The following is a 57,671-nucleotide window of genomic DNA, read 5'->3' on the forward strand; positions in this document are numbered from 1 at the left end:
GATTATCAATGTAGGCTATCACATGCATGGGAGCCTGAGTCGGCAGCGTTTACTTCTCCACCTGGCGTATTGATATGCAAGATAACAAGGTCTGCCTGCTGCTTCTGTGCGTCAGCAAAAGCTCTGTGTAAAAAGCTCTCCAGCCCTCGCTCGATTGTGCTATCTACAGGAATCCAGACAGCTTTTTGATAGGTCTTGGCTGTTGTGGACGCGGGAGCAAGAAGCATGGTCATTCCCATAATCAGGCAAAGAAGTGAAAAAAGCAATCGCATGCGGCTTTTTACTAGCCTTGTTGCACTCATTGCATGTACCTCCTTTCCTTCTATCAGCTTCTACGTGTGTGCAATAAGGTATACGAAAGAGGGGGGCAATCGTTTCATATTTATTTCACATTTGGAAAAAAAGAAAAACCCAACCTTTACAGGTTGAGTTTTTCTGTTCGTATCTATATGAGGTGTTACTCTCGTCTACGATGGTAGTTCCTCAGATACAATCTTTTGCACGAGGTTTCCGTCTGCTCTGCCTTTCACTTTCGGCATGATCGCACCCATCACTTTGCCCATCTCCTTTTTGGAGGAGGCATTGGTAGCTGCGATACCTTCCCGAACGATATCACGAATTTCGTCTTCGCTAAGCTGAGCGGGTAAGTAAGCGGAGAGCACGTCGATCTCTTCGCGCGTTTTCGAGGCAAGTTCCACGCGGCCTGCCTTCTCAAATTCGTGGAGGGATTCACGGCGTTGTTTTAACTCACGAGTCAAGATGGTCAGCACTTCGTCTTCAGACAAAAGTCTGCCCTTGTTAATCTCTTCGTTCTTTAATGCGGCTTTCACCATGCGAATAACAGAGAGTTTTAGAGCAGCTCTGTCCTTCATTGCTTGCTTCATATCTTGATCGAGTCGCTCCATTACACTCATGATGAGCCCTCCGTCAATTAAAACTTGCGCTTGCGAGCTGCTTCGGATTTCTTCTTGCGCTTGATGCTAGGCTTCTCAAAGTGGCGACGTTTACGCAGTTCCGCCATCACCCCGGATTTTGCGCTTTCACGCTTGAAGCGGCGAAGTGCGCTATCCAAAGACTCGTTTTTCTTGACTCGAATTTCTGCCATTTGTCTTCCCTCCCTCCGCTAAAACCGTGGGACGCCTGAGTCGAACGTACGAACAGACTGTCACACTTCATTATAGGATAATTGACTAAAGAAGGTCAACCTTTAGTTCAATTTTATTCGTAAAAACCGGACAACAGGTGATAATGGATGTGGAAAACCTCCTGTCCACCCTCTTTGCCGCAGTTGTTAATCAGGCGAAAGCCTGGTAGCTCCAGCTTTTTCGCCAAGAGTTGTGCTACATAGTGGATATGCCCGATCAGCGGCAGATCCTCGGCGCTTACATCCATTAGCGTCGGAATTGGCTTACGCGGGATGATCAACAAGTGAACGCGTGCTTTTGGTGCAATATCGTGGATGACAATGACGTGCTCGTCCTCATACTCGATACGAGCAGGAATTTCACCGTCCATGATTTTGGTAAAAATGCTTTTTTCCATGGGAGACTCCTTTCTTCCTCTGTATGTGGATAGTTATGTATGTAAGAAATGATCGTATCACATTCCCTCACTTTTGTCTTGCGGCGCTACCTAACGCATGGTAGCATGACTTCGAGGTTACTACTGGATCATTAGAAAACTTGGCTTTGCCAAGCTTTTTGTGAAGCCTTAGTTGAACTTATATCGATATGAACTTCTATAAATTCATATCTACCAAGAAAAAGGAGTTCGTGCAGATGAAACCAATTGCACTGGATCAGGCAGCAATCAAAGCAGAAGGGATTTTGCTCGCTGGTTCCCCAGGGCTTGCCTTGTCATCCGTACACTTTGATACCCGCGAGCTGACTGCGGGATCTTTGTTTGTAGCGCTGACAGGCGGCGCACGGGATGGACATGATTTTTTGTTACAAGCAGCTGAACAAGGAGCTGTAGCTGCTCTCGTTTCGAATCAGGAGAAGATTCCTGCGAACTTGCCAAACGGTTTTGGATTAATTCTTGTCAATGATACACTGCGTGGCTTTCAAAAGCTGGCTGCCGCTTATCGAAAAAGCTTTTCGTTCCCTCACATCGCCATTACCGGAAGTATCGGGAAAACAACCGTGAAGGACATCGTGGCACATGTACTTGCGAGCCGTTCGCCTGTATACAAGACGTATAAAAACTTCAACAACCACATCGGTGTACCTTTGTCGTTATTGCAGATGGAAGAAAAACATCAAGCTGCCGTACTGGAGCTCGGAATGAACCACGCCGGGGAAATCGATCTGCTCGCTTCGCTGGTTCAGCCTGACATTAGCGTGATTACATTTATCGGAGAGTCCCATATTGAATATTTTGGCACGCGGGAAAAAATCGCTCTCGCAAAGGCGGAGCTGCTTCCTCATACCGCTCTTGACGGGCTCGTGCTGCTCAACAAGGATTCAGAGTATCTACGGTTGATAGCCCATCTGTATCCAGGTGACATCATGTACTACTCTGTTAATGAGAAGGCGGATATTTGGGCAGAGGAAATCGAAACAGTTGAGGGTGGGACCCGCTTCAAAGTGTGCTTTGCCTCCGGGGAGCATTTCGAGGCATTCCTCCCGCTCCACGGCCGCCACAGTGTCCTGAATGCACTGCCTGCTGTCGCGATTGCCAAGAGACTCGGAATGGATACGGAACAAATCGCTCACGCCTTGTCCACCGTTCAGCTCTCCGCCATGCGGTTTGAGCAAGTTGACTCCAAGCACGGTACTGTGTATATCAGTGATGCGTACAATGCCAGCCCCGTCTCCATGGAAGCTGCCGTACGGACGTTTGCTGAGCTGTACCCTGAGCGCGCAAGAGTCGTCGTGTTAGGTGACATGTATGAGCTCGGTCCAGAAAGTGCGGCTATGCACGCGGGCGTCGGAACCTCCATTCAAGACATCGCTGAGCGCTTCGAGCTGCTTGTGACAATTGGTGAAGATTCACGTCATCTCCATGATGCTTATTCGGGGAAAAAGCTGCACTTCGCGACCAAAGCAGAGGCGTTGGCTGCTCTACTGCCGCTGCGGGATGAAAAACATGCCTTTTTGTTCAAGGCTTCAAAAGGTATGTCTTTATGGACGCTAATTACTGATCTGGAAGGTCACGAATAATAGAAAGAGAACAGCCGCCTCTCGTTTCATACGGGAGACGGCTTCTTTTTTTATCGCAGTTCAATGACATTGTTGTAAGGACTCAACTTTTCACGCGAAAAAGCGCTATAGTGGATCGATGCGAGATCAGCTACATAGTACGACTTCCCATCCTTCGCCCAGCCGATGATGCGATGATTGTCACTTAAATGATAATAGCCAGGCATTCCCTTGTCAGGAGAGCCGAATGGATAGCCGCATTTCGTGACTTGTTTGCATGATTGCATGTACATATACGAATCCTGAGAGTTGGAAGTACGAGCGTACTGTTCTACTGCCATCTGATGCCCTGATGGCGACCAAACAATCTTGTCCAAGTAGCTCTCAGTGAACACGGAATCTTTCAAATTAATCTTTTTCCCTGTCTGCAAATCCAGCATGTATTCTTCAGTAGTAGTCCGCACATAACGATACTTCATATCGTTGGAGTAAGAAGGGAACGCCGTCATGTTATGATCGTATTTCAAGCCAGTCGGTAAGTCTAACTCCTTGTATGCGGTTTGCGTTTTGTAAAACAGCTTTTTCGAATTTGGCATCCAGTAATACATTTCTTCGTCTGTTCCACTTCGCCACTCATACTGGTCATTCTTTTTCATTTTGAGTGTAGGCAGGTGTTGCAAGTACAAGTGGCCGCTTACTTTGGTATTGGAAGAGAGCATGTCCATCCGGGTGAACGCCATGTACTGTTCATCCGGTGAAACGGAAAAATCAAGGACGGGATACTGAGCGGCTGCCGGGACGAGTACTGTTTTTTTGCCGTCTGGCAGACTGAGCTTCACGACACCGCCATTTTCACGAACGTAGAGCGCATCCTGCTTCGGCGACCATTTGCCATAGCCGGATAGCTGCGTCATCTTTTTGGTTTGCATATCGTACAAGTAAGGTATGGTTTTGTCTGCTTTCCCGTATCCGATTCTCTCCCCGTATACAAACCGACCCGATGGCGACATGCTCGCTCGGTGGATCAAGGGCATGTTCGTTACGTTTTTTGTAACCTTTCCATCTACCGTTACTTTATAGATGACGACTGGCTCTGGCTTACGAGGGTCTGCCTGCGCAGGAGCTGAGGCATTGATTTGTCCAGGGATAACGATTCCTAGCAAGGAAAACAGCAAGTATGAGAGTAATAAGCGTTTTTTCATCGAAGGTCCCCCCGAATAAGTGATCAATACGTAGACGCATACTGGAGGCATTTGGTTGCCTGTAGGATGAAAAAAAGATCGGAAGCAATCCCTCGCTCCCGACCTTTTTTCACTTACGGACTAACAGCATACCCTTCCGTAGCCATTCTACCTCTTCCGCTAACACAAGCTTGGGATTCTGACCAAACCATTCGATAGAACCAAAATAATCCGTATCTGCAATCTTCTCTAAAATAGGCCTGTAGTCTACAACACCCTCACCGAGTGGTACCATTCCCTCACGATCGCCGTTAGGGGCATATACATTATGCGGAGCGAATACCGGCAGATGATTCGATGAGGAGATATTTTTCAAATGATAATGTGCCACCCACGGCTTCAATAGTTCGTAGCTGTCGATTGGATCAGCACCTGATTCCCAGACATGAAGAAAATCAAGATTAATTTTTAGCGCAGGATGATTGACTTCCTGCAACAGAGCAAGTGTAGAACTCATGTGATCTGTTAGCGTATTCGGATGTGTTTCGACCAAGAGCTGAATTCCGTGTTCCTGACACATCTGACATAAGATGTACAAATGATGGACATAACGTGCCCGCTCTTCTGGGCCAACCTCCTTACTCGCCTTCTGTCCGGCGAACGTCCTGATTTGCTTTACATTTAGCCATTTCGCCAGTGAAATCAGCCTTTTTGCTTTTTCCAGTGTACGATCAAATCCAGATGAGGTCGCAATGTCCAGATAGTCGCTAAGCATAGAGATACTCATGCCTTGCTCCCTGAGTATTCCTAGCTGTTCCTCCATCTCTATTCGATCATGATCGTACAGATCTTGGGCGTGAATTCCCCACAACTCGATTCCATCAAAATGATGACGATGAGCAAACCGGACGATATCAGCAAACGAAATCAACTGGTGGCGAAAAGTGATTGTGCACAATGAGAGTTTCATTCGACCTTTACCTCCACCCTTTTTCGTCTACAGTAACGAGACTTTTATCCATTTGGGTCCACAGAACAAACTGACGTTCCAACTCTTTTTTCACTTCAAGTTCAATCAGATCAATCTCTTCTAACGCCTCAATAATCGGAGGTAACAACGCCATATTCTTGGTCATCGCCATTTTGACAGACAAGTACTGGGCTGTTGTAAAACCTTGGTAGATGTCCTCCACTTTATATGCGATTCGCAAAAACTCATCACGATGGTATTGCAGGTAATCTTGGAGGTAGAGAAATGCATACTCGTAGCTGTATTTACGGATCGCAATCACTTTTACCTGAGTCACTGCTGGGAGTAACATGTCCAAGTTGTATCCATTGCGCCCTTCTGCCATGTCTGTAATCAATTGCTTCAACTCAAGGGTAAATGGATTATGATCACGTTTTAGTGTGTCGTAGAAATAGTCGTGGATCATCTCAAAGGTCGGTTCCTTAATATCACTTGCATCCACCATAAAACCGCCACCAAACGGATTTTCCAAGAAGGCTTTGATCACCGTCTCCTTCTTCACATTGCCCTCCCAACGAAAATCCGGGTCAAACATAAACCACTCATCTTCGTTCTCCGTCTTTGAAATCATCAAAAAATGCGGGAATGGCTTCAACGCAAACTTATTATCTCGTTCTGGCACCAGCGACATGTCTATTTGAACAAGGACAAACTGATCCTCGGTACGCTTATCAATGAGCTCTAAGAACATGTCTAGATTGGAGGCTTTATCTTGGGAATGATCATACCATTCTGTTACTTTCGCTCGAAAAAGTCGTTCATATCCCTTGATGATCTCCTCATGGTTATCAATGTAATAGGTGACCACACCTTGATCCGTAATAGAGTACTCGGCATCCCATATGCCAAAGTAATAGGGACGGTAATCAATCTTTGTGCGGCGCTTAATCACTTCGCATAGGCATGAAATAATGCAATGAACCTTAACCATTTGTATCCCCCACTCGATGTTTGTTTAGACGCTAATTCGATACATGCTGCGGTTCCAGCTGTTCTACAAAAGTAAGCAGTGATCCAACCGTTTGGAAGATTCGCGGATCTAACTCATGAGCAGGTACAACCAATTTTAAATCTTCCTCAATATAAACAATCAGTTGCAAGAGCATAATCGAATCAATGTGTAGATCTTCATTCAATCGCATGGACTCCTCTAGCGTGAGGATATGCGATAATTTTAATTTTTCGGTCATGATCGTACGGATTTGCTCGATTCTTTCTGTTCGTGTCATTTGCTGATCGTCTCCGTTTCTAATAATCGACGGCTGATTTTTCCTGTGGCTGTTTTAGGAATGCTCGTCACACATTGGATCTCGAAAGGGACTTTATAGCCTGGCAAACGATCTTGGCACCATTCCCTGATTTGTTCAGGAGTAGCTCCTCCCTCTGTAATAACTTGCGCCTTTACAATCTCTCCCATCACAGGATGACGTCCACGATACACGACCACTTCTTTTGTCCCACTCATTTTCAAAATGACGTCCTCGACCTCTAAAGGAAATACCTTTAAGCCAGAGACGTTTATCACATCATCCATCCTTGATACAAATTGAATATGTCCTTCTCCTGTCCAGAAACCTAAATCCTGCGTCGCTATTTCGTTCTGTCCATTCCAAATCTTAATTTCATCAGGTTTTTTTTCATTTTCGCCTGCTGTCATTGTTACATGGGAAAGGGGAACCCCCAGATCTGTATGCGTCCGCATCTGTTTACTCATACTGACACACCCCGCCTCGGAGCATCCATATTGTTGCATCAAGATGTCGCTCATGCCTTGCAGCTTTAGAAACAAGCCTTCTGGCATTGGAGCGCCAGATGTCATTAACCTGTGAAAGCGTACCTGCTCTCGTGTAAAGCTGGATAAGATGTGATAAAAGACTGGCAGACCATAAACAATATGCTGAGGAGTATCTTGGATCACTTGCAAAGCAAACTTCGGATTTTTGTGCGTCACAATCGAAGGCTTACTTCCCCGTTCCAGTGCTGCCAAAACGCCACATATCAATCCATACGAATGTGTCACTGATGCCAGCACGATCGGGGTTAACGCTTCCTCACCCTGGAACAACTGGTTGTAGGCATGAATTTCTGTTTGGATATCATCCCAACTTCTCCCGATTAGCTTCGCATCCCCCGTAGTACCTGAGCTATATTGGTAGAGCGATGGTTTTTCGCTCTGTTGTTTATCCATGATAGACAAGAAGTGCTTCGTCTCCTTATAAACAAGCCCATAACACCTTGCCTTCACTGCCATTTGATAGGCTGTTTCCATCGGGGTTTCCCCATGAATTAACAGCACCGAGCCATTATGCTCACGTAAATATTGAACAAGACTAATCACGTCAATTGGGTCAGCTATGCAGACGGCGTACCTCTTTCCTTCTGGTTGTCGAAAATGATCCATGCTTTCTAATCCTTGCTTATGTCTCTCCAATTCATGCACAGAAATCTCATTTTGATTCACTATTAACATGCTGGTAACCTCCCACAGCCATGGAATGAAGCCTTTTCCTTGCCTCGAACAAAGGATTGGGAACTTCATGTAAATGGTAGTTCTCGCTTGTTGCATATAGCTTTTTCTTGGTTAATTTCTCTACCTGCACGCTTGGAACAAACAGATCAAATCGCTTAAATCGCTCCGCCAATTCTGGGAATCGTTGCTGGTGACCCTCCAATACCTGAACGGCCATCTCCCAGAATTGCTCTTCGGTATATCCGTAATGTTCTTCCAATAGCCGTGCGAGTTGCCCCAGATTGATCAGAAATAAAGTCTCCAATGTCAAATCTCTGACTGTTGATGTTTCATTCATGTGAAACATCACATCATCGGGCTTTGTTGCGTAATATTCATGCACTTCCGCGAAGTTCGGGCATTTGTCTGGCTCACTCAAGAACGGTTGGCAAAAAATCAAATCTTCATGAAAATCCTTCAATGCTACCCGAGTAGGGACTCCATCCCGATGCACCAAGATCATATTCTGCGCGTGGGTTTCCATAGCAATTCCGTGTTTCACGAGTATATGAACGACTGGCAACACACTGCTTTCCAATAATCGTGCAAGCCAATTCTCTAGCCCTTGCTCACGAATCCAACGATCAATGAATGGCACCCCATCCACCTCTATAGCCGCTAATACGTTATAAGGAACCGCATCTTCTCCCGCTTCGAGATGAGGGAGGAGACTTTCTCTCCACATGCACCCAATTACCCCGAACGTAACCATTTCCACCAGCTCAGAAGCAGGGGGAGGATCGTATGCCACTGCCGCAAACTCTTGGAGCATGATCACCTTTTGCACGTCTCGTAAATACGAATCTGCGTCCGTAATCCCCTTGAGCCACCTCGAAACAATGGGTGCGCTTGCCAGTGAATGGGGGGTAAGATGACGTGGCGCTGAAGTATTCACTACGTTAATCGAGAGCTTAAGATACGGTTTATGCGGATTACTTTTGTTAGCAAAGGTGCGGATGGATTGTTGTGGACGATGACCATCAGAGCCTACGCCTAGCACAATGATCTCTTTGCAATGGATATCGTCCAGAAATCCAGGCACGATATGATTACGCCACTGCCATGGATGGACAGGAACGAAGGCATATTGATCAGGATCGCATCCATGATTGACGATGATTTGTTGAAAGGCTTCTTTTTGTTCTCGCCCTATTTCTTCCAAAAGGAGGTCATCGAAATTTCTCCCTTGATCAATGGACACTTGCGAATATTGTTTTTTAATCGCTAACCAAAGAAAATGAACTTCCTGCTTAAATTCAGGACCATAGGCAAAATGATCTACGTAGGTAAAGCCAACACGTGATTTATAGCTAGGGTGGTAAGGATGACCGTCCATCAGATCACCTTCCAGCTCATCGTACGATTTGCCCTGCATCCGAATATCATTTTGTACTCGATAGTATTGAGACAATGTATCCTTTAACAACGTTTGTTCCAGATCATTGGCAAATAGCTTCAGTCTATGTTCATCGACCGTATTCATTCGAAAGACTTCCACTAAAAAACGAGTGAGGGATATTGCTTCTGATTCTTGTTGTACAGCTCCGCTTTGATCGTAAACAACACGAGAGACAGGGTCCTTCCCTAAACGAACAAGCCCAAAACTAGCACTCCTCCGCCCTCGGCAACGATAGCGAACAGGCAGATCACCCTCATCAAGCCCGTGTAGGGTGTAAGTCGTCTCTTCACCCTCTTGCAGGGTCTCAGGAATCAAAATTCCTTCATATAACAAAGACTCGATGCATTGTCGAAACACCCGTCTTCTCACCTGCACGTACTGTGTCGAGTGAAGTGCCTCTTCAATCGAGAAATCTTGTATTGTTAACTCCATACCTTATCCTCCAAGTCTCTTCAAGCTAGATGCAGTAAGCTATCCAAAAGCATGCAGCCCTGCCTTTTCGGCCTGCTTTACTTTTGCTAAAGGATTATCTATGTAAACAAAAACAGATGATCTCTCTTCCGGTTGGGTTAATTCATCTAGATCATAGAAGCGCGTGAGCAGATTCGCCTTACACGGAAGCTGTTCGCGCGTAAGCAGATTCTCTAAAAACTTCGACGCCTCGCGATTCATTGGTAAAAACTCCGTCAGAACCTCGTGCATCTCTGCCAACAAGATTTGTTCGTCAATTAAACCTTCCGTTCCAAATCCGTTAATGAGTCCAAACATATGGTTAAAAATCATATAATAGGTGATTCGCTCATCTACAAGATGGTCTTTGTAAATGTTCTTACTCGCCTTGCCAATCCCAGGCAATTCTGCCTCTAATGCTTCTTGCATCGATTCTGAGAAATAGTAGCCTTGATTATCACGATAAAAGAACTGATCGGGGTATCCGTCGCTAAGAGTGACCACACTATTTTGTTGATGGGCTTCCAAGCCGATTCCGTACTTTAGATAAAGCCATACCATTGGTTTCAATGAAATGTCTATATACCGCTTAAACCATTCCAAACTAACGACTTCCAGTGCCTTCCCTTCTTTTTGTGCCAGATGGTGGATGATCGTTGCCAACCTACTCTTGTACCCAGGAAGTGGATCTTGCACGAGTGCCGCGATTTGCGTGACTTGCTCTGCCTTACTCCCCATAAAGGGATTATCACGCAGGATCACTTCAAATCCCGTTTCTTTCGCGTGATCCAACGTGATCGTGATGTAAGCCGGATCAGAGATAAAGCCAAAGCCTGGATATATGCGACTCACTTCACCGATCCCTGTTTCAAAGAGTTGCTTCGCCTCCAAACCGATCTCCATCTCACTTAACTTGTTGATCCGTAAAGAATTCGTCACTTTGATTGGGACGGACAACTTGAGCATGTATTTCTTCTCAGGATGATAAACCGTTCGAAGAGACGATGTCGCCATATACTCCTCACCTGCTGGCCCCAGGTATAGAAGCAACCCTTTCTCGATCAAGGATTGTACGGCTACCTGTTCGAGCAACCATTCTGCTTGAAGCGGATGAATCGGGACGATTGAAAATGATGGATCGACATCAGATATCGAAGGAAACTCATCCTTCAGTAATTGCGTAGCGGACTCTTTTAGCCCAGATTTTTCGTGAACAATCGACGGATGGGCAGCAAACAAGTGGAGTTGAAACTTCCCGCAACACTCGGGTGCATACAACGCTTGCTTGGCCTCAGGAATTCCCTGCTGGCTCTTCGGGGTTGGATGGAACAAATGACCGAACAAAAGCGCCTGCTCTGCTTCGATGAAACTTTGTTCCACGCCATATAAAATCTCTGCGTTATTTTGGCGCGTCCGAACAAATTTCTCAATGCTTTGGCAGCTTTGAATCATACGCAAGACTAATTCATCTGGAACGGCATTTTCCCCATGCTGAAGCGTTAGTTCTTTAATCAAAAGAACCGCTAATGTCAAATAGTCCGCCTGAACGAAACGAGAACAGTCACCACTTCGGTAGCAAGCTGGATAATGAAACAGGTGCCTGCCTGTCACCGAATGATATTTGACACCGACATAGAGGGAAATCCCCTGATGCGGGAGTTCGCAATGAAGGTACGTACCTGATGTACTCGGCTGTATAATTTTCGTTAGCTGCTTCGTAATCTCGTCTTTCCGATTGATCCACTCGCCCCTACCTGTTTCTCGGAGATAACAATTGAGAAAGCTCTGCATCGTTGCATGCTCTGCGATATGCTTGACTACGAACATGTTACCTCTCCTCTTGCTTGATCCAATTTTTTATCCAAGCATTGTGACTTACATAATTGGTAAAACGTCCCATAAATAATGTAAACGATTATCATTCTCATTTCAAGTCATAATATTCTTCTTATACAGTTAGGAGACATGCGCTGATCAAAGTGAGTTCCTCCATCCTACATAAAAAAGAAAAAAGATGCCGATTCATCAGCATCTTTTTCTCATGATTATTCCAACTCTTCCGCATCTACGACGTTGCGACCTTTATCCGCATGTCGCTCGATTGCGAGTTGTACCAGACGATCGATCAGCTCGCTGTAGCTCACACCCGCTGCTTGGAAGAGCATTGGATACATGCTAAACGGCGTAAAGCCTGGCATCGTATTCACTTCGTTGATATAGAGCTTGTCGTTTTTCTCATCCCAGAAAAAGTCTACACGTGAAAGGCCAGAGCCATCGAGTGCTTGGAATGCTTGCTTGGCTATTTCCGCGATTTGTTCGGATACATGCCCGGGAACGATGGCAGGAATGGAGAGTTCTGTTCCCGCCCCCTTGTACTTGGCTTCGTAATCGTAAAATTCTTTCGCGGCAATGACTTCCCCAACGACGGATGTCATCAGCTCTTCATTCCCCAAAACGCCAATCTCCAATTCACGTGCTTGAACGAACTCTTCCACAATCAATCTGCGGTCAAACTTGGCAGCTACCTCTAATGCGTGCTTGAGCTCCTCACGATTTTTCGCTTTGTTAATCCCTACACTGGAGCCCATATTGGCCGGTTTGACGAAACACGGATAGCCGAGGTCACGCTCGATCCGATCCATGACATCGTCCTGGCCTTTTTCCCATTGCGAGCGCAGCAAGCCTACATATTTCACTTGCGGAAGTCCAGCCTGTGCAAAGACGGTCTTCATCATCCATTTATCCATTCCGACAGCGGAAGCCATTACTCCGGTTCCCACGTACGGGATATTCGCCAATTCCAACAGTCCCTGGATCGTCCCATCTTCGCCAAATGGTCCGTGAACCACAGGGAAAACAACATCCATTTGCTCATTCATGGCAAACAGCGAGCCTGACTTGCTTGTTACTGCCAGCTCTTGCCCTGTCTCTGTTGCCTCGGTAATAGCTGGCGTTTTTGCCGATAAGCGCAACGCTTCGATCTTATCCGGCAGTTGACCTGTCAGTCTTTCTCCAGTCACCCAAGATCCATCCAATTGAACATACACAGGTGTTACCTCATATTTATTTGCATCTACAGCCTGCATAATGGACATGGCCGTACGCAATGAAACTTCATGCTCTGAGGATTTTCCTCCATAAATAATGCCCAGTCGAATCTTTTGATTTCCCATCTGTGTCATGCTCCTTTCCCCTCCGTACGAAAACGGAGAGTCTACCCAGTTTCTACTCTCTCCTATGCTATGCAAAAGCCCAACATCTGCTCTATTTACCGGGCCGAGCCCGTCATTTAGCATACACAAACCAAACGCCAAAAACAAGAGAAGCAAGTATCACCTGCTCACGTTTTTTCTCATACCATATAAATAAAATTCCTGTCATGGAGCTATTTTTGGAGGGATTTCCATGAGAGATTATTTACTGTACTGCACGTACTGCTCTTCTTACACATTATTGCACAGCTACGATAAGGACAGCGGTTCTTTCTTGGGGGAATATTCCCTGCTGCATAACAACTACACCCGTGACCCAATCGTCTTAAACAAATTTCTCCTCGCCCATCTCGGTCACACCATCCGTACCATTCCCTCTAAAACGGATGATTACCGCCATATCATCTGCAATGCCTCACATTTTTTGGAGGATGATATTGATAAGTACGTGGAGGAAAGTCAGCAGCGGGCTAAGTTCAAGGAGCGTGATCGGAAAAGCGAACGGGAAATTGGTCAGGTACAGCTATATCTGATCGAGCATCTCTTGACCCACGAGCTTCAGAACTTAAGCCAGGCCCGTGCTTCTACCCCCGCCGAAGGACAAGTCTTTTTAGGCAAGGAACTGGGGTTCAAGCAGGCTCTCGAGCTCGTCAGGCGTGTAAAAAATGACAGGCAATTGTCATGAGCACTTATTTCTTTATTCGAAATGATTCACATTCTTTGTGCAACTCTTTCCGCTCGTCGCGCGTATAAAAAGAGAGACGATACAAGCGGGGGGAAAGAACATGTTTGAATACAAATTCGTCCGAGTTGAGCTGTCCTCTTTTCGACGCCAACCAAAAGAAGATTATCAGACCGTTGTCCACGAGCACGCCAAGGAAGGCTGGCGTTTGGTGCAAATCTTTGCTCCAAGCATCGGGGGCGATGGTATGGCCAAATACTTCGAATTGATTTTTGAAAAACCAAAGTCTTAAATCAATCTGAAACCGAAAAGAAAAACAGCGCCGTTCTTAAGCGGACGCTGTTTTTCTTTTCCTCTATCGACGGTCTCTTACTTCAAAGATGGCAAATTTCAAGTAATGGGCCTCATCAGCCCCACTGATTTGCGGGTGATCCTTGCCCGCTCCTCGCCATTCAATCAGGCGCAGTATCTTTTTCGCATCAACCGCTGCCTCTTGAATCGTTTGCAGGAACAGCTCAGGTGACATATGGTACGAGCAAGACGCGGTAACGAGAAATCCGCCCGGACGAACGAGCTTCATCCCATTTAAGTTAATGTCTTTGTAACCGCGGCAAGCGCCTTTCACTGCTCCACGCGATTTCGCAAAAGCTGGCGGGTCAAGAATAACCACATCCCAGCTCTTGCCTGCCTCTACATTTTCACGCAAGTAATCAAACGCATTGGCCACCACAAAATCAACGCGATGCAAAAAGCCATTAAGTGTAATGTTTCGCTTCGCTGTTTCGATAGCGTGATCGGAAATATCGAGAGCTGTCACTTTTTTCGCACCGTGCTTGCAAGCATTCAGGGTAAAGGAACCGGTATGTGTAAAGCATTCCAATACTTCAGCGCCATCCCAAAACGGATTTTTGACCACTTTACCGCGCTTGTCTACAGGCACCTGCTTTGTCTCGCCGTCTACTTCCATGCTCGTCAGGGAAATGCCGTGCTTTTCGCCCCAGCCTTTCATCAATGGCGCAATGGAAGCCCGATTTTCCCGCTGATCATAGAAAAAGCCGGTCTTTTGCCCCTCTACGATATCGACATAGTATTTCAATCCATTTTCTTCGATCAATACCTCACGCGGACACTCTCCGTACAGGACTTCTTTGCCCTGTGTCAGCCCTTCCAGTTCACGTACAGGTACATCATTGCGCAAATAAATACCGGTCGGTGCAAATACCTCTACAAGTGCATCCCGAATCCAATCGATGCGCTTTTCCATCCCCAATGAGAGGACTTGGACCACCAATGTATCTTCGTAGCGATCGACGATCAGTCCTGGCAAAAAGTCTGCTTCCCCGTAAATAACACGGCAAGCACGCGGGTTGTCCACAAATCTTGTCCGGAATTCTGCCGCCTGCCTGATTTTGCGCAAGAAAAAGTCGTAGTCGATCTCTTCCTTTTGGTCGTAGCTCAAAATGCGCACGATCATTTGTGAAGCTGGGTTGATGTACCCCTTTGCCAAAAAATGTCCTTTGTGATTGGTGACCTCGACGATCTCACCTGGTTCTACATCCCCTTGAATTTCTAATACCTCTGATTGAAAAATCCACGGATGTCCTACTTCTAGCCGCTTTTTCCGATGTTGATTCAATAGCACACGTGCCATGCAGCTATTCCTCCTCTTGTCATGCTTGCCCTTGTACAGGCATAGCGTTATAGTAACTTGCTAAAAATGGACAGGGAGGAACGTATCTTGTGATAGTCTCCATCCTCGCCCCTTTTACCTTTGGGCTCACGTTTTTTCTTTTCGGTATGTACGCCATGCGCTCCGGCTTTCAAAACCTCGCCGGCAAAAAAATGGAAGAATGGATGGGGCGCTTTACTCGTACCCCACTCCATAGCTTCTGGATTGGTCTCTTCGCTACTTTTGTCTTGCAAAGCTCTAGTGCGGTAACCGTCCTGACGATTGGGCTGACGAACGCAGGCATCATCCAGTTCACACAAACCGTCGGCATCATTTTGGGAACCAATCTGGGCACGACAGTGACAACGGAGCTGGTTGCACTCAAGCTCGAGTCCTTTGCTATCCCTATGCTCCTCATCGGAGTGGCTCTATGGCTAATGCCGCGCCGAAACATTCGTTGCATCGGTCTCGTTGTCGCCGGCTTCGGACTGATCTTCCTCGGAATCGATACATTGAAAGTCATGGCGAAGCCTTTGGAGCAGTCTGAAACGTTTCGTTCGCTTTTTCTGGAGAGCAGCCATTCCATCTGGATCGGATTGATTACCGGGATCATTTTCACCGCTCTCATCCATAGCGGTTCTGCTACGACCGTGATCACAATGGGCCTGCTCAGTCATCAAATTCTTTCGATGGAAACGGCACTCGCTATCGTTTTGGGCGCGAATGTCGGAACTTGCTTTACCGCTGTCATCGCTGCTATTGGTACAAATACAGCATCCAAGCAGGTCGCATGGTGCCATACGCTCTTCAACGTCGCAGGCGCGATAGTTTTTTTACCGTTTCTTTCCCAGCTTGCCCTCGTCAGTGCATTTTTAACGGATAGTCCTTCTATGCAGATCGCCCATTCACAGACGATCTTCAATCTCGTCTGCTCGTTGGTCGCGCTGCCATTTGTCCCGCAAATAGCCCGGTTTATTCAATGGCTGATCCCTGATAAGCGTCGTCCTACTGACCTTACCTTTAGAAAGAAAATGGTATCAAGTAGATGGAAGTAATGACGCCCGCCACGATCATAGCGACACTGGACGCTGCCGTTTGAACAGGAGAAACGCGATTCAAGCTAGCCGTACCAATAGCGTGTGCACTCGTACCGATAGCGATCCCGATTGCCCAATCATCGGTGATTTTCCCCCATTTGAGAACAGGACGGGCAATCATGACACCGACCATCCCCGTCAATGCGGTAAAAAAGGCTGCAAGCGCAGGTTCCCCACCGATGGAACGACTCAGCTCCAACGCAATCGGGGTGGTCACGGATTTACTGAGCATGCTTTTGTATACGAGCTCATCTGAACCAAGACACCAATGAACCGCCATAACGACGATGATTGCAACTGCACAGCCTGCACATACACCAAGCAAAACACCGCGCCAAATATGAGCAAACTCCTTGATCTGTTTCGCCAGCGGAATAGCGAGTGCCACCGTTGCAGGGCCGAGCCAAAAGGAAATCCACGATCCTCCGGCAGCGAACGCCTCCCAATCACCGCTAAACGCCCACCACATAGTCCAGACCAAGATCACCGCCACCAAAAGAGGCTGCAACCGTTGGAATCGAGCATTGATCATGGTTGCGCCTTTGTACCCTGCTATCGATACCAAAATGGCGAGGAATTGACTAAGCATCCAACGTCCTCCCCTCTTGCGGCAAGGACGATTCTGATTTTTGTTTATGATGCTTCAAATACCATTGTACAACCACGCCAGTTACAAGCATGACTAGCAATGGACCGAGAACCATCGATAGTATGATTGGCAATGGGTTTTGCGTAAATACGTTCAAATAGGAAGCAACTCCGACAATGATCGGTACGAAAAAGAGCAACATATGTCGGATCAGAAAAGTACCCGCTTGTTCCACCCAATCCATTCGTATCCATCCCATACACAGTCCCAATGTTAACAGCAGCATTCCCACCAGGTTACCGGGCAGGGGAATATGCAGCCATTTACTCGCAGCTACGCCTACCCCATAAAAAGCCAACAGGATGACGATTCCTTTAACAAATTTCATTTTGCTAATCTCCTCCCCGCTCCCTATCCTCTCTCTATAGGAACTTCAGCATGCAGGACGGAAAAAGCCCGGCCTTACCTCGGCCAGGCTTTCCTTTGTATTAGTATCCGCTGCCTGTTGTTTTTGCTCCAGTTACAATGGAAACACCGGAGCTTGTACCGATACGGCTCGCTCCTGCTTCGATCATCGCAACCGCTGTTTCACCGTCACGAACGCCACCAGACGCTTTTACGCCCACATTTGGTCCTACGGTTTTACGCATCAGGGCGATATCTTCAACCGTTGCTCCACCTGTTGAGAATCCTGTGGAGGTTTTTACGTAATCAGCACCAGCTTCTACGGAGAGCTTGCACGCAACTACTTTTTCTTCTTCGGTCAAGAGGCAAGTTTCCAGAATCACTTTCAAGAGAATATCGCCAGCGGCTTGCTTCACAGCAGCGATGTCTTTTTTGACAGTTTCCAGGTCGCCGGATTTGAGGGCACCTACGTTCAGTACCATATCTACCTCAGTCGCCCCGTTTGCAATCGCATCGCGGGTTTCGGCTGCTTTGGACTCGATCGTGCTCGCTCCCAGAGGGAATCCGATAACCGTGCACACTTTCACATTAGAGCCTGCCAAGAGTTCAGCAGAGCGTTTTACCCAATAAGGGTTTACGCATACAGACATGAAGTCGTGCTCTCTTGCTTCAGCGCACAGCTTGTCAATCATCTCTTGTGTAGCATCAGGCTTCAACAGCGTGTGGTCGATATATTTGTTCATGTTCATAAAACTACACCTCTATCCCTAATTGTTCGAATGCAAGGCGAAAAATGCTGTCATTGTTACGGTATCCTCGTTGCAGCTGCAAATCCCATGCTTCCTTTGCAGAATGCCAATGAACATCATTGATTTCTTCTAGCTGTACGGTGATCTCTGTGTTGTAGGCTTCCACCAAATAATAATGTACTTCTTTGTCGATGGATTCGCCCGTTACCGGATGCGTATACACGTAGGTGATCATGTCGAGCTTGGACCCCAATCGTCCTGCTACGCCTGTTTCTTCCAAAACTTCGCGCAGAGCCGTTTCTTCGATGGTCTCGCCCATCTCCTGCTTCCCTTTTGCGAGTGTTACTTTGCCATAGCGGTCTTCAATCAATAGGAGCATGTACTCTGTGTCTTGCTTCTGGTATACAACGCCTCCTGCCGATATCTCCCTCATATAGCTCGCTCCTTGAGGTAAGGCAGCGCCTCTGTTTCCACTACACGAACAAAAGTCCCTTTGCAGTATTCCGAGCCTGGTTCATCCAGTCTGACCTTGCAAATCTTGCCGATCATGCTCTCATCGCCAGGGAAGACAACGTTCAGGTAGTTGTCCGAATAGCCCATCAGAAGACCGCTATCAGGTGCTTCTTTAAACGGACGCTCCGGAATGACTTCCAGTACATCCCCTACGAATTTCTTGGAGTATGCCAAGGTCAATTCCTGATTGAGCTCCAGAAGCTTCGCTACGCGCTCGTTCTTTTCCTCTTCAGGAACTTGATCCGTCATTCGCGCTGCTGGTGTACCTGTACGCATGGAGTACGGGAAAACGTGCATCTCGGCAAAACCGATTTTCTTCATAAACTCATATCCGTTCCAGAATTGCTCTTCGGTCTCACCCGGGAAGCCTACGATGACGTCTGTTGTAATCGCTGCTCCTGGCAATGCTTCGCGTACTTTGACCATTCTTTCGTAAAACTCAGCAGTCGTATACTTGCGGCGCATGCGTTTCAACACTTCGTCATCGCCTGCTTGCAGCGGTACATGCAGATGGCGCACGACACGATCGGAGTTGTTGATGACCTCGATCACTTCGTCAGTGATTTGGCTCGCCTCGATCGAACTGATACGGATACGCTTGAGGCCTTCCACTTTGTGAAGGTCAATCAGCAGCTTGGCCAAATTGTAATCTTCCAGATCCTCGCCGTAACCACCCGTATGAATTCCAGTCAAAACGATTTCCAGATAGCCTGCTTCCACCAGCTTTTGGGCCTGTTCGACAACGCTTTCCGGTTTGCGGGAACGCATCAGACCGCGTGCCCAAGGAATAATACAAAACGTACAAAAGTTGTTGCAGCCCTCTTGAATCTTGAGGGAAGCACGTGTGCGATCTGTAAAGTTAGGAACATCCAGCTCTTCGAATTCACGAGCTTTCATAATGTTACCTACTGCATTGATCGGCTTGCGTTCTGCACGAATTTGATCCACGTACTCGATCAGCTTCTCGCGTCCTTGTGTACCAACTACGATATCTACACCGGGAATTTGCGCAATCTCACTTGGAGAGGTTTGCGCATAGCAGCCTGTTACGGCTACGATCGCCTCAGGATTGCGGCGAATTGCACGACGAATCACTTGGCGACTCTTCTTATCTCCCGTGTTCGTAACGGTACAAGTATTAATCACGTAAACATCTGCATCATCTTGTTCAAAGTCGACTCTCTCATAGCCGTCTGCCTTGAACAATTGCCAGATGGCCTCTGTTTCATAGCTGTTTACTTTACAGCCCAATGTATGAAAAGCAACGGTAGACATTGCCATTCCTCCTTTTCCGTGAAAAACGTCTCGACGTTTTTCATAAAAGTGGATGTGACCGCTTGCGGTCAACGAAACGGTCATGACCGTTTCGCTCCTGCTCATCCTTTGCGAAGTGATGAAGCCTTTCGTTCAAACTGATAGGAAGCGCAGGCCAAAACGTACTGGCTTGCTGTTTCCGTGCGCAAAATACGCGGGCCGAGGGAAACCGTCAGGAACCCTTTGCTCTCTGCTTGGGCCACTTCCTCGGGAGAGAAGCCTCCCTCCGGTCCAACGAGGACGAGAAGTGAATCGCCCGCAGTCATCTCTTCTAGCACTTGATGAATCGTGGTACTGCCTTCTTTTTCATAGGCAATTGCGCAATGCGTATACGACTGGCCAGCTTGAAGTATCTCACGAAATGAAACAGGAGATAGAAGCTCTGGCAAAACAGCACGATGAGACTGTTCAGCAGCCTCCTTGACAATTTTGCGCCAACGCTCCAGTTTTTTCGCTTCTTTTTTGGCGTCCAACTTTACAATGGTTCGCTCAGAAGAAAACGGGAAAAAGGAGTACGCCCCAAGTTCCGTCCCCTTTTGCAAAATCCACTCCAGCTTCTCGCCTTTTGGAAGCCCCTGACCAATTGTGACCCGGATCGGCAGTTCTCGTTCTTCTTGAAGCATTTCCATTACTTCTGCCCGTACTTCCTTGGCAGAAAGAGAGACCAGCTTGGCCCGTGCCGACCTGCCCGCTCCATCAGAAACGATGATTTCTTCGCCTTCCCGAGCACGCATTACATTTACGATATGGTGTACATCGTCTCCGACAATCGTTAGCTCATTCTCAGTAAAGGAATGTGGCTCGACAAAATATCGTTGCATCTCGCCAACCCCACTATTCTATCGTTTTTTTGCTACAATTGCTACCCAGTCATCGATGAAAATGGTTTCCACGACCTCAAGGCCTGAAGCCGCCAACGCCGCTTTTACATCCGCTTCACGTGCAGCAATAATACCTGACGAGATAAAGGTGCCGCCTGGCTTCAACACACGGAATACATCGTCGGTGAAACGCACGATGACTTCTGCCAAAATGTTAGCCACGACTACTTCCACCTGCTCCTCGATGCCGTCAAGCAAATTGTTTTGTCTCACGTTAATATGCTCATGAACACCGTTCAGTTCGGTATTGGCCTGTGCAGAGCGTACGGCTACCTCATCCAAGTCCATCGCTAGCACATCTTTTGCTCCGAGCTTGATGGCAGCAATACTCAAAATAGCTGTGCCTGTCCCAACATCATACACCTGATCGCCTTTTGCCAGATACTTCTCAAGTGCACGCAGACAAAGAATGGTCGTCGGATGTGTACCTGTTCCAAATGCCATGCCTGGGTCCATCTCGATAATGATTTCATCTGGATGCTTCGGCTCGTACTCTTCCCATACTGGTTTGATAGTCATGCGATCAGACACATGAACCGGTTTGTAATATTTTTTCCAGGCGTGGGCCCATTCATCTTCATGGACATCGTTTACGGCAATCGATGCCTTGCCGATGTCCAAACCATACTCGATCAACTGCGCCAATTGCTCTTTCAGCTCTTCTACAACGTCTAGCAGTTCGCTGCTGTCAACCGGCAGGTATGCTTTAACGAATACGCCCTCGGCCGGAAAATCATCAGGAGAAAGCTGGTAGATTTCGCCAAAGGGGGTATCCCACTCACGATAGAGCACCTCCGGGTCTTCAATTACGACACCATTGGCACCCAATTCATACAAGAGGCTTGACACCGCCTCCGTAGCCTCCGCTGTAGTATGGATACTGATTTCTGACCATTTCACGAATCTACCACTCCCCACATAAGCTCCCAATCGGGCTTTTCATTTAATCGACTTCACTACACGAAACTTTAGGCAAAAAGCGGACAAAACCGCGACGGATTACTCGCCGCGGAATGCCCGTTTCATTTTTTCGAAAAAGCTTTCGTCTTCTCCCCCATGCTGTCCTGGTTTTTCTCCAGACAGTTCGGCGAGCTCACGCAACAATTCCTTTTGTTTATCGCTCAGCTTGGTCGGCGTAATGACGCGCACTTTCACATGCTGATCACCGCGGCCGTTCCCACGCAAATGCGGAACACCTTTTCCACGCAAGCGGAAGAATGTTTCTGTTTGGGTACCCGCCGGGATCTTTAATTTCACGCGACCATCGACAGTCGGCACTTCGATCTCATCTCCAAGTGCTGCCTGTGCGTAAGTAAGCGGAACCTCACAGTAAATATCATTTCCTTCACGCTCAAAAAACTCATGACTCTTCACACGCAAAACGACGTACAAATCTCCAGGAGGTCCACCGTTGGCACCTGGTTCTCCCTCGCCTGTTACGCGCAATTGTGCTCCATCATCCACACCTGCTGGGATGTTGAGATGAATTTTGCGGCGTACCTTGACACGTCCACTTCCACGGCAAGTTGAACATTTTTCTTTGACAACTTTCCCTTTGCCTTCGCAAGTCGAGCAAACACGGCGATTGACGATTCGGCCGAATGGCGTGTTTGCCACCACTTCTTGTTGTCCTGTACCATTACAAGTCTTACATGTATCGACACCGGAACCAGGCTTCGCGCCAGAACCAAGGCATGTATCGCATTCTGCTTCTTTTGGAATTTCCACGTCGGTTTCTTTTCCAAAAATCGCGTCGATAAAGTCAATGCTGAGGCCGAATTGCAGGTCAGATCCTTTGCGCGGTGCGTTTGGATTCGAACGTCTGCCGCCACCACCGAAGAACATATCAAAAATATCTCCGAAGCCGCCCATGCCTGATCCGTCAAAGCCTCCGCCACCGAAGCCCTGATTCGGGTCTTGGTGACCGAAACGGTCATACTGCGCACGCTTTTGTGGCTCGGACAGGATGTCGTACGCATCCTTTACTTCTTTGAACTTTTCTTCCGCATCAGCCTCTTTATTTACATCGGGATGGTACTGACGTGCCAGCTTGCGATACGCTTTTTTGATTTCATCCGCGCTCGCGTCCTTGGCAACGCCCAGAACCTCGTATAAATCACGTTTCATCTCCTACATCACTCCCATGACAGTCAACTGTTATCATAGCATGTGACAGACTTGAAAAAAAGTCAAAGTCAGCATTCCGTGACTTTGACTTTCATGGGTCACATCGTGGGAAGTGAGGGAAGAAATCTCTCCCCTCACAGTTCCAGCGTGTTACTTTTTATCGTCTACCACTTCGTAGTCAGCATCAACGACATTGTCTTTCTTCGGCTCTTGACCTTCAGCGCCGCCTTGTGCTGCTTGCGCTTGAGCAGCCTGCTCATAGAGCTTCACCGAAATTTGTTGGATGATCTCGGACAGTTCATCTTTCGCTGTCTTGATCTCTTCGATGTTGCCGCCTTCCAGAGCAGCTTTCACTTTATCTTTCGCAGCGTTAGCGCGATCGATTTCAGCTTGGTCGATCTTGCCTTCTACTTCTTTCAGTGTTTTCTCAGTCGTGAATACGAGTTGGTCAGCTTCATTGCGAACTTCTACTTGCTCTTTGCGCTGTTTGTCCGCTTCAGCATTCAACTCAGCATCTTTTACCATGCGATCGATCTCCTCGTCGGACAGACCGGAGTTGGACGTGATCGTGATACGTTGCTCTTTACCTGTACCCAGGTCTTTTGCACGTACATTTACGATACCGTTCGCATCAATATCGAAGGATACTTCGATTTGCGGGATGCCGCGTGGCGCTGGCGGGATATCGGACAGATTGAAGCGTCCGAGCGATTTGTTGTCGCCTGCCATTTGACGCTCCCCTTGGAGAACGTGAATTTCTACAGATGTTTGGTTGTCCGCAGCTGTAGAGAACACTTGGGATTTGCTGGTTGGGATCGTCGTGTTACGATCGATCAGCTTGGTGAATACGCCACCCAATGTTTCGATACCAAGGGACAGTGGCGTTACGTCGAGAAGAACGACGTCTTTCACGTCACCAGTCAGTACGCCCGCTTGAACAGCCGCTCCCAGTGCTACTACTTCATCTGGGTTTACACCTTTATGTGGTTCTTTTCCTGTAAATTTCTTGATTGCTTCTTGTACTGCTGGGATACGAGTAGAACCACCAACCAGGATAACACGATCCAGTTCGCTTGGAGTCAGACCAGCGTCTTTCAGCGCTTGACGAGTTGGGCCCATTGTACGCTCAACCAGCTCAGCAGACAACTCTTCGAACTTCGCGCGAGTCAGGTTCATCTCCAAGTGCTTTGGACCTGTTGCATCTGCTGTAATGAACGGCAGGGAAATAGTCGTAGTCAATACGCCAGAGAGGTCTTTCTTCGCTTTTTCCGCAGCGTCTTTCAAACGTTGTTGAGCCATGCGATCCTTGGACAGGTCGATGCCATGCTCTTTTTTGAATTCGCTCACCAGGTAGTTCATGATGACATCGTCAAAGTCGTCTCCGCCCAGTTTGTTGTCACCGGAAGTCGCTTTTACTTCGAAGAAGCCGTCGGACAATTCGAGAATGGATACGTCAAAGGTACCGCCGCCCAAGTCGAATACGAGAACGGTTTGATCTTCTGTTTTCTCCATACCGTATGCAAGTGCCGCTGCGGTTGGTTCGTTCACGATACGCAGTACTTCCAAGCCAGCAATTTTACCAGCATCTTTTGTTGCTTGGCGTTGGCTGTCATTGAAGTAAGCTGGAACCGTAATCACTGCCTGCGTCACAGATTGACCAAGGTAGGCTTCAGCGTCAGCTTTCAGCTTTTGCAGGATCATAGCAGAGATTTGCTCAGGTGTGTACTGGTTGCCTTCCAGCGTTTCTTTATAGGTGCTACCCATGTGGCGCTTGATGGAGATTACGGTATTGTCTGGATTGGTGATCGCTTGGCGTTTTGCCGCTTCCCCAACGATGCGCTCGCCGTTTTTGAATGCTACTACGGATGGTGTGGTGCGGTTACCTTCCGCATTGGCAATAACGACTGGCTCGCCGCCTTCCATTACTGCTACACAAGAGTTGGTTGTTCCCAAGTCAATTCCGATTACGCGACTCATACAAAATGTCCTCCTAACACTTTACGTCTAGTGAATTTACGTTTTTTGAGATTACTCGTTCACTTGAACCATCGCCGGACGAACGACGCGGTCTTTGAACATATATCCTTTTTGCAGCTCGGCTACCACAACGCCTGATTCAAACTCAGGGTTTTGCGTTTGCATAACAGCCTGGTGAATGTGAGGATCAAATGGTTTTCCTTTTGCCTCGATTGCAGCCAAGCCTTCTTTATCGAAAACTTGGACCATCTGACGATATACCATGTTTACACCCTCCAAGAGGGAATCTACTGTCATGGATTCTTTGTCAGCGGCAAGTGCTCGCTCGAAGTTATCGAGAACTGGCAGAAGCTCTTCCACGATTTTAAGAGAAGCGTACTTAGCCAGATCTTCCTGCTCTTTGCGAACACGGCGGCGGAGGTTATCCATATCAGCCATGGCGCGCAGCATGCGGTTTTGGTGATCCTCAGCCTGAGCCTTCCAGTGAGCAGCCTCTTGCTCCCAGTTCATCTCGGTTGCTTCCGCTTGGTCTGCATCCTTTGCTACCTGTTCTTCTTCGAGAGTCGGGTCTTGCGTTACTTTTTCCTCGCTCAACGTCACTACCTCCTGGCGGCTTTCCCCAGTCAAAAGACTGTTTAGCCATTCACTCCATTTATTTCTCAAACTGCGAAGTCAGCATGCGCGATAGTCCTTCCGCCAAATGGTTGAGCACAGTAATGACCTTGCCGTATTCCATCCTCGTCGGACCAAGTATCCCCACCATTCCCACCGGCTTGCCTCCAAGCGAATAAGAAGTGGTAATAATACTGCATTGCTTAATCGCGTCTAGCTGGTTTTCCTGTCCGATGCGTACCGTGAGACCATCACCCTGCATACCGATCACATTCATCAATTGATCGTGCTGCTCTAATAGCTCGAGGATATCCTTGACTTTATCCACGTCACGGAATTCCGGCTGGTTCATAATCTTGGTCGCACCGCGTAAGTATACTCGTTCTTCTTCTTGTGTCAGCGAGTTGTTGAGGAGCTTAAGAATTTCTTCATACTGCTCCGTATGACGTTGCATTTCACCGGAAATCTCTTGATAAAGACGTTGCCGAAGCTGCCATAGTGGCACGTCGGTCAGCTTTGCATTCAACAGATTGACGAGTCTCTCGATTTCCCCGGCCCCTATGCCTTCTGGAAGATCAATCAGCTTGTTCTCCACTCGTCCGGTATGTGTCACCACAATCGCAACAGCCTGTTCAGCATTGAGAGGAACGATTTGAATATGTTTTAACCGATGCTCAAAAATCTCTGGCCCCAAGACAATCGCCGTGTAGTTTGTCAACTGAGAGAGAATTTGGGCAGTGTACTCTACCACTTGTTCTGCGTGGAGAATACGTTCGGCAAACAACTGTTTTAGTTTACCCAACTCAGCTTCCTCCAAAAGATGAGGCTGAATCAGGTTATCGACGTAGAAACGGTATCCTTTTGTAGAAGGAACACGTCCGGCCGATGTGTGGGGCTGTTCTAAGTACCCCAGCTCTTCCAAGTCAGACATCTCGTTGCGTATCGTTGCCGAAGAGAATCCGATGTCGTCCCGTTTGGAAATGGTTCGGGAGCCAACAGGTTCGGCAGAATGAATATAATTATCGACAATCGCGTTTAAAATCATTTGTTGACGGTCTGATAACATGGATGTCGCTCGCCTCCTGTTGGATTGTTAGCACTCATGCTTATCGAGTGCTAAATCTATATACTAAGGTATCAATAGTAGAAGGATTTGTCAACGAACTTGAGCTAGTTCTAGAGACAAAAAATCTCATTTTTCGCGAGTTTCGCTTTGTACTTAACGAAGAAAGCGCGCAAATACCTCATTTCCGAGCGGAAGTCCCTGTTTCGTCAGCTTCAAAAACCCGTCCCGTTCTTCCAGCATTCCTTTGGATACCTCTTCTTCTATTATTGTCCCAAAAACATCATAAACAGTTGCGCCAAAACGGGAGGCAAACGCCGAAAGGTCAACTCCTTCTCTCAACCGCAGTCCCAAAATCATCTGTTCCTCCATGGCATCCTCGCGCGGCACCTCGAATTGTTCTACACGCGGCAGCCCTTCCTTGCACTTCTGCATGTAGATCGCAAGCGGGCCTGCATTCACGTGCCGATGACCGCACACATAGCCGTGGGCACCAGCACCCAACCCATAGTATTCACGATTGAGCCAATAGGTTTTATTGTGTTTGCTCTCGAAGCCCGGTTTTGCAAAATTGCTGATTTCATACTGCTTGTACCCATGCCGCTCCATCTCTTCTATTAATACCATGTACATCTCAAGCTCCGTCTCTTCAGATGGCAGTGGCAGCTGATCCTTTTGGTAAAGGGTGTGGAACAGCGTGTTCTCCTCCACCTTGAGGCTATATGCGGAGAAATGCGTGGTGCCTAGCCCAAACGCCTTGTCCAACGTCTGGCGGAAAATGTCGAGTGTCTGATCCGGCAATCCAAACATCAAGTCAATGCTAAAGTTGTCGAAGCCTACTTTTTTCGCATTATCGATACTGCGGTACACGGCTTCCTGGTCGTGGATTCGCCCCAAACGTTTTAAGAGCGCGTCGTCAAAGGACTGCACACCAAAGCTCAGACGATTGACACCCAGCTCACGCATGATCCGCAGCTTTTCCACGTCTGTCGTTCCCGGATTCGCTTCCATCGAAAACTCGATATCATCCGCCCAGTACTTGCCCAACTGCTTTTGTACCAGTTCCAAAAACGCTCGCATTTGGGCATGATCGAGAAATGTAGGTGTCCCTCCGCCGACAAAAATCGTTTTCACCTGCTCGATCGGCTGTTGGCTAAAAGTGATCTCCATTTCGCTTTTCAATGCGTCTAAGTAATCCCAAATGAGCTGCGGATTGTTCGTCACAAATGAGTTGAAATCACAGTAGTAACATTTATTCGTACAAAAGGGAATGTGAATGTAAACCGATTGTGGCATCTTGTCCCTTTCCCTCCTTATAATAACGACTTTTGGATTGCCTATTTCAATAAAAGTCAAAAAGTCGGCTTTTCAGCACCGAGAAAATGGCGAGAACCTGAAGAAGGAGGAGCGGAGTGTAGGGGACCTACATGAGCACCGGACTTCGAAGGTGAACGCCAGTTTCGACGCCGAATCAACTTTCATAAATGACTTCGTGATCAAAAGCCAACTTTTTGACTACCTTTTCAATAAAAGTCAAAAAGTCGGCTTTTCAGCACCGAGAAAATGGCAAGAACCTGAAGAAGGAGGAGCGGAGTGTAGGGGACCTACATGAGCACCGGACTTCGAAGGTGAACGCCAGTTTCGATGCCGAATCAACTTTCATTACTACTTCGTGTTCAAAAACCGACTTTTTGACCACCGCTTTTAATGGAAAAGACCTGACACAAGGTCAGGCCTACTTCTTATCATCCATGCGCAATACAGCCATAAATGCTTCTTGCGGTACCTCTACGGAACCGACAGACTTCATGCGCTTCTTTCCTTCTTTTTGCTTTTCGAGCAGCTTACGTTTACGTGAGATGTCCCCGCCGTAACATTTAGCAAGAACGTTTTTACGCAACGCACTGATCGTTTCACGAGCGACAACCTTGTGTCCGATGGTCGCTTGAATCGGCACTTCGAATTGCTGACGTGGAATCAGTTCCTTCAGTTTTTCGCAGATGACTTTTCCACGAGGATAAGCCGTGTCTTTGTGAACGATAAACGACAGAGCATCCACCACTTCGCCGTTCAGGAGAATATCCATTTTCACCAGCTTGGAAGCTTTGTACCCACCTAGCTCGTAGTCAAAGGATGCGTAGCCTTTTGTACCCGACTTCAGCATGTCAAAGAAATCGTAAACGATCTCCGACAAAGGCATGTCGTACTTCAGCTGCACACGGTTCTCACCCATGTACTGCATGTCAAGAAACTCTCCGCGTTTACCCTGGCACAACTGCATAACATCACCGACGTATTCTTTCGGCACCATAACAGTCGCCGTAACATAAGGCTCCTCGACCATTTCGATCTTTTGTGCTTCTGGCATTTTGGACGGGTTGTCGATTTCGAATACTTCGCCGTTCGTTTTGGTAATGCGGTAAATAACGCTCGGCGCGGTCGTAATCAAATTAATGTTAAATTCCCGTTCAATACGTTCTTGGATGATCTCCATGTGCAGAAGTCCCAAGAAACCGCAACGGAAACCAAAGCCAAGTGCTTGGGAAGTCTCCGGTTCAAACTGCAAGGACGCATCGTTTAGCTGGAGCTTTTCCAATGCATCGCGCAGATCGTTGTACTCGTTCGTTTCGATTGGGTACAGACCGCAGAAAACCATCGGGTTGATCTTGCGGTAACCAGGTAGCGGTTCAGGAGCAGGGCGATTCGCATCTGTAATGGTATCCCCCACACTGGTGTCTCCCACTGTTTTAATGGAAGCCGCTACGTAGCCTACATCTCCAACCGTCAATTCTTCTACTTGCGTTTGGCGTGGTGTCGATGTACCAATTTCGGTTACCTCAAACGACTTGCCTGTCGCCATCATCTTGATCTTCATACCTTTTTTCAAGGTTCCGTTGATGACACGGATCGAGGCAATAACGCCGCGATACGCATCAAAGTAAGAGTCGAAAATCAAAGCTTGGAGAGGTGCATCCGGGTCTCCCTCTGGAGCAGGTACTTTTTGCACGACGGCTTCCAATACTTCTTTAATCCCGATTCCTGCTTTGGCAGAAGTCAGAACCGCATCGCTGGCATCCAGACCGATTACGTCCTCAACCTCTTGCTTTACGCGCTCAGGCTCTGCGCTCGGCAGGTCGATCTTGTTGACGACCGGGATAATCTCCAGGTTGCTGTCCAACGCTAAATACACGTTCGCCAAAGTCTGGGCTTCGATCCCTTGTGCCGCATCCACGACGAGAATAGCCCCTTCACAGGCAGCCAAGCTGCGGGATACTTCATACGTAAAGTCGACGTGTCCAGGGGTGTCAATCAGGTGGAGAATGTATTCCTCACCGTCATCTGCTTTATAGTTCAAACGCACGGCATTGAGCTTAATCGTAATCCCGCGCTCTTTTTCCAGCTCCATCGTGTCAAGAAACTGGGCTTCCATCTCACGTGCAGTCAAAGCACCGGTCAGCTCCAAAATGCGGTCTGCCAGCGTTGACTTTCCATGGTCAATGTGGGCGATGATGGAAAAATTTCGTATCCTTTTTTGTCTTTCACGACGATCCATGTGTTGTTCGTTCCCTCCCACGCGAATCCATTCAAACGTTCAGATTGCGCCTCGCAAAAAATACACTAACGGTAATTATAACAAACCGATGATATAAAGAGCAACCAAAGAGAATCAGGCATTTGCCTCCTTTTTCTCGTATCCAAACTTTTCCTGTGCTAAAGTGGTAACTACATGGAGGTGCGAACCGCTTGGCTGCTACATGTACAAAAGTGGCGGAAGCATGACACACTCTCTTCGGCGATGCTGCCGTAAGCACAAAGAAAGAAAAGAAACGGAGAATGATCAAAGTGAACAGCGTTGACCCTTGCTTGCATTCCTTGACGATATCGGATATTCCCGGACTCATTGCCTTATCTGATTCCGTAGGCTGGGATTACGACGAAGCGGAAATTCGCACAATTCTGTCTATCGGGAGCGTATTCGGTCACAAAGATACGAGTGGTACCCTACTTTCAAGTGCGGCTATTATCCCCTACGAAGACAAGCTTGCCAGCATTGGTATGGTGATTGTCCATCCCTCGTCACAAGGAAAAGGATATGGTCGCGAGCTCATGAAGGCGTGCATGGCGTCTGTTTCTACGGATACAACGATCATGCTCATTGCGACTCCAGAAGGAGAGCCATTGTACAAAAACCTCGGGTTCGATACAGTCGATCGTATTCGGAAGTTTATAGCTGAACGCTTTGTGCCTAAAGCACCTCTGCCTAACGAAGCCAATGTCGAATTTGAAATGGTGCCAATGGAGTTAGACGATTTCTCAAGCGTGGTTGAATTGGACAAAGCAGCACTAGGCAGCAGCCGATCTCATTTTCTCGAGACACGCATGAGACAAGCTAGCACCTGTCTGGTAGCCAAAAATCGCTCCGGTAAGATCATCGGATATGGCTTCGCCGTTCAAGGCCCAGTTAATCTTATCGCAGGGCCGATCGTCGCAGAAAATGCCGTCATGGCTGAACACCTCCTATGCAAGCTGACACAACATCATACCGGACGTGTACGGATAGACGTACCAGATGAGCAAGCAGCGTTTCACGCTTATTTGGAGCAAAACGGCTTCACACAGGTTTCCCATCCGCCAGTGATGGTTGCAAATGCTACTAGCCTGCCACGCCGTGATGGAACGTATTGGGCGATAGGCGCTCAAATATACGGATAGGCATGAAAAGCGAAAAACGGACCTTCTTTTCGGAAAAGGTCCGTTTTGGCATTCTTACTTTGTTTTTGATCGACTGTGAACTTGCTCCAACACTTTAGGTGGAAACAGTTTTTGCAGGCTTCTCTGATAGTTACTGCCGTCCTCGGGCATTTGGAAGTCAGTTACCCGATACGTATTTCCATTGTAGACGATTTGAAAGACCATCGGTGCACTGAGCGCGGAAGAATTACTACCTGATATTTTCACCCAAGCGTAAACCGTTCGTTTCGCCGCATCTGGCGCTTCCACTCCGAGGAGCTCGACATTCATCTCGCGTTGTTTTCCCAGCCACCCCAGCTTATCGCTTTCCTTCTCCAAATACTGCTGAATGATCGGGCCGACCAGTTGACGGTTTGCGGGTGCTATCCCTTTTTTCACCTCGACAAAAACTTGTCCGAGATGTTTGCCTCCTGATCTTACTTCCAGCTTCCATTTCCCCGGTTCAGGCAACACGATCCCGGATGGAAAATGACCATCTGCATCGTATAACGGGTCCATTACCTCATAGCTGCCCAATGACAGACGGGCCCCATCTGTGTTGTAAGCAGTGATCTCTACTTCTTGTGCGTAGTCCCCATTCAACAGCCATATCACCCGCTGCGTCTGTCCTTCGTAGAAGCCGTCCTGATCTGTCATGATGCGGACAGGTTTTTCTCCCAAATAAGAAAAGGATTGATTATCGTAAGTGGAAGACAAAGAAGGCGACAGCTTCCACAAATCCGCTTCGACGATTTGTCCCCCTGGCAACAGGGAAGGTACTTGTGTCTCTTGTTGTTGTGAAGGTCTCACCTCATGCTGTGCAGATTGTCTCTCTTCCTGAATGAAGAGCCCATACCACAATAGCAAGCCCATCGTCAGCACAACGCCCGGCAAGGCTAGCTTCCTTGAGCCAGTCACCCACCTAGTCCCGGGCCTCACCTTCTGGCGCACTCGTTTTTCCATCGTTGCAGTAAACTGTACATCACGAAAAATGGTCTGATCAGCCCGTTCCTTTAAGTCCGTGAGCCATCGGTTTTCGTCCATTCCCAGCCCCTCCCCTCTCCCATACTCTGCCGTAGCTGCTGTCTGGCCCTATGCAACCGGGTTCTGACTGTTCCTTCCGCTACTCCTAGCACCTCAGCCACCTCTCCGATGGATAAATCCGCATAGTAATGAAGGGCAATCACTTGGCGATAGAGTGGAGGGAGCTGCAACACTTCTGCTACGAGCTGATCCCTCTCGGCTTGATCGAGCACAAGACTTTCTGTAGAAAGCTCCCCATCCTGCCTAATCCACGAGCGGGGAAGGATATGACGAAACGACCAAGAACGCAAATAACCTTTGCACTCATTAACCGCGATTCGATACAACCACGTCTGCACACTGCTCTCCTGCCGAAAGCGGGGAAGATGCCGATACACCTTAACGAATACATCTTGGGTTATATCCTCTGCTAGGCTGCGATCTTTGACCAGAAAAGTGACGAGTCGAAGCACGCGGGTCCCATATTCCCTCATGATTTGTTCAAACGCAGCAGCAGTCGTTGGCTGCAATTTTTCCAAGGGCGCGACCTCCTTCACTCGCATTCACTGATTAGATGCAGCAGCAGACGTTTTGTTACAAAGTGGAGGAAGAAATTTTTTTCGCCAAAATCGTCCATCGAGTAGCTCCACCCGGTGTTCCGACAGGTTCTGCGAATGGATATCCACCATGCTGCCAACGATCCATATCATAGCCCTCGTCCGCTTGACTCGGCTCGAAGTCTTGCTTGTGGAAGACATTCTCTTTGCTATAGGTGACGTAAAAGCCTGATCCTTCCAGTAACAGCTCAAGCTCTGTAGGCAAAATCAGCGCCATCTCGCGCTCTACGCGATACCTCGGCTGCTCGATTTGATCAAGAAAAGTCTCATAAGTAAGCGTGTAGCGGAACTTTTGATCCAAGAGTGAGGTTTCCCCCTCCACCTTTTGATACACCATGCGGTCCGGGAAAACGAACTTGCGCTGCATCGTTGACCATTGATTTTTTACTGGCGGCAAGAGTAAGTCAATTGCCAAGGTTCCGTCCTCCGTTATGTAATCGTGGATGATCGAAAGCAATTGACGTTGCTTGTCTCTACAGGTGGCCTGTTGAAAAATCCCTTCTGGAAGAAGCACATGCGTGAATTGCCGATCTAGCTCAAGCTCCCACATATTTTGTTCTACCAGCTCCAGCAGTTCTTCTTTCCCTTTTAACATGCGCCGCTTCTTTTTGGCGGCCATTTCCAGCATATCCGGGCTCCAATCGATCCCGCAGACGGACAAGCCATTCCGTGCCAGCTCAATGGCAATTCTCCCTGTTCCAACACCCAGCTCCAGCACTGAGACTGATGATTGCTCCGCTTCTTGCAGCAACCAGTTTCGATAAAAAGCGATGCTGGCCTTCCCGGCAAACTGATCGTAATACGTAGCTTCTGCGTTCGTGTACTTGGTTTCAGGAAGCGGCAAATGCCGTCCTTCCTCATTCATCTCACAATCGGTACACACAGAGCCTGCCAAATGGGGAAAAGGCACTCCGGGCGGAACGCCATTTTTCGTATCACCTAGCCACTCGTCGTAACGGAACTTGCATATTCTGCAACTATAAACAGTCATAATGATTTAGATACCTCCTGTAGATTACTTAGTTCCCTCCAGAATGCAAGAGAGGGTGCTTCGGCTTAACAAAAAAGGACGCCGCCTAGGCATCCTCCCTATGAAATTCAAAGAAACTTAACTCGGCCCCTATCAATTGGCCCCGCTCATTACCTTCTGGATAGATGGCTTCACACGGATTGCTTCCGAGTAGAAATACACATGCTTTTTTCCTGTAATGGGATGGGTGGTCACTTCTGTCTCTACTCCGAAAACATCCCGGATCAGATTGGGTGTCAAGACTTCCTCAGGAGTCCCCGATGTAACGATTTCTCCCTCAGAAATCACGTATAGCCGATCACAGTACATCGCAGCGATATTGAGATCATGCAACGAGGACAAGACCGTAATCCCAAGATTTTTGACTAGATCCATCACCTGCAACTGGTACCGAACATCCAAATGATTCGTCGGCTCATCAAGGACAAGAAACTGGGCTTGCTGCACCAAAGCTCTGGCAATCAGCACCCGCTGCTTCTCCCCGCCCGATAAAGTGAAAAAGCTGCGATCTGCGTACGTATGCATCCCTACCCGCTGTAATGCTTCTTCACAAATCCGAACGTCTTCTGCGTTATCGGACTGAAACAGTCGCTTATGCGGAGCACGTCCCATATTCACGATTTCGGTCACCGAAAAATCGAATTCAACAGAGGTCTCCTGTCGTACTGCCGCCATTCGCTGAGCGTTTTGGCGCGAGGTTAGCTTGTATACGTCGTCGCCATCGAGTGTGATCCATCCCGAACGCGGCTTCAATACACGATAAATGCTTTTAAGCAGCGTGGATTTTCCGCTGCCATTCGGCCCGATCAGCCCCACAAACTCTCCAGAGCGCACCTCCAGACTGACATTGCGCAGGATTCCCTTTTTCTCCAGTTCGACCGATATATTCTCAACCTGCAAATTCATCGTCCGCTACCTCCAAAGGAATAAGAACTCCGCAACATCAGCCAGATAAAGAATGGACCTCCACACAGCGCTGTCAAAATACCAATCGGCAGCTCTTCCGGTGCAAATGCAAGCCTGGCGACTACATCAACCCAGATGAGAAATATCGCGCCAAACAAAGCGCTGACAGGCAGGACACGCCTGTGATCTGATCCGACCATCACACGGACGATATGGGGCATCATTAATCCGACAAAACCGATTGATCCCGCGATGGACACGATCACCCCCGTGAGCAGTGCCGTGATCACCAGCAGAAGCTTGCGGAATTGCACCGTATTAACTCCCAATGTTCCGGCTGACTCCTCGCCCATCAGCATTGCATTGAGAGAGCGGTATTGGGCCATTAAGACGATGAGACAGATGACGACAATCAATGTAGGGATCGTCAAGTACTCCCATTTCCCGCCAGCCAGACTGCCACTTAACCAAAACAGAACCGTCCCAATTCCATGCTCATTCGGCGCTGAAAAAACAAGGAGACTGGTAATGGCCGACAAGATTGCCGATATCGCAATTCCAGCCATGAGCAGGCGTACCGTCGAGTTTTGTCCACCGATACGGGATAGCGTAAAAATGAGAATGATGGACACGAGGGAGCCTGTAAAAGCGCCAAAGGACAGCGCATACTGCCCGTACATGCTGAATGCTCCGAATATAATCACCAAGGTAGCTCCAACCGAAGCACCTGAAGATACGCCTAACACATACGGGTCAGCCAGGGAGTTGCGAACCAACGACTGAATCGCTACTCCCACGACAGACAGACCTGCGCCGACGATCGCCCCCAAGAGTACACGCGGAAAGCGAATATCCCAAATAATCGTTTGCTCCCCTTTGGACCAATCCACCTCAATCCATTGGGTGAACATCGGAATTTTCGATAAGGCGATTTTCCAAACCGTTGTCGGCTTAATCTCCACCGATCCCAACGTCACAGCGAACGTAATCGAGAGGAAGAGTCCGACCAGTAGAGTAATGATGATATAAGGTAATTTGATCTGTTGCAGTGCTATTCCCTCCCTTAAAAAGGGTGTACTCTATTTGAATTTATCCGGGTAGAGTCCTTCCGCCAATATTTTTAGCGCAATCGGTGCTCGAACGCCTTCTGAAGCCGCAGATAAAGGCAATACCATCAGTCGTTGATTTTTAATCGCCGGAATATCCGCCAGTTCTTTTTTGGTCAAAAGGAAATTGCGTTTTTGCTCGACGGTTCTATCACCGTAGTCTACGATAATAATCACATCTGGATTGCGACTCACTACTTGTTCCCAACTGACCTCTGCCCAACCCTTTTGAATGTCATCAAAAATGTTCTTACCGCCAGCAGTCTTAATTAAGGACGTCATGTAGTTGTTGGCTGCTGTGAATGGTTTATCTTCCCCGTTGTCGTACACAAACACTTTCAGCGGCTCGTCCACCTTGCCAATTTTGCTAATCGTTTGATCCATTTCACTTTTCATTTTGTTGATCAAATCATTCGCTTTGTCTTCTACACGGAAAATGCGACCAATATTCGTAATATCCGCGAACACATCGTCAATTGTCGGGCCAGGGATGTTAGATGACTCTTGCAGATACGATTGGATACCGACTTTTTCCAAGTCCTGCATCGTTCCTACGCCCTTTTCGCCAAATCCGCTTTTCCATCCGGCGTATACGAAGTCTGGGTTCGCTGCCAGCAGCACTTCTTTCGTAGGATACTTGTCAGACAGTACCGGAATCTTGTCGTAATCTGCCTTTAACTCCGGAAGGATTTTATCGTCTAGGTACGCGGTTCCGACCATTTTATCAGCCAGGCCCAATGCCAGCATGATTTCCGTGACGTGTTGGTTCAAAGTCACAGCACGCTCAGGCGCTTTTGGATAGGTCATTTCGATGCCATTATTGGTTAATGTTACAGGCTTGCTCTCTGCTGCTGGAACAGCTGTTTGTTCTGTTTTGGCTGGAGCCTGTGTTGTCGCAGTAGAGCCGCATGCCGAAACCAAAAGCATGGCAGCTGTCATGATACAGAAACTTAGTCCTTTCATTCTTGTATGTGTTTTGTTTGTCTTAAACATCTGTAATCCCCTTTTCTGTATGGAAATGATGGGTTGAACCAATCCTCCACAAAAAATGCACCCCCCATTTCAATCGGGAGGTGCACGACAAACGTAGATATAGCTATAAGCGGGCACAAAGGCGCCCTTTCATAGACTGCTTCCACATCTGCCCCATCCTCGTGGGTCGATTGTACATGATCGCATGGCAGGTCTCCTGGCTTACGAATCAACACCCCCAGCTACCTTCCCATTTTTTGTCTTGCAAAAAACAGTGGCTATTCGCTAGGCGCTCCTCGTTACAGTGGCGGGACCGCGCCGGTTTCTCACCGGACTTCCCTTTTAAGCTGACGGCTTATGCCATCCAGCACCATTCGATACGTATTTAATTTTTACGATTTTTTCATTAGTTGATAGAAGTCAGTTTTTTCGGGAACTGCGTGAGTATTTCAACGCCCGTTTCCGTAACCAATACATCGTCTTCAATCCGCACGCCGCCTACACCTGGAAGATAGATGCCTGGCTCAATCGTAAATACCATCCCTGGACGAAGCACTTCTTGGTTCTGACTGTGAACAGACGGATATTCGTGTACATCCATCCCAAGTCCATGCCCCAGACGGTGCATGAAGTATTCTCCGTAGCCTTTTGCGGTAATGACATCGCGAGCGGTTTTATCCAAATGCGCAAAGGTCACACCCGGACGAATCTCAGCAATTGCCGCTTCGTTGGCAGCCAATACTGTCTCGTAAATTTCTTGTAGCTGGGCACTGATCTCGCCTACAGCAAAGGTACGAGTAATATCGGATACATATCCGTTTGCAGCTACCCCGATATCAAACAAAAGCAAGTCGCCTTCTTGCACCTGGCGTGTTCCTGGCTTTCCGTGTGGCAGTGCCGACTTCTCCCCTGCCAATACCATGGACGTAAAGGATGGACCTTCCGCACCCAAGCGCTTCATCTGGAATTCCAGCTCAGCTACGATTTCGGTCTCTGTCATGCCTGTCTTGACTTTTTTCAGGGTCTCCCGCAAGGAATCCTCGACCAACTGAACAGCGTGCTTCAGACGATCCACTTCATCCGCGGATTTGATCAAACGCATTTCACGCAGTGGCTCTTCCACGTCCACATAGCTCGACGCCAGAACAGCTTGCCCAAGTGCTTCGTAGCGCTCGACAGTCATATGACTTTTCTCAATTCCTAGCTTCGTCAAGTTCGCTGGCAACACTTGCTTGAGAATTTCATACGGGTTTTGGATATCCGTATGTGTATAGATATCTTGAACGAACGAAGCTTCTGCCGCTGCTTCACGATCAAGAGCAGGTACAATCAAGGAAGGCTTCCCCTCAGCAGGAATAACGAGACCCATAAAACGTTCATGCGGGTCTGTAAAAAATCCGGTCAAATAGTAGACGTGCTTGGGAGAGGTAATCAACACCGCGTTCAGCTCTTGCTCTGTCAAAAACGTGTGGAGCTTCGAAATGCGCTCTTGAAACAACTTCTTCACCCTGCTTTCACCAATTATTCTATTGCGAGAATACCACTTCCCCATCAAAAAAAGAAGAGTTCAATTGCAAAATCTGCTTCGTATCGGACAACCTAAAGGTGGGGTGAAAATAAAATGGAACAAATACTCATCCATCAGGATGGCAAACAGTTTGCTTTTCACATATCGGGAAAAGGCCAACCGTTATTGTGTATTCATGCGCCTTGCATCGGCTCTATCAATTTTATTTATCAGCAAACACTCGCAGATACATATCAGCTCATTGTCCCTGATTTGCCCGGACATGGCGACAGTTCGCCGATGGAGAAGCCCTTTTCTATTGGGGAGTTGGCAGAACAGATCCATAGGCTGATCCCGTCACTCGGCATTGAACGTCCCTATATTTTGGGGTACTCCCAAGGTGCTTCTATCGCCCTTGAATATTGTCTTCGCTATCCTGATCATGCACAAGGCGGCATACTCGTGAGCGGTTTTTCCGAAGTGAATGACCTGTATTTACATGGACGATTCTGGATGGCGCAGGCATTGTCGATGCTTCACGGAGCTCCTCTTCTTGCCCGCTCGATTGCTTCCTCACATGTCGATGACCCAGAAATGCGGGAAAAGTGGACAGCGCATGCCTCCAAAACAGATCCCGCCAGCCTGAAATACCTTTACGCATCCGGACATCGTTATCAATGTACAGAGCGTCTTGGGAACATCCAGCTTCCGATTTTACTTGCCTATGGCGAACAAGATAAACGGATGCACCATTATGCGCAGGTGCTTATGATGAAATTGCCAAAAGCAAGACTCGAAATGATCCCTAACGTAAAACATCAAGTCATCACGAAAGCTGCTCCTGCTTTCAATCAGTTGTGCCGCACCTTTATGGAAGAAGGATAAATAAGAAAAGACAGAGGGACGGCATCTCCATTCCCTTCTGTCTTTTTGCGATTGGACTAGCTCTTCATTCGCGGGTCGAGTGCATCGCGCAAGCCGTCCCCGATTAGGTTAAAACCGAGAACAGTCAGCATGATAGAGAGCCCCGGAAAAATAACAGTCCATGGTGCTTTCTGAATGTACTGACGGGAATCAGCAAGCATTTTTCCCCATTCTGGTTCTGGCGCTTGTGCTCCCAGTCCGAGAAAGCCAAGTGCAGCTGCTTCGATAATCGCTGTTGCGATCCCCATCGTCCCGGTTACAATAATTGGGGCAAGGCTGTTCGGCAAAATATGCTGCATGATAATCCGGGAATTCTTCATTCCGATTGCCCGTGCAGCCATGACGAACTCTTCTTCCTTCAAGCTCAATACGCGGGCGCGCACCAAGCGTCCAAATGTCGGAATGTTAATAATCGCAATCGCAATCAAGGCGTTTTGCAAAGAAGGCCCCAAGATGGCAACGACAGCGATTGCCAAAAGAATACTTGGAAACGCAAGCATGATATCAAAGAGACGTGAAATGATCGTATCGATCCATCTGCCATAGTATCCTGCCAAAAGACCGAGCAAGGTCCCTGCGAGAACGGAGCCAATGACAGAGAACGTCCCTACCCATAAGGAGATTTGTGCCCCATAAATAACGCGACTAAATACATCACGACCATTGTAATCTGTTCCAAACCAATGCGCTTCAGAAGGCGGCTTGTTTTTCATCACGAGCTGGCCTTCGTCATACGGATATGGAGCAATCCATGGAGCTAGTACCGCCACGATAATGAAAAACAAAATAATCCCGAAGCCCACTAACGCCAGCTTGTTTTTTCGCAGCGTCCTCCATGCATCCTTCCAAGGAGAGACTACTTCTTCTTGCTTCACTTTTAATGGTACCACTACCTGATCTTGTGGTTGTAATTGTGGTTGTGCCATGTCTCTTCGTCCCTCCTTAGCGATATTTGATGCGTGGATCGATATAGGCATACAGAAGGTCGACCAAGAGATTGATCAGGACGAAAATCGTCGCAATCACAAGAATACCGGATTGGATAACCGGATAGTCACGGTTTCCAATGGCAGTCACAATATAACGACCGACACCTGGCCATCCGAAGATCGTCTCTGTCAAAACAGCTCCACCCAGCAGCAGCCCTGTTTGCAAACCAATTACCGTCAAAACAGGGATCATCGCATTTTTCAGTGCATGCTTGTACACGACCCAAAACTGTGTCAGCCCTTTTGCACGAGCGGTTCTGACATAGTCGGCTCGCATGACTTCCAGCATGCTCGAACGAGTGATACGTGCAATGATCGCCATCGGGATCGTACCTAACGCGATTCCTGGCAAAATTAAATGCTTGATAACTTCCCATAGCTGATCCCAACGACCAGCCATCATCGTATCCAGTATATAAAAGTGCGTAATGGCCTCTACGGGATTACGCGAATTGTCGCGACCAACTGATGGCAGCCATTTCAGTTCTTGGGCAAACACCCATTGCTCCATCAAACCTAGCCAAAAAATCGGCATGGATACACCAACCAAAGCGATCAACATCGCACAGTAGTCAAACCAGGAGTTTTGCTTCCACGCAGAAAGAATCCCTGCATTTACACCGATAAACACCGCAATCAGCATGCTCACAATTGTAAGTTCAGTCGTCGCCGCCAAATAAGGCATGATTTCATCTGAAATCGGCGCATTCGTTTGCAATGATTCCCCAAGATTTCCGCTCAAAATATTTTTCATATAATCGAAATACTGTATGTACCACGGATTATTCAATCCCAATGCTTCTCGTATGTCTGCAATCGCTTGTGGTGTTGCTTTTTCTCCCAAAATCGTCAAAGCCGGATCACCAGGGATGGCACGAATAATGGAAAAAACGATGATTGACATGCCCACTAAGACAGGAATGAGCATTAAAATTCTTCGAATGCTGTAAGCTAGCAATGCCATCTCCTCGCCTTCCTGCATAAAATAATCGCTACATAATGAATGAAAGGAGGGTAAGAAGAGGTATGCACTCCTCTTACCCTTTTCCTAACGAAACAGCTTACTTGAAGTCTACCTTTTCCAAACTTTCAGATCCTTTTGGGTGCGGGTTGTAGTCTATGATATTCGCTTTTCCTGCCAATGCTGGTGTAGAGTGTGCCAGCGGAACCATTGGCACATCTTTGAAGATGATCTCTTGTACTTGTTTGTACAGCTTTTCACGCTCTGCTTGGTCTGGATTGGATTGAGCTTTCATCATCAATTGAGAAGCTTCTTCGTTTGCCCAGCGTGTATAGTTGTTGCTACCGATGCTGTTTTTGTCGAGCAAGACAGCAAGGAAGTTGTCAGGGTCTCCATTGTCACCTGTCCAGCCAAGCATGAACATTTCTTGCTCACCCAAACGAGTCTTTTCCAAATACGTTGCCCATTCCATCGTTACGATCTCAGCGTCAATCCCGATTTTCTTCAGGTCTTGCTGGATTGCTTCTGCAATTTTCACACCTTCTGGCATGTACGGACGTGGAACTGGCATTGCCCAGAACTTGATTTTAAAGCCGTTTGGATGTCCTGCTTCCGCAAGCAATTGCTTTGCTTTATCGAGGTTGAACTCACGATCTTTAATATCGTTGTTATGTCCCCACATGGTTTTTGGCATTGGGTTGACTGCTGGTTCTCCAACCCCATCGAAAAAGGCGGTTACGATTTCAGGTTTGTTAATCGCATAAGCAATAGCTTCACGAACTTTTGGATTGTCGAGTGGCTTCTTCTCGACGTTAAAGCCAATGTATCCAATGTTATTGGTAGGACGCAGGAAGAGTTGTAGGTCTTTGTTTTCTTTTACTGCTGGGATATCATCTGTGTTCAGACCATCCATCAAGTCGATCTCACCAGATGCCAAAGCAGTCAGACGTGCCGTGTTTTCCGGAATGACCTTGAACACCAGCTTATCCAGCTTCGGATATCCTGGGTTCCAGTAATCAGGGTTTTTCTCGAGCGTGATCGTGTCGTTGCGCTTCCACTCTACGAATTTGAAAGGCCCTGTACCGATTGGGTGCTCATTAAATTTCTTAACATCCTTTTTCAATGCCTCAGGCGAGCCAATCGCGAAAGGAGACATGGCCAGGTTGGCAAGGAATGGAGCCAGCGGACGATTCAACGTGAATTTTACAGTGGTCGGATCGACTGCTTCCACAGATTTGATAATGTGAGTCGCGTCACCCTTGTAACCACCAAATTGGCTCACGTAGTACTCGAAGCCCTCTGGTGAATGCTGTGGATGGCTCTTGTCGCTCCAGCGCTCAAAGTTGTATTTGACCGCCTCTGCATTGAAATCAGTTCCATCGTGGAATTTCACGCCTGATCTCAGTTTCAGCGTATAAACAAGACCATCAGGAGTTACTTCCCATTTCTCAGCCAACGATGGAGCCAGCTCTGTTGAGCCATCCGCGAAGCCAATCAATGTATCCATAATGTTCTCAGTTACCTTAAATGTCTCACCGTCAGTTTGTGTAATTGGGTCAAGCCCTTTTGTGTCTGCACCGCGACCGACGATTAATTGCTTCGGTCCAGTTTTAGCAGGCTCAGTTGCAGGTGCCGGAGTTTCTGTCTTTGGCTGTTCTGCCGGCGCTTGTGTCGTAGTGCTAGAGCATCCAGCAATCAGCATGGCCAGCGCCACTAGGCTGGTCATGGTTGCGGAGAGAACTCTCTTCTTCATGAAAACATCCCCCTTTTTCTAATAATGGTCGCACGTTCCTTTTTGGTAGATGGTCGATACAATACCTACTGCTTTGCATCCCCCCTTTACAAGACTTCCTAATTCGGCAGGCAAACTCCCTTTTGTCGATTAGGACTTGTATAAGTGACAAGCAACAAAGTGACCGTCGCCTGTGTCCGCAAATTCTGGCCGCACAGTACGACACTCCTCTGTTACATGGGGACACCTCGTATGGAAAGTACAGCCACTTGGAGGTTTTGCAGGGCTCGGCACATCTCCCTGGAGAATAACTCTTTCGCGTACTGCGTCAGGGTCTGGCGAAGGTACCGCCGACAGTAGTGCTTTCGTGTACGGATGGAGCGGATTGGAATACAATTGGCTGCTCGTTGTCAGCTCAACAATCCTGCCAAGGTACATCACGCCTACCCGATCACTAATATGCCGCACTACACTCAAATCGTGGGCAATGAACAAGTATGTAAGGCCGAATTCGCGTTGCAAATCCTGCATGAGATTGAGCACCTGCGACTGAATGGACACGTCCAGTGCAGACACAGGCTCATCCGCAACGATCAATTTGGGTTTGAGCATCAGCGCTCTCGCAATCCCGATCCGCTGCCTCTGTCCTCCGCTGAATTGATGTGGATAGCGGCTCGCGTGATAGCTGCTCAGACCAACGATCTCCAGCATTTCCTGCACGCGCTTTTTTCGCTCTGCCGAAGAACCCAAGCCATGTACAATCAAAGGTTCTTCCAAAATCTTCTCAATATTATGTCTAGGGTTAAGCGAAGCAAATGGGTCCTGAAAGACAATTTGCATGTCACGTCTCATCTTTCTCATTGCATCTGTGGAAAGTGACATGACATCTGTCCCGTCAAAGTTGATTTCACCTGAGGTCGGTTCAATCAGTCGGAGCAAGGAACGCCCCGTCGTGGACTTACCACAGCCGCTCTCCCCTACCAGACCCAAAGTTTCGCCACGCTTAACGGTAAACGATACGTCATCTACCGCCTTTACTACACCTACTTCCCCTCCAAGAACACCGCCTGTGATTGGGTAGTATTTTTTTAGATTTTTTACAACCAGAAGATCTTCTGCCACCTGCATGCTCCTCTCGGGTTATTCGGTCAGCCAGCAGCGGGAAAGATGATTGTCCCCTACCACTTTTAATTCTGGCATCTCACTGCGGCATCGGTCTGATACTTTATCGCATCTTGGTGCAAAACGGCATCCGACAGTAAGCGAACCCGGAATCGGGACGTTGCCTGGAATCGAATAGAGACGATCCTGTGATCCTTCCAGCTTCGGTAACGAATTCAACAAGCCGATCGTATAAGGATGCTTCGGATTTTTTAAAATCGTACGAACATCGCCTTGTTCAATCACGTTGCCTGCGTACATCACCACGACGCGGTGACACATTTCCGCAACGACCCCAAGATCGTGAGTAATGAGGAGAATGGCTGTTTCAGCTTCCCGGTTGAGTTGGCGCATCAGGTCCAAAATCTGCGCTTGAATCGTCACGTCGAGCGCAGTAGTAGGCTCGTCTGCAATCAAAAGCGCCGGATTGCAAGCCATGGCCATCGCAATCATAACGCGCTGCCGCATGCCTCCGGAAAGCTGGTGCGGGTATTCATCGACAATCGCTTCCGCTCGAGGAATTCCGACTTTTTTCAACATCTCAATGGCACGTGCTCTTGCGTCCTTTTTGCTCGCCTTCGTATGTAATCGGACTGATTCTCCTATCTGGTCTCCAATCGTAAATACCGGATTTAAAGACGTCATCGGCTCCTGAAAGATCATCGCAATTTCATTTCCACGGATGTCTCTCATTCGCTTTTCGTCAACAGATACGAGGTCCTCCCCCTTGAATTTAATCGAGCCTCCCACGATTCTCCCTGGGGGATTGGGTACTAGCTTCATAACGGAAAGGGAGGTAACGCTCTTTCCGCAGCCGGATTCGCCTACAATACCGACTACTTCTCCTTTTTGCACCGTGATCGTCACGCCATCAACGGCAGGGATTTGGCCGCGGTCCGTGAAAAAGTGCGTTTGCAGGTTTTCGATTTGTAGGACAGGATGTGACACGTGGCTCACCTCTCTCACCGATATATACTTCCAAAATAGACCTATCAATAGACATTATGACATTTATTCAATTTTTTCGCAACACAATAAATTCAAACTATTACCTCTTTACTGACTAAAAAGAATATTTCACTCACGCTTAAAACTTATGGAAAAGAATTTTATGATAGCCCTTTCATTGTTGATGTAGCCTCACTTGCACTGTTTAAGCAGATCGTATGATGCATCTGTGGTCACATGCAAAAGACCCGCCTGTACGGGTCTTTGGTCACTGGGGCTTTCTGCACCCCTTCTTTTTGCGCATAAACCATTTTCACGGTTCAAAAAAACTCCCTACCCAATCGACAAAACTCTGCGCCCCACTTTTAATGCTTCCGCCCAAAGTCAAACCGATCCGACTGACGTAGTTGACCATTTCCTTCGGGTTGGCAGTCTGAACCTGCTTGCCCATGACCGCGATCTCTACTTGCCCTTGATCCACTTTTTTGATGGAAAAGGTTTGAGCCTGCCCTTCAGGCACCCCACTCACCTTGGATATTCCACGCTCAGCCGTTTGCAATCCCAAAACTACCCCGACCAGCAAGATGATCAACAGTCCAGTCAGCTTCATCGTCACGTTCATGCCCGTCACCTCTTTGCAGGCTCGTCAGAAACTGTTTTGCCTACTTTTTCAGCTTGCTGATAATAGGTTGCGAAAACATCAGCCAATGCCTCTGCCGTATTCTTGCTTTCCTGCACGCTGTTTTCCGTACCACCTATTTCTATTAACAGGCTTCCCGGGGAGAGGGACTGATTATACTCGCCATGATCCGTTTTTGCGCCTTTTTCCATCACGCCACGCGAAAGCTCTGGGTACATTTTTTCCATCAACTCATGCAGCTCTGTTGCAAACGCTTCATTTTTCTCGTAGCTTTTGTTTCTTTTTCCGATGACGAACAATACTCTTCCATACGTTTTCCCTTTGATTGTCACCGTCGTACGCTCACGTGGCGCTGTGTCTCGATGCAGGTCAAAAAAGTAGTACAGTTCCTTGTTTTTCTCCGTTGCCGCTTTGACCACTTGCAATGATTCCGCATAGGAGAAGGAGTAATGCATTTTTTTGTTCAGCAGCTGCTGATAGATATCGTGAGTACTCACATCGGAACCAATTCCTCTTTCATTCAGCGCTTCAGATAAATGCTTGCTGATTAGCGATATATTTCTCGTAGGATGATCAACCGAGGTTCCCACAGGCTTCGTCTCACTAAACCACGATTCCCGGTTGTGCGAGTTGTAGACGTAAACGATTTTTTTGCCGTCCGTGATTGAATTAGGCACAGGAGCTGGCTTTGCTTCGCCTGACTTCGTGGTATCCTCCGGCTTAGGCTCTACAATTGGAACTACTTGCGCCTGATCCGCTACCTGTCTGGGGTGTGCGGGATACTCCAAGTAAAAATCTGCGAGAGAAGCCCCTTTTCCCTGTACGACAAACCTGGCATCCTCTGTCGTCACCATCCCAGGGAGCTCCCTGCCTAGCAAGCTACGCAAGTCTCCCGGCTGTATATTGGTTGCCAAGCGAAAGAGAAAACCCGTTACGCTATTCGTGCGATCATCAGCCTGTGCTTGCACCGTTTCGGACAAAACCGGAATTTCCTGCCCCATCCATCCCAAAATCGCCAGACTGGAAATATGAGAAGCGGCCTGTTGAATGGCGGAGGACGAAATTGCGACTCGGTTCCCGCCGAGCGAAAGCACACCTGTCATGACAAACAGGAAGGCAGTTATAAATGAAAGAACAACGAATTGGCGTTGAATGAGGGTCGCCATCTGTCTCACTCCTCTAGCTGTAGCATGGTTGCACGTCGGGAGAACTTTCCCTCGTGCTTGTCTATGCTTTAGCTTATGAGGCTCATAGAGACGATAGAACCCTTTTCTAGCTTTTCTCTCTCACTCTAGCTTTTCACGACTTAGTGGGTGTACGAGCCGCTATTTTCTTCATTTACGGCACTATGCAAGGCCCGATTCAGGCCTGTTGCGATCACATTCGCGACGCCTTCAATAAAATCATCAATTTCTTTTGGAGTGACGACCAGATCCTGTCCCAACGGTCGGAGGACCTCATGAATCAGTTGGCGTTTCTCTTCTTCCGGCAGTGAACCTACCAATCCCATAAATGTCTTGCGCGATTCCAAGTCAGGCAAATCCTCTTCCGTATACGGTTCCTTCCGCTCCGGCAGCGTACTCAATGCCAGCTTGTTAAACGCCCGCTTGCTCTCCACCATCGATTGTCCAAAATGCCCCAGCAAGTACGTAATCGCATCGTTTACAATCGTGGAAGCAAAAACGACTGTAGGTACTCCTATCGCAATCACAGGCACACCAAGTGTCGCCTGATCAATCGCTTTACGCTTGTTTCCGACCCCTGATCCGGGATGAATCCCAGTATCCGATATTTGAATCGTCGTGTTGACCCGGTGCAGAGCACGGGACGCGAGAGCATCGATACAGATGACAAAATCGGGTTTGCTTTTTTCCACGACACCAAAAATTATTTCACTCGTTTCTATGCCCGTAATCCCAAGGACACCCGGTGAGAGCGCACTGACTTCCCGATACCCTTCTCCAACGGTTTCAGGCGCCAACGTGTACAGATGGCGTGTGATCAACAAATTTTCCACAACCATCGGTCCCAGCGCATCCGGGGTCACATTCCAGTTCCCGAGACCAACAACCAGAGCCTTTTTGTCCTCGGAGATTCCCAGCTGTTTGAGAAACATCGCAAATTCGGCGGAGAATCGCTTGGCCACCTGCTCCTCAATCGATGTATCATTATCCCGCAGCTTAGGAACTTCAATCGTAAGGTAATGCCCCGGGAGCTTGCCGATTTCCTTTCCCGCTTCCTCTGTTTCCACATGTAATCTCGTTACTTTCACATTGGGCTCGCTGTCGTCAGCTTGCAGCCAAATGCCCTCAATATCACTCTGGTTTTGCTGCTGGGCAAGCTCGTGGGCCTCCAAGGCCAGATCCGTACGAATGGAATAACCCGACAAGTCAATGTTATGTGCCATGTTCATCAGCTCCTTTGATCTGAAGTGAAAAAAGTACTGACCATTTTGTTCCTGCTACTAGCTTGCTTGAATCCTTCATTTTTATTCCGAATCCTTTCTTGCAAATGGATTCGCCCCATGCTAGAATTACTTTGTTGTATGACTGTATGTCTATGGTCGTATTAAGGAGGTGACACACATGCCAAACATTAAATCCGCGATTAAACGCACCAAAACAATCGAAAAGCGTCGCGCACACCGTGCTTCTCAAAAGTCTGATCTGCGTACTTCCATCAAGAGCTTTGAGAAAGCTGTCGCTGCTTCCGATGTAGCATTGGCGAAATCTACTCTTCTGGTGGCTGTGAAAAAGCTGGACAAGGCCGCTTCGAAAGGTCTCATTCATAAAAACGCAGCAAACCGTCAAAAGTCTCGTTTGATGAAAAAGCTTAACGTTCTGAGCGCTCCTGTAGCGTAAGAGACCAAGCGCAAAAAACCCCGTGAACATCTTGTTCTAGGGGTTTTTTACTGTAAAAAACGTCATGATCGCTTTGTTCGTTCGTCATGTGCACGTGCAATAAATAATTCGAGGGCGAGACGCTTGTCCACTTGCCCTGACTTCATCCGAAAATCTTCTTCCGCCAGAATGCCCAGCAATTTTTTCAACGATTCCTCGGAAAAATGACGCGCTTGCTCCATTGCTTTTTTCACCGCGTAAGGATGCATTTTAATCATGCCCGCTACCTGTTGCTGTGAATAACCACGCGGAGCCAATTGCTTGACATGCAATAGCATGCGGAACTGCCTCGCCAAGAGAGCCAGCAGCTTGATCGGCTCCTCTCCTGTTTTCATGCAATCGTACATCATCCTGAGTGCCTTGTCCAATCTCCCCGACGCGACCTGTTCAATCAGTGCGAATACATCCTGCTCCAGCGTACGTGCTCCGAGCAGCTCGATGACGTCATCCGTGATGCTTTCACCCACCCCGACAAAGAGAGCCATCTTTTCGATTTCCTTGTCCAGAAGACGCAGCTCGGCTCCCACTCGCTCTACAAGCTTCATGGCTTGCTGACGATCGATTTTCGCCTGATATTTACCCACCTGCCGCTCTACCCAGCCGTACAAATCTCCGTCTTTTAGCAACGGAAAAGGGATCACTTTCGCTTTTTGTTGCAGCGTTTTGACCAGCTTTTTTCGTTCATCGAGCTTGTCAGCTTCTGTATGTAGAATAAGCGAGGTGTAGGGAGGCGGATTTTGCAAATAATCGAGAAGAGCATCCGGGTCGCTTTCTACCTTCGTCGATGGCTTACTTCCTGTTAAAAAGTAGGCTTGTCTGGCAATCACCAATCGATGCTCGCCCATAAACGGCAAGGTTTCCGCATCCTGCAAAATTTCACTCAATCCTGTTTCGGTACAATCATACACGCTCATATTCAAATCCATAAATTCTGGATCAATCATTTCTTTACGAGCCAACGCCAAAAAATCTTCGGCCAAAAAAGACTCCGGGCCGTATAAGACGTAGATCGGCGAGAAATGTTTTTGCCGTATTTCGCGAATAGCCGATAGGAGTGGCATACGTTTTCTCCCCTTTCCTTCTTCTTACCTGCGTTATTATAGCACATGTTGATCAGAGCAAAGCGAAAAAAAACCGCCACCAGTGAATCGGTAGCGGTTTTTTCATCCGTTGGCACCTCTATGTAAACGTTTAGGGAAAAGCCCCGGGATTCCTCCTCCCCAAACGGTAAGCAGGGGGTGCTTGATAATGTACTATACGCAGAATCCCCGCAAGCGGTGCCGGTCCATACGTGGAAAAATGTTAGTCATTATCCTTATCTTTATCTTTTTTCTTCTCTTTATTTTTTCCCTTGTCTTTCTCCTCTTGCTTGTCCCCGCCGCCGTCCTTATCGTCATTAGCAGGTTCTTTGTCTTCTCTGTCCGGATTCTCCTCCAGTCCGATCGGCCAGCCTGATGGTTGATCATCTGTCATTACTGGCGTTGGAGGTACAGCTTTCTTTGGTGGCGGTGTCGGATTCGTTTTCTTCGGTGGCGGTGTTTGCTTTTGAACGTTCTTTGCCGGTGGCCTTTTACTCTTCGTCTTAGTAGCCGTTCCAGTAGACTTTTTTGTCTTGTCCTCTTCCTCTTTTGAATTCGATGATATTGGATTATTGCTTGGAGGAGTGGGAGCATTTGGCCCAAGGGTTTTAGGTTGTTCCACGACCGCTGGCGTGATGTCCGTTCCGTTCTGGAACGAATCGACTTCTTGCTTCTTACCATCACCGCCCGAGAACAGTACGCCAACCAATAAGCTGGCAGCGACGGCCGTACTACCAAGACTCGCCATCCACACTTTCATCCGCTTCCACTTTTTTGATTCCGGCAGCGAAGACGACTCGCGCTTAACTTCCAGAGTGGGCAGGATTTCCTCGTTCACCGTAGATTTCACCGCAGCAGGCTTTGCAGCGGCTAACTCCAGCTTGGGTAGGATAGAATCTACGATGCTGATCGGAGGTACGACAGGGGGCAGATGTTCTAATTGTTGTGACACATCTTTCAAACGGTTGTACATTAGCTGCAGATCAGCATCTTTCTGGATCAAACGATGGAGCAGTTCTTGCTCTGACTCCGACAGATCTCCATCCAGATCCCGCTGCATGAGTTCAAAAATCTCTTCGTTGGTCATCAACCGATCCCCCCTTTCTGGTAGTCGTATAACAGCTCCTGTAACTGTTGCCTAGCCCGAAATAAATACGACTTTACCGTGTTAAGCGGCAAATCTAGTGCCTCCGCAATTTCTTGATAAGATAGATCCTCCAGATAGCGGAGTACTACAACCATCCGGTATTGCTTTGGCAATCTTCCGATGGCTTCCTGGATGTCATTGGACAGCCCGGTGAGAAGGATTTCATCTTCTACGTTGTTACGATCAGGAATGATCAACTCGTGCTCGTCAATTGAGACCGTTTCCTTCTTCGCGCGAAATTTATCCATACAGACGTTGCTGACAATGCGTTGTACCCAGGTAGAGAACTTTGCCTTTTCCTGATAGGTGTCCAACTTTCGATAAATTCGAATGAGGACTTCCTGGGAAGCATCAAGCGCGTCTTGTTCGTTCCCTAGAATATAATAAGCGCTTCGGTAAACGGAGGTCTCAATAGATCGAAGCAGTTCGACTAGCGCGTCATGATCCCCGGATTGCGCCATCCTGATCAACTCTGCTTCATGCATATTCTCTTCTCCCCCCTACAGACGGTTCGCTCATTGAAAAAGTTGCAAACAGATTATGTATCCAATATTTGGGCCTGCCAATACAATCCCGCAGGTGTAATAACCAGCGTGATCGCTCCATGTATATCAGTCCTGTACACGGCGGAACCCGATTTTTTTAAGCGATGCAGCACTTCGGACGAAGGATGCCCGTACCGATTTTTCACCCCGGCAGAGATTACAGCAGCTTTTGGTGCTGTGATTGCGAGGAGCTCTTCGGTGCTCGAGGTATTGCTTCCATGATGGGCTACTTTCAAAACATCCACAGAAGTCAAACCGTTTTGAACAAGCTGACTTTCCCCATCCTTTTCAATATCACCCGTAAACAATACAGTCTTGTTGAAAGCAGTCAGCTGGAGTACTACGGATGCATCATTTCCAGAGAAGGTCGATTCACCCGGATGCAGCCACTTCCACTCGATTCCCGGTCCATCTGACCATGATTGACCCGGGAGCCCTGTTAGTATCGGAACTCCTTCTTGCCGGAAAAGCTGGACAATCTCGCCCTCCAATTTCGAAGGTGCTGTTCCATTCACCAATACCTCTCCAAAAGAAAAATGAGGCACAAGCGATTTGAATCCCCCGATGTGATCCAGATCGCCATGCGTCATGATGACACGATCGATTTTCTCGATTCCTCTGGCCATCAGAAACGGCAAAACGACGTCTTTCCCCACCTCAAATGGGTCACGCTTTTCCATCCATGGCTCAGCAGCTGGGAACCGCATTGTCCCACCCGCATCCATTAAGTATACCTTCTGATCACCAATTTCGACAACGATGGAATCCCCCTGTCCGACATCAAGGAAGGTAATTCGCACTTCTTCGACTCCTGAAAACGGCTGTCTGGCCGCTACAATGAACGAGAGAAATATAACGAAAGTAAGCATTATATCACGCTTTCGATGATAGCCCAACCTCCATGAAATGGGCAGAACACCCAAAAAGCAGGTGTACAAAGCAAGCCACCACCACGAAGGATGCGGCCAGTAGGTAAAGGGCAGCCTCATTTTTTCAATAGCAAACAACGGTAGATGAATCCATTTCAGCATTGCCGTCGACATCCAAACAGGGATCACCGCCAAAAACGGGTGGACGAAATCGAGGACAACCGCGACATACCCAAATGGTAGCGCTATAGCCGAGAGAATCGGTGTCACTACCAAATTGACCAGCCAAGACACAGGTGAAAACAAATGAAAATGGTAGATGAGAAACGGAAAAGAAACAAGCTGGGCTGACAAAGTAACCGCCAGAAGTGTACGAATCCAGACGGGTACCCTAACAAACACATGCAAGCTGTATGGAACAAAAATAATCAGACCAAGTGTCACCGCAAAAGAAAGCTGAAAACCGACATGCCACAGCTGATACGGATTCACCATCAGCATCAAAATGAGTGCCCCAGCCCAAACGTCCTTGCCGTCCAACTTCTTTCCAAATACCTGACAGAGAAGACCCACACTTCCCATCAGCCCAGATCGGATCGCTGACGCGCTGGCTCCAACTAGAAACACATACCCGATCAAGAACAAAATCGTTACGACAAATGCCAGTCTGCGTCTGATTCCAATCCGTTCCAAACACCACATAAACATGGAGCTAACCAATGTCACATGCAAACCGGAAATCGCGAGGATATGACTTAAGCCCAAATTCGAATACATCGCCGCAAGCTCAGGGTTCACCTCTTGTCCAAGACCAAGCAGGAGCGACTTCATGTAACCCGCTGTTTCTGGGTCCGCAAATAATGATTCAATTCGCCTTGCACCCGAGTCCTGCCATTCTTGAAAGCTCGCCCACAGTGAAAAGGCAGGTGTCATATCTACCGCTTGATAGCTTGTTTCCCCTGTGACATGGACACCTTGCCAGTACAAATAGCTGGCGTAGTCGAAGGCATGCGGATTGCGCGCAGAGGGTGGTAAGGATAGTCGGATCGGAGCCACGATAACACTCCCACGTCTCCACTGCTCTATTTGTGTAGCTTCCTGAAAAGAGGCAAGTTTAACACGAAGCGCGACTTTTTCAAGAGAGTGATGCTCGTTCTCATTTGGCTGGTTTTCACCCCAGGATGTTATCGTGACAAAAAACCGTGCTACATCCCCGTCCCGTCTCACAGGAGAATCAATGACACCTTCTATCCAGATGCTCTGCTCCCTTTCTGCCAATGGTTTGACTTCAGAGCTGTGGAGATTCTCGTACCCATAAAAAAAGAGACCTGCTAGAATAGAAATCAGTGAGTAGCATGCAACGTATTTGCGGTATGGTAACGGGATACATGCAACGAGTGCCCATGATACTCCTGCAGCCAACAGTAGCCAAGCAGGATGCAAATAGGCGGACAAAATAATACCGATCATCATCGCTAGGCTTGCTATCCATACTGACACTGCAATTCCCCCGTCCTGTTCTTTCATGAACCGCTTTGTCGAACGATTCATGGTCTCCTAAGGGAGTATATCTAGTCGAATGGGGACAAAAATAGAAAAGAAGAAGGGCTAATTCCCTTGTAGAATCAGCGTTTCTAGGTCAATCACTGTCATTCATAAGAGATTGCGCTGATGATCGATACATGATAGAGTTAGCAGGAGCAATCCAGTGAGAGGAAGAGTCATTTCTTATGTGCGGAATCGTATCACTCTATAACAAGCGGCAAAAGCCTGTTCAACAAGAAGCGATTAGTGCAATGACGGGTGTCATCCTGCACCGTGGTCCAGATGACGATGGTTTTCACCTTGAAGACAACATCGCCCTGGGCTTTCGTCGTTTAAGCATCATTGACGTGGAAGGCGGACATCAACCGCTGTTTAACGAAACACGTGACATCTGGATTATTGGTAACGGCGAAATCTACAATTACAAAGAGTTACAGCAATGGTTAAAGGACATCGGTCACGTTTTCCATACCGATTCTGATATTGAAACCATCCTCCACCTTTATGAAGAAGTAGGAACAGATGCACCTAAGCATTTGCGCGGGATGTTTGGCTTTACGATTTACGACTCCCGTAAAAAACGTCTTTTTGGAGCACGCGACCATTTTGGAATCAAGCCTCTCTACTATGTCGAGACGAATGATTCGATCGGAGTCGCCAGCGAGATTAAAAGCTTGCTGGAGCTGCCAGGATTCAAGCGTGAAGTGAATCCAACCGCTTTTTATCACTATTTGACGTTCCAATACGTACCTGATCCTGAAACGATGTTTGCTGGCATTTACCGCATACCGCCTGCGCACTCGTTCGTGATTGAAAACGACCAGATCAAGCTGGAAAGGTACTGGGATGTCGAATTCAAGCCTGATGAAAGCAAGCCGTTCTCTTATTTTGTTGAGGGTACACGCAGTGTCATGCTTGAATCTGTCGACAAACACCGGATTAGCGAAGTTTCTCGTGGAGCCTTCTTGTCTAGTGGTGTTGACTCTAGCAGTATCGTTGGGATGTTGCGTACATTCGAGCCAGTCAAATCTTTTTCTGTCGGCTCGGATATTCCTGGTTACAGTGAGCTCGATTATGCGAAACGAACCGCAGCATATTTGGGATCGGAGCATTTCGAGCGCGTGATAAACGCCAAGCAGTACATGGATGAATTGCCGCGACTGATCTGGCATCAGGACGAGCCGGTAGCGGACCCATCTGCCATCCTGCTCTATTTCGTAGCACAGATGGCGAGTGAACACGTAACCGTCGTATTGTCCGGTGAAGGTGCAGATGAATTTTTTGGCGGATACAATATTTACAGAGAGCCTCATTCTCTCAAAATGTTTTCCGGGATGCCTGGATGGATGCGCCAATCCATCGGATACATGGCTGAACGCCTACCTGATCAGGTAAAAGGGAAAAACTTCCTCATCCGCGGATCGAAAACAGTTGAACAACGCTTCTTCGGAAACGCTCTGATTTTCAGTGAAGAGATGAAAAAGCGTGTCGTCATGGAAGATATTACCCGTTCGGAATCGTATGTATCTCCTTTCACCATTACAGAAGAGATTTACAAACGCGCTTCCGAGTATGATGATGTGACCAAGATGCAATACTTGGACATTCACACTTGGCTCAGAGGCAACATTTTGATGAAGGCCGACAAGATGACCATGGCCAATTCTTTGGAGTTGCGCGTGCCTTTCATTGATCTGAAGGTATTTGAATTCGCCGCTACCATTCCAACGAAGTACAAAATTGCCAACGGCACGACCAAGCACGTGCTTCGTGAAGCGATGAAAGACTTCTTGCCGCCTGAGATCCAAACGAGAAAGAAGCTAGGCTTCCCTGTTCCGACTCGTCATTGGCTCAAAAACGAATTTTACAAATGGGCAAAAGAGATCATTTTTGAATCCAAGGTAGATAATTTGATCAATAAGGCCTATGTGCTGTACATGCTCGATGAACACCGCGAAGGCAATGCGGATTACAGTCGCAAAATCTGGACGATCCTGGTCTTCATGCTGTGGCATCAAATCTTCATTGAGCAAAAGCACAATTTTGAGCCTTATGTCAGCCCGAATGTAGACCTTCGCCGCAAGAAAAATTCTTCGCTGCAGCATATCGGCTAACAGCGCAAACAAACGAAATAGATTTGCAGACCCTCTCTTACTTTTCGTAGCATCGTTAATAGAGAACAAGTTCTCTCTATGAACGTATCGCTATGTGAAGGACGGGAGGGTTTTTTGTTATGGTGCTGGAATGGTGGGAGCGTTATCGTCGTATCATCTTGCTGACTGCGGCTGTTCTGTTTGTCGGTTGTAGCTATTGGCTCTACCAACGCGACCAATCGCTTAAGACTGACGAACTACCGCTGCATTCTCCTGCTTATGCAGCATCGGATTTCGAAACAAAAGAACTGACAGATGATACAGAAGCTGCTCAACCTGCCAAGCCTGTAAAAGCGACACGGGAAAAAGATAAGGATAAGGAACAACTCCCTCCTCCTCTCTATGTCGATGTGAAAGGGCAAGTAAAAAATCCCGGTTTATACCAATTTGAACCGGGTACGCGTGTCGCAAATGCCATCGAAAAAGCAGGAGGAGCACTGCCTGATGCTGACCTGGTACAGATCAATTTGGCAGCGCCGCTCACAGATGGAGCTGCCCTTGTCATCCCGGCTAAAGGAGCAACAGCCCCAGTCTCCGCATCCATCGGCCTTGTACAATCTGCTGCCAGCGTATCCACCACGGGTGCCTCCACAGTCATAAACCTCAACACGGCAACTGCCGAAGAGCTCATGAGCCTTCCCGGAATTGGAGAAGCTCGTGCCAAGGCAATCGTGGATTACCGGTCAAAACAAGGGCCATTTCGTTCAGCGGATGACCTGAAACAGATTGAGGGAATTGGCGAGAAGATGTTTGCTCGGATAAAGGATCGACTGGTAGTAAAATGAGTGCTCAGCATCTGGTCATGATCATAGGCACTCCTACATAGAATGGGAAAAGAATATCGGAGGGAGGTATGCCCATGAATAGAATTGGGTTCATTGGTACGGGCAGCATGGGCAGTATCTTGATTGAATCATTGCTGTCAGCCAAGGCGCTGACTCCTGGTCATGTCATTATCAGCAACAGAACCCCCGCAAAGGCGCAGCAATTGGCAGAAAAACATCCTGGGCTCATTGTCGCGCACAGCAATGCCGGTTTGGTCAAAGAAGCTGCAACGATCGTGCTGTGCGTCAAGCCACTGGAATATAGTGTGATGCTCGAACAAATTGCTCCTGCCTTAACGCCAGACCATCTATTGATTACGATCACCAGTCCGATCGAGCTTGCGGATTTGGAGTCTCAAGTTCCATGTGCGGTTGCCAGAGTCGTTCCTTCTATAACAAATGCCGTAATGAGTGGTGTCAGCTTATGTGAATTTGGATCACGCATCCAAGAGGAACAACGCCATTTTATACGAAGTCTGTTTGCCCACATTAGCTCCCCTGTAGAGATTTCGGAGCCTTTTTTACGAATTACTTCTGACATTGTTAGTTGTGGACCTGCGTTTATCAGCTATATTTTGCAGCAAATGATTCAAGAAGCAGTTGAAGAAACTGGCATTTCCGCAGAAGCTGCTACTTACATGACCACGCAAATGCTAATTGGAATGGCAGATCTTTTACGCGAGGAAGCATTTACCCTGCCTACTCTGCAAAAGAGGGTTTGCGTGCCAGGTGGAATTACTGGGGAGGGTCTGATTCCTTTGCA

At 47.8% G+C, this 57,671-nt stretch carries 55 protein-coding genes and 1 riboswitch (1 of these 56 running past the window's edge); of the genes, 10 read left to right on the plus strand and 45 right to left on the minus strand.

Annotated elements, in window-relative coordinates:
* Positions 1-5 precede the first annotated feature (5 nt).
* The 4 genes from C7R91_RS17930 to C7R91_RS17945 form a co-directional block, all read right to left on the minus strand.
* On the minus strand, positions 6-302 hold the full coding sequence (locus C7R91_RS17930; RefSeq protein ID WP_258183153.1) for a hypothetical protein: 297 nt from the start codon (positions 300-302) through the stop codon (positions 6-8).
* 165 nt (positions 303-467) lie between these two features.
* The gene (locus C7R91_RS17935) at positions 468-914 is read right to left on the minus strand and encodes a GatB/YqeY domain-containing protein (protein ID WP_007727628.1); all 447 of its coding nucleotides are present in this window, start codon (positions 912-914) and stop codon (positions 468-470) included.
* A 17-nt stretch (positions 915-931) separates the two neighbouring features.
* A complete protein-coding gene (gene rpsU, locus C7R91_RS17940; protein WP_007727630.1) occupies positions 932-1,105 on the minus strand; it encodes a 30S ribosomal protein S21 in 174 nt (57 codons plus the stop codon).
* A gap of 113 nt (positions 1,106-1,218) precedes the next feature.
* On the minus strand, positions 1,219-1,542 hold the full coding sequence (locus C7R91_RS17945) for a histidine triad nucleotide-binding protein (protein ID WP_047072528.1): 324 nt from the start codon (positions 1,540-1,542) through the stop codon (positions 1,219-1,221).
* A 236-nt stretch (positions 1,543-1,778) separates the two neighbouring features.
* Here C7R91_RS17945 and C7R91_RS17950 point away from each other — a divergent pair, with 236 nt between their 5' ends.
* Positions 1,779-3,161 (plus strand): UDP-N-acetylmuramoyl-tripeptide--D-alanyl-D-alanine ligase, encoded by a 1,383-nt coding sequence (locus C7R91_RS17950; protein WP_047072529.1) that lies wholly within the window; start codon positions 1,779-1,781, stop codon positions 3,159-3,161.
* 50 nt (positions 3,162-3,211) lie between these two features.
* On the opposite strand, the gene C7R91_RS17955 is transcribed toward C7R91_RS17950, so the two are convergent.
* The 8 genes from C7R91_RS17955 to C7R91_RS17990 all read right to left on the minus strand — a co-directional run bounded on the left by C7R91_RS17955 (position 3,212) and on the right by C7R91_RS17990 (position 12,882).
* Complete coding sequence (locus tag C7R91_RS17955; RefSeq protein ID WP_047072531.1) at positions 3,212-4,342, minus strand: TolB family protein; 1,131 nt, start codon at positions 4,340-4,342, stop codon at positions 3,212-3,214.
* Positions 4,343-4,451: 109 nt separating this feature from the next.
* Positions 4,452-5,291 (minus strand): sugar phosphate isomerase/epimerase family protein, encoded by an 840-nt coding sequence (locus C7R91_RS17960; RefSeq protein WP_047072533.1) that lies wholly within the window; start codon positions 5,289-5,291, stop codon positions 4,452-4,454.
* 7 nt (positions 5,292-5,298) lie between these two features.
* The gene (locus C7R91_RS17965; RefSeq protein ID WP_047072534.1) at positions 5,299-6,282 is read right to left on the minus strand and encodes a DUF6005 family protein; all 984 of its coding nucleotides are present in this window, start codon (positions 6,280-6,282) and stop codon (positions 5,299-5,301) included.
* A 31-nt stretch (positions 6,283-6,313) separates the two neighbouring features.
* Complete coding sequence (gene asbD / locus C7R91_RS17970) at positions 6,314-6,580, minus strand: petrobactin biosynthesis protein AsbD (protein ID WP_047072536.1); 267 nt, start codon at positions 6,578-6,580, stop codon at positions 6,314-6,316.
* Positions 6,577-7,821, minus strand: coding sequence for an AMP-binding protein (locus C7R91_RS17975; RefSeq protein ID WP_047072538.1), 1,245 nt, complete (start codon positions 7,819-7,821; stop codon positions 6,577-6,579). Before C7R91_RS17975 ends, asbD begins: the two co-directional genes overlap by 4 nt.
* Complete coding sequence (locus C7R91_RS17980; RefSeq protein WP_047072540.1) at positions 7,799-9,691, minus strand: IucA/IucC family protein; 1,893 nt, start codon at positions 9,689-9,691, stop codon at positions 7,799-7,801. The genes C7R91_RS17975 and C7R91_RS17980 overlap by 23 nt, the downstream gene beginning before the upstream one ends.
* Before the next feature lie 39 nt (positions 9,692-9,730).
* Entirely contained in the window at positions 9,731-11,536 is a 1,806-nt protein-coding gene (locus C7R91_RS17985) for an IucA/IucC family protein (protein WP_047072542.1), read from the minus strand.
* A gap of 218 nt (positions 11,537-11,754) precedes the next feature.
* Entirely contained in the window at positions 11,755-12,882 is a 1,128-nt protein-coding gene (locus C7R91_RS17990) for a D-alanine--D-alanine ligase (protein ID WP_047072927.1), read from the minus strand.
* 232 nt (positions 12,883-13,114) lie between these two features.
* Between C7R91_RS17990 and C7R91_RS17995 the strand changes: the two genes are divergently transcribed.
* Both C7R91_RS17995 and C7R91_RS18000 read left to right on the plus strand, forming a co-directional pair.
* Positions 13,115-13,606 (plus strand): hypothetical protein, encoded by a 492-nt coding sequence (locus C7R91_RS17995; RefSeq protein ID WP_047072544.1) that lies wholly within the window; start codon positions 13,115-13,117, stop codon positions 13,604-13,606.
* 100 nt (positions 13,607-13,706) lie between these two features.
* Positions 13,707-13,895: a DUF4177 domain-containing protein gene (locus C7R91_RS18000; RefSeq protein WP_007727654.1), complete on the plus strand. Its 189-nt coding sequence runs from the start codon at positions 13,707-13,709 to the stop codon at positions 13,893-13,895.
* 63 nt (positions 13,896-13,958) lie between these two features.
* Here C7R91_RS18000 and C7R91_RS18005 read toward each other — a convergent pair whose 3' ends face one another.
* A complete protein-coding gene (locus tag C7R91_RS18005; RefSeq protein WP_047072546.1) occupies positions 13,959-15,254 on the minus strand; it encodes a class I SAM-dependent rRNA methyltransferase in 1,296 nt (431 codons plus the stop codon).
* 89 nt (positions 15,255-15,343) lie between these two features.
* On the opposite strand from C7R91_RS18005, the gene C7R91_RS18010 reads away from it, so the two are divergent.
* Entirely contained in the window at positions 15,344-16,327 is a 984-nt protein-coding gene (locus C7R91_RS18010) for a Na/Pi cotransporter family protein (RefSeq protein WP_047072548.1), read from the plus strand.
* Here the strand turns inward: C7R91_RS18010 and C7R91_RS18015 are convergent.
* The 13 genes from C7R91_RS18015 to lepA all read right to left on the minus strand — a co-directional run bounded on the left by C7R91_RS18015 (position 16,293) and on the right by lepA (position 30,152).
* Entirely contained in the window at positions 16,293-16,958 is a 666-nt protein-coding gene (locus tag C7R91_RS18015; protein ID WP_047072550.1) for an LrgB family protein, read from the minus strand. The genes C7R91_RS18010 and C7R91_RS18015 overlap by 35 nt on opposite strands.
* Positions 16,951-17,346 carry a CidA/LrgA family protein gene (locus tag C7R91_RS18020; protein ID WP_047072553.1) on the minus strand — a complete coding sequence of 132 codons (396 nt, stop codon included), beginning with the start codon at positions 17,344-17,346 and terminating at the stop codon, positions 16,951-16,953. Before C7R91_RS18020 ends, C7R91_RS18015 begins: the two co-directional genes overlap by 8 nt.
* Positions 17,347-17,446: 100 nt before the next feature.
* Complete coding sequence (gene deoC, locus C7R91_RS18025) at positions 17,447-18,112, minus strand: deoxyribose-phosphate aldolase (RefSeq protein WP_047072555.1); 666 nt, start codon at positions 18,110-18,112, stop codon at positions 17,447-17,449.
* A 4-nt stretch (positions 18,113-18,116) separates the two neighbouring features.
* On the minus strand, positions 18,117-18,545 hold the full coding sequence (locus C7R91_RS18030; RefSeq protein ID WP_017247721.1) for an NUDIX hydrolase: 429 nt from the start codon (positions 18,543-18,545) through the stop codon (positions 18,117-18,119).
* Positions 18,542-19,900: a tRNA (N(6)-L-threonylcarbamoyladenosine(37)-C(2))-methylthiotransferase MtaB gene (gene mtaB / locus C7R91_RS18035; protein ID WP_047072928.1), complete on the minus strand. Its 1,359-nt coding sequence runs from the start codon at positions 19,898-19,900 to the stop codon at positions 18,542-18,544. Before mtaB ends, C7R91_RS18030 begins: the two co-directional genes overlap by 4 nt.
* A 101-nt stretch (positions 19,901-20,001) precedes the next feature.
* Positions 20,002-20,760 (minus strand): 16S rRNA (uracil(1498)-N(3))-methyltransferase, encoded by a 759-nt coding sequence (locus C7R91_RS18040; protein WP_047072558.1) that lies wholly within the window; start codon positions 20,758-20,760, stop codon positions 20,002-20,004.
* A gap of 18 nt (positions 20,761-20,778) precedes the next feature.
* On the minus strand, positions 20,779-21,720 hold the full coding sequence (prmA, locus tag C7R91_RS18045) for a 50S ribosomal protein L11 methyltransferase (RefSeq protein WP_047072560.1): 942 nt from the start codon (positions 21,718-21,720) through the stop codon (positions 20,779-20,781).
* Positions 21,721-21,819: 99 nt separating this feature from the next.
* Positions 21,820-22,947 carry a molecular chaperone DnaJ gene (dnaJ, locus tag C7R91_RS18050; protein ID WP_047072561.1) on the minus strand — a complete coding sequence of 376 codons (1,128 nt, stop codon included), beginning with the start codon at positions 22,945-22,947 and terminating at the stop codon, positions 21,820-21,822.
* Positions 22,948-23,097: 150 nt separating this feature from the next.
* Positions 23,098-24,924 (minus strand): molecular chaperone DnaK, encoded by a 1,827-nt coding sequence (dnaK, locus tag C7R91_RS18055; RefSeq protein WP_047072564.1) that lies wholly within the window; start codon positions 24,922-24,924, stop codon positions 23,098-23,100.
* A gap of 51 nt (positions 24,925-24,975) precedes the next feature.
* Positions 24,976-25,518 (minus strand): nucleotide exchange factor GrpE, encoded by a 543-nt coding sequence (gene grpE / locus C7R91_RS18060; protein ID WP_047072566.1) that lies wholly within the window; start codon positions 25,516-25,518, stop codon positions 24,976-24,978.
* Positions 25,519-25,576: 58 nt separating this feature from the next.
* Positions 25,577-26,602 carry a heat-inducible transcriptional repressor HrcA gene (gene hrcA / locus C7R91_RS18065; RefSeq protein ID WP_047072567.1) on the minus strand — a complete coding sequence of 342 codons (1,026 nt, stop codon included), beginning with the start codon at positions 26,600-26,602 and terminating at the stop codon, positions 25,577-25,579.
* A gap of 153 nt (positions 26,603-26,755) precedes the next feature.
* A complete protein-coding gene (hemW, locus tag C7R91_RS18070) occupies positions 26,756-27,895 on the minus strand; it encodes a radical SAM family heme chaperone HemW (RefSeq protein ID WP_047072568.1) in 1,140 nt (379 codons plus the stop codon).
* 439 nt (positions 27,896-28,334) lie between these two features.
* The gene (gene lepA / locus C7R91_RS18080; protein ID WP_047072572.1) at positions 28,335-30,152 is read right to left on the minus strand and encodes a translation elongation factor 4; all 1,818 of its coding nucleotides are present in this window, start codon (positions 30,150-30,152) and stop codon (positions 28,335-28,337) included.
* Between the two features lie 281 nt (positions 30,153-30,433).
* On the opposite strand from lepA, the gene C7R91_RS18085 reads away from it, so the two are divergent.
* Positions 30,434-31,312: a GNAT family N-acetyltransferase gene (locus tag C7R91_RS18085; RefSeq protein WP_047072574.1), complete on the plus strand. Its 879-nt coding sequence runs from the start codon at positions 30,434-30,436 to the stop codon at positions 31,310-31,312.
* 54 nt (positions 31,313-31,366) lie between these two features.
* Here the strand turns inward: C7R91_RS18085 and C7R91_RS18090 are convergent, their stop codons facing one another.
* From C7R91_RS18090 to C7R91_RS18120, 7 genes are all read right to left on the minus strand, one after another.
* On the minus strand, positions 31,367-32,374 hold the full coding sequence (locus C7R91_RS18090) for a hypothetical protein (RefSeq protein ID WP_047072576.1): 1,008 nt from the start codon (positions 32,372-32,374) through the stop codon (positions 31,367-31,369).
* Positions 32,344-32,892, minus strand: coding sequence for a sigma-70 family RNA polymerase sigma factor (locus C7R91_RS18095; RefSeq protein ID WP_047072579.1), 549 nt, complete (start codon positions 32,890-32,892; stop codon positions 32,344-32,346). The genes C7R91_RS18090 and C7R91_RS18095 overlap by 31 nt, the downstream gene beginning before the upstream one ends.
* 55 nt (positions 32,893-32,947) lie before the next feature.
* Positions 32,948-33,961, minus strand: coding sequence for a methyltransferase domain-containing protein (locus C7R91_RS18100; RefSeq protein WP_047072581.1), 1,014 nt, complete (start codon positions 33,959-33,961; stop codon positions 32,948-32,950).
* A gap of 132 nt (positions 33,962-34,093) precedes the next feature.
* Positions 34,094-34,906, minus strand: coding sequence for a heme ABC transporter ATP-binding protein (locus C7R91_RS18105; RefSeq protein WP_047072583.1), 813 nt, complete (start codon positions 34,904-34,906; stop codon positions 34,094-34,096).
* On the minus strand, positions 34,903-35,961 hold the full coding sequence (locus tag C7R91_RS18110; RefSeq protein ID WP_233220560.1) for a FecCD family ABC transporter permease: 1,059 nt from the start codon (positions 35,959-35,961) through the stop codon (positions 34,903-34,905). Before C7R91_RS18110 ends, C7R91_RS18105 begins: the two co-directional genes overlap by 4 nt.
* A gap of 24 nt (positions 35,962-35,985) precedes the next feature.
* Complete coding sequence (locus C7R91_RS18115) at positions 35,986-37,005, minus strand: ABC transporter substrate-binding protein (protein ID WP_047072587.1); 1,020 nt, start codon at positions 37,003-37,005, stop codon at positions 35,986-35,988.
* Positions 37,006-37,174: 169 nt separating this feature from the next.
* Positions 37,175-37,374, minus strand: a riboswitch (cobalamin riboswitch).
* A gap of 16 nt (positions 37,375-37,390) precedes the next feature.
* The gene (locus C7R91_RS18120; RefSeq protein ID WP_236697948.1) at positions 37,391-38,482 is read right to left on the minus strand and encodes a M24 family metallopeptidase; all 1,092 of its coding nucleotides are present in this window, start codon (positions 38,480-38,482) and stop codon (positions 37,391-37,393) included.
* 123 nt (positions 38,483-38,605) lie between these two features.
* On the opposite strand from C7R91_RS18120, the gene C7R91_RS18125 reads away from it, so the two are divergent.
* Positions 38,606-39,376, plus strand: coding sequence for an alpha/beta fold hydrolase (locus C7R91_RS18125; protein WP_047072589.1), 771 nt, complete (start codon positions 38,606-38,608; stop codon positions 39,374-39,376).
* 56 nt (positions 39,377-39,432) lie between these two features.
* On the opposite strand, the gene C7R91_RS18130 is transcribed toward C7R91_RS18125, so the two are convergent.
* From C7R91_RS18130 to gpr, 8 genes are all read right to left on the minus strand, one after another.
* Positions 39,433-40,341 carry an ABC transporter permease gene (locus C7R91_RS18130; RefSeq protein ID WP_047072591.1) on the minus strand — a complete coding sequence of 303 codons (909 nt, stop codon included), beginning with the start codon at positions 40,339-40,341 and terminating at the stop codon, positions 39,433-39,435.
* A gap of 16 nt (positions 40,342-40,357) precedes the next feature.
* Complete coding sequence (locus C7R91_RS18135) at positions 40,358-41,368, minus strand: ABC transporter permease (protein WP_047072593.1); 1,011 nt, start codon at positions 41,366-41,368, stop codon at positions 40,358-40,360.
* A gap of 97 nt (positions 41,369-41,465) precedes the next feature.
* Positions 41,466-43,118 carry an ABC transporter substrate-binding protein gene (locus tag C7R91_RS18140; protein ID WP_047072595.1) on the minus strand — a complete coding sequence of 551 codons (1,653 nt, stop codon included), beginning with the start codon at positions 43,116-43,118 and terminating at the stop codon, positions 41,466-41,468.
* A gap of 129 nt (positions 43,119-43,247) precedes the next feature.
* Positions 43,248-44,219, minus strand: coding sequence for an ABC transporter ATP-binding protein (locus C7R91_RS18145; protein ID WP_047072597.1), 972 nt, complete (start codon positions 44,217-44,219; stop codon positions 43,248-43,250).
* 18 nt (positions 44,220-44,237) lie between these two features.
* Entirely contained in the window at positions 44,238-45,206 is a 969-nt protein-coding gene (locus tag C7R91_RS18150) for an ABC transporter ATP-binding protein (protein ID WP_047072598.1), read from the minus strand.
* Positions 45,207-45,519: 313 nt separating this feature from the next.
* Positions 45,520-45,828: a YqxA family protein gene (locus C7R91_RS18155; RefSeq protein ID WP_007727739.1), complete on the minus strand. Its 309-nt coding sequence runs from the start codon at positions 45,826-45,828 to the stop codon at positions 45,520-45,522.
* Between the two features lie 5 nt (positions 45,829-45,833).
* Positions 45,834-47,012 (minus strand): stage II sporulation protein P, encoded by a 1,179-nt coding sequence (gene spoIIP / locus C7R91_RS18160; RefSeq protein ID WP_047072599.1) that lies wholly within the window; start codon positions 47,010-47,012, stop codon positions 45,834-45,836.
* A 140-nt stretch (positions 47,013-47,152) separates the two neighbouring features.
* Positions 47,153-48,253 carry a GPR endopeptidase gene (gene gpr, locus C7R91_RS18165; RefSeq protein ID WP_047072600.1) on the minus strand — a complete coding sequence of 367 codons (1,101 nt, stop codon included), beginning with the start codon at positions 48,251-48,253 and terminating at the stop codon, positions 47,153-47,155.
* A 178-nt stretch (positions 48,254-48,431) separates the two neighbouring features.
* Between gpr and rpsT the strand changes: the two genes are divergently transcribed.
* A complete protein-coding gene (gene rpsT / locus C7R91_RS18170) occupies positions 48,432-48,707 on the plus strand; it encodes a 30S ribosomal protein S20 (protein WP_005833151.1) in 276 nt (91 codons plus the stop codon).
* A 62-nt stretch (positions 48,708-48,769) separates the two neighbouring features.
* Here the strand turns inward: rpsT and holA are convergent, their stop codons facing one another.
* The 4 genes from holA to C7R91_RS18190 all read right to left on the minus strand — a co-directional run bounded on the left by holA (position 48,770) and on the right by C7R91_RS18190 (position 53,913).
* A complete protein-coding gene (holA, locus tag C7R91_RS18175; RefSeq protein ID WP_047072607.1) occupies positions 48,770-49,807 on the minus strand; it encodes a DNA polymerase III subunit delta in 1,038 nt (345 codons plus the stop codon).
* Between the two features lie 241 nt (positions 49,808-50,048).
* Positions 50,049-50,912: an anti-sigma factor family protein gene (locus C7R91_RS18180; RefSeq protein ID WP_047072609.1), complete on the minus strand. Its 864-nt coding sequence runs from the start codon at positions 50,910-50,912 to the stop codon at positions 50,049-50,051.
* Positions 50,912-51,457 (minus strand): RNA polymerase sigma factor, encoded by a 546-nt coding sequence (locus tag C7R91_RS18185; RefSeq protein WP_047072610.1) that lies wholly within the window; start codon positions 51,455-51,457, stop codon positions 50,912-50,914. The genes C7R91_RS18180 and C7R91_RS18185 overlap by 1 nt, the downstream gene beginning before the upstream one ends.
* 53 nt (positions 51,458-51,510) lie before the next feature.
* Positions 51,511-53,913 (minus strand): DNA internalization-related competence protein ComEC/Rec2, encoded by a 2,403-nt coding sequence (locus C7R91_RS18190; RefSeq protein ID WP_047072930.1) that lies wholly within the window; start codon positions 53,911-53,913, stop codon positions 51,511-51,513.
* 203 nt (positions 53,914-54,116) lie between these two features.
* Here C7R91_RS18190 and asnB point away from each other — a divergent pair, with 203 nt between their 5' ends.
* From asnB to comER, 3 genes are all read left to right on the plus strand, one after another.
* Positions 54,117-56,045: an asparagine synthase (glutamine-hydrolyzing) gene (gene asnB, locus C7R91_RS18195; RefSeq protein WP_047072612.1), complete on the plus strand. Its 1,929-nt coding sequence runs from the start codon at positions 54,117-54,119 to the stop codon at positions 56,043-56,045.
* A 119-nt stretch (positions 56,046-56,164) separates the two neighbouring features.
* Positions 56,165-56,869, plus strand: a complete 705-nt coding sequence (locus C7R91_RS18200; RefSeq protein WP_047072614.1) for a helix-hairpin-helix domain-containing protein — start codon at positions 56,165-56,167, stop codon at positions 56,867-56,869.
* Between the two features lie 74 nt (positions 56,870-56,943).
* Positions 56,944-57,671, plus strand: partial view of a late competence protein ComER gene (gene comER, locus C7R91_RS18205; protein ID WP_047072615.1) — the 5' portion only. The gene runs 106 nt beyond the window's last position; 728 of the gene's 834 nt are visible here — the first part of the coding sequence; its start codon is at positions 56,944-56,946; its stop codon lies off the right edge, out of view.

It is taken from the genome of Brevibacillus formosus (genome assembly GCF_003013405.1).
GTDB lineage: Bacteria > Bacillota > Bacilli > Brevibacillales > Brevibacillaceae > Brevibacillus > Brevibacillus formosus.

Bases quoted from the DNA above. Each gene is read 5' to 3' on its own strand.
- C7R91_RS17930 (WP_258183153.1), bottom strand. From the start codon at position 302: ATGAGTGCAACAAGGCTAGTAAAAAGCCGCATGCGATTGCTTTTTTCA.
- C7R91_RS17935 (WP_007727628.1), bottom strand. From the start codon at position 914: ATGAGTGTAATGGAGCGACTCGATCAAGATATGAAGCAAGCAATGAAG.
- rpsU (WP_007727630.1), bottom strand. From the start codon at position 1,105: ATGGCAGAAATTCGAGTCAAGAAAAACGAGTCTTTGGATAGCGCACTT.
- C7R91_RS17945 (WP_047072528.1), bottom strand. From the start codon at position 1,542: ATGGAAAAAAGCATTTTTACCAAAATCATGGACGGTGAAATTCCTGCT.
- C7R91_RS17950 (WP_047072529.1), top strand. From the start codon at position 1,779: ATGAAACCAATTGCACTGGATCAGGCAGCAATCAAAGCAGAAGGGATT.
- C7R91_RS17955 (WP_047072531.1), bottom strand. From the start codon at position 4,342: ATGAAAAAACGCTTATTACTCTCATACTTGCTGTTTTCCTTGCTAGGA.
- C7R91_RS17960 (WP_047072533.1), bottom strand. From the start codon at position 5,291: ATGAAACTCTCATTGTGCACAATCACTTTTCGCCACCAGTTGATTTCG.
- C7R91_RS17965 (WP_047072534.1), bottom strand. From the start codon at position 6,282: ATGGTTAAGGTTCATTGCATTATTTCATGCCTATGCGAAGTGATTAAG.
- asbD (WP_047072536.1), bottom strand. From the start codon at position 6,580: ATGACACGAACAGAAAGAATCGAGCAAATCCGTACGATCATGACCGAA.
- C7R91_RS17975 (WP_047072538.1), bottom strand. From the start codon at position 7,821: ATGTTAATAGTGAATCAAAATGAGATTTCTGTGCATGAATTGGAGAGA.
- C7R91_RS17980 (WP_047072540.1), bottom strand. From the start codon at position 9,691: ATGGAGTTAACAATACAAGATTTCTCGATTGAAGAGGCACTTCACTCG.
- C7R91_RS17985 (WP_047072542.1), bottom strand. From the start codon at position 11,536: ATGTTCGTAGTCAAGCATATCGCAGAGCATGCAACGATGCAGAGCTTT.
- C7R91_RS17990 (WP_047072927.1), bottom strand. From the start codon at position 12,882: ATGGGAAATCAAAAGATTCGACTGGGCATTATTTATGGAGGAAAATCC.
- C7R91_RS17995 (WP_047072544.1), top strand. From the start codon at position 13,115: ATGAGAGATTATTTACTGTACTGCACGTACTGCTCTTCTTACACATTA.
- C7R91_RS18000 (WP_007727654.1), top strand. From the start codon at position 13,707: ATGTTTGAATACAAATTCGTCCGAGTTGAGCTGTCCTCTTTTCGACGC.
- C7R91_RS18005 (WP_047072546.1), bottom strand. From the start codon at position 15,254: ATGGCACGTGTGCTATTGAATCAACATCGGAAAAAGCGGCTAGAAGTA.
- C7R91_RS18015 (WP_047072550.1), bottom strand. From the start codon at position 16,958: ATGCTTAGTCAATTCCTCGCCATTTTGGTATCGATAGCAGGGTACAAA.
- C7R91_RS18020 (WP_047072553.1), bottom strand. From the start codon at position 17,346: ATGAAATTTGTTAAAGGAATCGTCATCCTGTTGGCTTTTTATGGGGTA.
- deoC (WP_047072555.1), bottom strand. From the start codon at position 18,112: ATGAACATGAACAAATATATCGACCACACGCTGTTGAAGCCTGATGCT.
- C7R91_RS18030 (WP_017247721.1), bottom strand. From the start codon at position 18,545: ATGAGGGAGATATCGGCAGGAGGCGTTGTATACCAGAAGCAAGACACA.
- mtaB (WP_047072928.1), bottom strand. From the start codon at position 19,900: ATGTCTACCGTTGCTTTTCATACATTGGGCTGTAAAGTAAACAGCTAT.
- C7R91_RS18040 (WP_047072558.1), bottom strand. From the start codon at position 20,760: ATGCAACGATATTTTGTCGAGCCACATTCCTTTACTGAGAATGAGCTA.
- dnaJ (WP_047072561.1), bottom strand. From the start codon at position 22,947: ATGAAACGTGATTTATACGAGGTTCTGGGCGTTGCCAAGGACGCGAGC.
- dnaK (WP_047072564.1), bottom strand. From the start codon at position 24,924: ATGAGTCGCGTAATCGGAATTGACTTGGGAACAACCAACTCTTGTGTA.
- hrcA (WP_047072567.1), bottom strand. From the start codon at position 26,602: ATGTTATCAGACCGTCAACAAATGATTTTAAACGCGATTGTCGATAAT.
- hemW (WP_047072568.1), bottom strand. From the start codon at position 27,895: ATGCCACAATCGGTTTACATTCACATTCCCTTTTGTACGAATAAATGT.
- lepA (WP_047072572.1), bottom strand. From the start codon at position 30,152: ATGGATCGTCGTGAAAGACAAAAAAGGATACGAAATTTTTCCATCATC.
- C7R91_RS18085 (WP_047072574.1), top strand. From the start codon at position 30,434: ATGATCAAAGTGAACAGCGTTGACCCTTGCTTGCATTCCTTGACGATA.
- C7R91_RS18090 (WP_047072576.1), bottom strand. From the start codon at position 32,374: ATGGACGAAAACCGATGGCTCACGGACTTAAAGGAACGGGCTGATCAG.
- C7R91_RS18100 (WP_047072581.1), bottom strand. From the start codon at position 33,961: ATGACTGTTTATAGTTGCAGAATATGCAAGTTCCGTTACGACGAGTGG.
- C7R91_RS18105 (WP_047072583.1), bottom strand. From the start codon at position 34,906: ATGAATTTGCAGGTTGAGAATATATCGGTCGAACTGGAGAAAAAGGGA.
- C7R91_RS18115 (WP_047072587.1), bottom strand. From the start codon at position 37,005: ATGTTTAAGACAAACAAAACACATACAAGAATGAAAGGACTAAGTTTC.
- C7R91_RS18125 (WP_047072589.1), top strand. From the start codon at position 38,606: ATGGAACAAATACTCATCCATCAGGATGGCAAACAGTTTGCTTTTCAC.
- C7R91_RS18130 (WP_047072591.1), bottom strand. From the start codon at position 40,341: ATGGCACAACCACAATTACAACCACAAGATCAGGTAGTGGTACCATTA.
- C7R91_RS18135 (WP_047072593.1), bottom strand. From the start codon at position 41,368: ATGGCATTGCTAGCTTACAGCATTCGAAGAATTTTAATGCTCATTCCT.
- C7R91_RS18140 (WP_047072595.1), bottom strand. From the start codon at position 43,118: ATGAAGAAGAGAGTTCTCTCCGCAACCATGACCAGCCTAGTGGCGCTG.
- C7R91_RS18155 (WP_007727739.1), bottom strand. From the start codon at position 45,828: ATGAACGTGACGATGAAGCTGACTGGACTGTTGATCATCTTGCTGGTC.
- spoIIP (WP_047072599.1), bottom strand. From the start codon at position 47,012: ATGGCGACCCTCATTCAACGCCAATTCGTTGTTCTTTCATTTATAACT.
- gpr (WP_047072600.1), bottom strand. From the start codon at position 48,253: ATGGCACATAACATTGACTTGTCGGGTTATTCCATTCGTACGGATCTG.
- rpsT (WP_005833151.1), top strand. From the start codon at position 48,432: ATGCCAAACATTAAATCCGCGATTAAACGCACCAAAACAATCGAAAAG.
- holA (WP_047072607.1), bottom strand. From the start codon at position 49,807: ATGCCACTCCTATCGGCTATTCGCGAAATACGGCAAAAACATTTCTCG.
- C7R91_RS18180 (WP_047072609.1), bottom strand. From the start codon at position 50,912: ATGACCAACGAAGAGATTTTTGAACTCATGCAGCGGGATCTGGATGGA.
- C7R91_RS18185 (WP_047072610.1), bottom strand. From the start codon at position 51,457: ATGCATGAAGCAGAGTTGATCAGGATGGCGCAATCCGGGGATCATGAC.
- C7R91_RS18190 (WP_047072930.1), bottom strand. From the start codon at position 53,913: ATGAAAGAACAGGACGGGGGAATTGCAGTGTCAGTATGGATAGCAAGC.
- asnB (WP_047072612.1), top strand. From the start codon at position 54,117: ATGTGCGGAATCGTATCACTCTATAACAAGCGGCAAAAGCCTGTTCAA.
- C7R91_RS18200 (WP_047072614.1), top strand. From the start codon at position 56,165: ATGGTGCTGGAATGGTGGGAGCGTTATCGTCGTATCATCTTGCTGACT.